Source organism: Saccharothrix sabaoui, from assembly GCF_051756985.1.
In the GTDB taxonomy this organism is placed as follows: Bacteria; Actinomycetota; Actinomycetes; order Mycobacteriales; family Pseudonocardiaceae; genus Actinosynnema.
On record NZ_JBPKJK010000041.1, the window covers coordinates 1 to 57671 of the forward strand.

At 67.0% G+C, this 57671-nt stretch carries 52 protein-coding genes (1 of these 52 running past the window's edge); 10 read left to right on the top strand and 42 right to left on the bottom strand.

Features of this window, described 5'->3' with window-relative positions:
* Positions 1-90: 90 nt before the first annotated feature.
* The 20 genes from ACR807_RS15220 to ACR807_RS15315 all read right to left on the bottom strand — a co-directional run bounded on the left by ACR807_RS15220 (position 91) and on the right by ACR807_RS15315 (position 19159).
* Positions 91-951, bottom strand: a complete 861-nt coding sequence (locus ACR807_RS15220) for a bifunctional DNA primase/polymerase (RefSeq protein WP_438921957.1) — start codon at positions 949-951, stop codon at positions 91-93.
* A gap of 336 nt (positions 952-1287) precedes the next feature.
* The gene (locus ACR807_RS15225) at positions 1288-2340 is read right to left on the bottom strand and encodes a DUF4192 domain-containing protein (RefSeq protein ID WP_438921958.1); all 1053 of its coding nucleotides are present in this window, start codon (positions 2338-2340) and stop codon (positions 1288-1290) included.
* Positions 2341-2446: 106 nt separating this feature from the next.
* Complete coding sequence (locus tag ACR807_RS15230) at positions 2447-2866, bottom strand: hypothetical protein (protein ID WP_438921959.1); 420 nt, start codon at positions 2864-2866, stop codon at positions 2447-2449.
* A gap of 287 nt (positions 2867-3153) precedes the next feature.
* Positions 3154-3561, bottom strand: a complete 408-nt coding sequence (locus ACR807_RS15235) for a hypothetical protein (RefSeq protein WP_438921960.1) — start codon at positions 3559-3561, stop codon at positions 3154-3156.
* A gap of 196 nt (positions 3562-3757) precedes the next feature.
* A complete protein-coding gene (locus ACR807_RS15240) occupies positions 3758-4006 on the bottom strand; it encodes a hypothetical protein (RefSeq protein ID WP_438921961.1) in 249 nt (82 codons plus the stop codon).
* Entirely contained in the window at positions 4003-4485 is a 483-nt protein-coding gene (locus tag ACR807_RS15245) for a hypothetical protein (RefSeq protein ID WP_438921962.1), read from the bottom strand. The genes ACR807_RS15240 and ACR807_RS15245 overlap by 4 nt, the downstream gene beginning before the upstream one ends.
* A gap of 161 nt (positions 4486-4646) precedes the next feature.
* Positions 4647-4826: a hypothetical protein gene (locus ACR807_RS15250; RefSeq protein ID WP_438921963.1), complete on the bottom strand. Its 180-nt coding sequence runs from the start codon at positions 4824-4826 to the stop codon at positions 4647-4649.
* Positions 4827-5085: 259 nt separating this feature from the next.
* The gene (locus ACR807_RS15255) at positions 5086-6495 is read right to left on the bottom strand and encodes a hypothetical protein (RefSeq protein ID WP_438921964.1); all 1410 of its coding nucleotides are present in this window, start codon (positions 6493-6495) and stop codon (positions 5086-5088) included.
* A gap of 77 nt (positions 6496-6572) precedes the next feature.
* A complete protein-coding gene (locus tag ACR807_RS15260) occupies positions 6573-8315 on the bottom strand; it encodes an ATP-binding protein (protein WP_438921965.1) in 1743 nt (580 codons plus the stop codon).
* A gap of 66 nt (positions 8316-8381) precedes the next feature.
* A complete protein-coding gene (locus ACR807_RS15265) occupies positions 8382-9632 on the bottom strand; it encodes a hypothetical protein (RefSeq protein ID WP_438921966.1) in 1251 nt (416 codons plus the stop codon).
* A 298-nt stretch (positions 9633-9930) separates the two neighbouring features.
* Positions 9931-10716, bottom strand: a complete 786-nt coding sequence (locus tag ACR807_RS15270; protein WP_438921967.1) for a hypothetical protein — start codon at positions 10714-10716, stop codon at positions 9931-9933.
* Positions 10717-10719: 3 nt separating this feature from the next.
* The gene (locus tag ACR807_RS15275) at positions 10720-11235 is read right to left on the bottom strand and encodes a hypothetical protein (protein WP_438921968.1); all 516 of its coding nucleotides are present in this window, start codon (positions 11233-11235) and stop codon (positions 10720-10722) included.
* Positions 11236-11637: 402 nt separating this feature from the next.
* Positions 11638-12594 carry a hypothetical protein gene (locus ACR807_RS15280; RefSeq protein ID WP_438921969.1) on the bottom strand — a complete coding sequence of 319 codons (957 nt, stop codon included), beginning with the start codon at positions 12592-12594 and terminating at the stop codon, positions 11638-11640.
* A gap of 171 nt (positions 12595-12765) precedes the next feature.
* The gene (locus ACR807_RS15285) at positions 12766-13257 is read right to left on the bottom strand and encodes a hypothetical protein (protein WP_438921970.1); all 492 of its coding nucleotides are present in this window, start codon (positions 13255-13257) and stop codon (positions 12766-12768) included.
* Between the two features lie 118 nt (positions 13258-13375).
* The gene (locus ACR807_RS15290) at positions 13376-13999 is read right to left on the bottom strand and encodes a DUF6884 domain-containing protein (RefSeq protein WP_438921971.1); all 624 of its coding nucleotides are present in this window, start codon (positions 13997-13999) and stop codon (positions 13376-13378) included.
* Entirely contained in the window at positions 13888-14376 is a 489-nt protein-coding gene (locus ACR807_RS15295; protein ID WP_438921972.1) for a hypothetical protein, read from the bottom strand. Before ACR807_RS15295 ends, ACR807_RS15290 begins: the two co-directional genes overlap by 112 nt.
* A 238-nt stretch (positions 14377-14614) precedes the next feature.
* Entirely contained in the window at positions 14615-16462 is a 1848-nt protein-coding gene (locus ACR807_RS15300; RefSeq protein ID WP_438921973.1) for a ParB/RepB/Spo0J family partition protein, read from the bottom strand.
* 183 nt (positions 16463-16645) lie between these two features.
* On the bottom strand, positions 16646-17023 hold the full coding sequence (locus tag ACR807_RS15305; protein WP_438921974.1) for a hypothetical protein: 378 nt from the start codon (positions 17021-17023) through the stop codon (positions 16646-16648).
* Positions 17024-17311: 288 nt separating this feature from the next.
* Positions 17312-17821 (bottom strand): hypothetical protein, encoded by a 510-nt coding sequence (locus ACR807_RS15310; protein WP_438921975.1) that lies wholly within the window; start codon positions 17819-17821, stop codon positions 17312-17314.
* Between the two features lie 357 nt (positions 17822-18178).
* Positions 18179-19159, bottom strand: a complete 981-nt coding sequence (locus ACR807_RS15315) for an MFS transporter (RefSeq protein WP_438921976.1) — start codon at positions 19157-19159, stop codon at positions 18179-18181.
* A gap of 226 nt (positions 19160-19385) precedes the next feature.
* Here ACR807_RS15315 and ACR807_RS15320 point away from each other — a divergent pair, with 226 nt between their 5' ends.
* Positions 19386-19847 carry a hypothetical protein gene (locus ACR807_RS15320; RefSeq protein WP_438921977.1) on the top strand — a complete coding sequence of 154 codons (462 nt, stop codon included), beginning with the start codon at positions 19386-19388 and terminating at the stop codon, positions 19845-19847.
* Positions 19848-20397: 550 nt separating this feature from the next.
* Entirely contained in the window at positions 20398-20697 is a 300-nt protein-coding gene (locus ACR807_RS15325; protein WP_438921978.1) for a hypothetical protein, read from the top strand.
* Positions 20698-20970: 273 nt separating this feature from the next.
* On the opposite strand, the gene ACR807_RS15330 is transcribed toward ACR807_RS15325, so the two are convergent.
* From ACR807_RS15330 to ACR807_RS15385, 12 genes are all read right to left on the bottom strand, one after another.
* The gene (locus tag ACR807_RS15330) at positions 20971-21099 is read right to left on the bottom strand and encodes a winged helix-turn-helix domain-containing protein (protein WP_438921979.1); all 129 of its coding nucleotides are present in this window, start codon (positions 21097-21099) and stop codon (positions 20971-20973) included.
* Between the two features lie 322 nt (positions 21100-21421).
* On the bottom strand, positions 21422-22777 hold the full coding sequence (locus ACR807_RS15335; RefSeq protein ID WP_438921980.1) for a pyridoxal phosphate-dependent aminotransferase: 1356 nt from the start codon (positions 22775-22777) through the stop codon (positions 21422-21424).
* Positions 22774-23601 carry a tryptophan 2,3-dioxygenase family protein gene (locus tag ACR807_RS15340; RefSeq protein WP_438921981.1) on the bottom strand — a complete coding sequence of 276 codons (828 nt, stop codon included), beginning with the start codon at positions 23599-23601 and terminating at the stop codon, positions 22774-22776. The genes ACR807_RS15335 and ACR807_RS15340 overlap by 4 nt, the downstream gene beginning before the upstream one ends.
* A gap of 9 nt (positions 23602-23610) precedes the next feature.
* A complete protein-coding gene (locus ACR807_RS15345; RefSeq protein ID WP_438921982.1) occupies positions 23611-25146 on the bottom strand; it encodes an amidase family protein in 1536 nt (511 codons plus the stop codon).
* A 266-nt stretch (positions 25147-25412) separates the two neighbouring features.
* Positions 25413-26147, bottom strand: a complete 735-nt coding sequence (locus ACR807_RS15350) for a hypothetical protein (protein WP_438921983.1) — start codon at positions 26145-26147, stop codon at positions 25413-25415.
* Positions 26148-26278: 131 nt separating this feature from the next.
* On the bottom strand, positions 26279-26995 hold the full coding sequence (locus tag ACR807_RS15355) for a uracil-DNA glycosylase family protein (RefSeq protein ID WP_438921984.1): 717 nt from the start codon (positions 26993-26995) through the stop codon (positions 26279-26281).
* A 137-nt stretch (positions 26996-27132) separates the two neighbouring features.
* Positions 27133-28482, bottom strand: coding sequence for a class I SAM-dependent methyltransferase (locus tag ACR807_RS15360; RefSeq protein WP_438921985.1), 1350 nt, complete (start codon positions 28480-28482; stop codon positions 27133-27135).
* Positions 28483-29142: 660 nt separating this feature from the next.
* Positions 29143-30378, bottom strand: a complete 1236-nt coding sequence (gene fxlM / locus ACR807_RS15365) for a methyltransferase, FxLD system (protein ID WP_438921986.1) — start codon at positions 30376-30378, stop codon at positions 29143-29145.
* 309 nt (positions 30379-30687) lie between these two features.
* Positions 30688-31980, bottom strand: a complete 1293-nt coding sequence (gene fxlM, locus ACR807_RS15370; RefSeq protein WP_438921987.1) for a methyltransferase, FxLD system — start codon at positions 31978-31980, stop codon at positions 30688-30690.
* Positions 31981-32196: 216 nt separating this feature from the next.
* Positions 32197-32547: a hypothetical protein gene (locus tag ACR807_RS15375; protein ID WP_438921988.1), complete on the bottom strand. Its 351-nt coding sequence runs from the start codon at positions 32545-32547 to the stop codon at positions 32197-32199.
* Positions 32540-32848, bottom strand: a complete 309-nt coding sequence (locus ACR807_RS15380; protein WP_438921989.1) for a hypothetical protein — start codon at positions 32846-32848, stop codon at positions 32540-32542. The genes ACR807_RS15375 and ACR807_RS15380 overlap by 8 nt, the downstream gene beginning before the upstream one ends.
* A 7-nt stretch (positions 32849-32855) precedes the next feature.
* On the bottom strand, positions 32856-33452 hold the full coding sequence (locus ACR807_RS15385) for a DUF4254 domain-containing protein (RefSeq protein WP_438921990.1): 597 nt from the start codon (positions 33450-33452) through the stop codon (positions 32856-32858).
* A gap of 127 nt (positions 33453-33579) precedes the next feature.
* On the opposite strand from ACR807_RS15385, the gene ACR807_RS15390 reads away from it, so the two are divergent.
* Positions 33580-35100, top strand: a complete 1521-nt coding sequence (locus ACR807_RS15390) for a peptide deformylase (RefSeq protein WP_438921991.1) — start codon at positions 33580-33582, stop codon at positions 35098-35100.
* Between the two features lie 64 nt (positions 35101-35164).
* On the opposite strand, the gene ACR807_RS15395 is transcribed toward ACR807_RS15390, so the two are convergent.
* Positions 35165-36706 carry a helix-turn-helix domain-containing protein gene (locus tag ACR807_RS15395; protein WP_438921992.1) on the bottom strand — a complete coding sequence of 514 codons (1542 nt, stop codon included), beginning with the start codon at positions 36704-36706 and terminating at the stop codon, positions 35165-35167.
* A gap of 591 nt (positions 36707-37297) precedes the next feature.
* Between ACR807_RS15395 and ACR807_RS15400 the strand changes: the two genes are divergently transcribed.
* Positions 37298-38143 carry an SAM-dependent methyltransferase gene (locus tag ACR807_RS15400; protein WP_438921993.1) on the top strand — a complete coding sequence of 282 codons (846 nt, stop codon included), beginning with the start codon at positions 37298-37300 and terminating at the stop codon, positions 38141-38143.
* Positions 38144-39684: 1541 nt separating this feature from the next.
* The gene (locus ACR807_RS15405) at positions 39685-40836 is read left to right on the top strand and encodes a Fic family protein (protein WP_438921994.1); all 1152 of its coding nucleotides are present in this window, start codon (positions 39685-39687) and stop codon (positions 40834-40836) included.
* A 232-nt stretch (positions 40837-41068) separates the two neighbouring features.
* Here ACR807_RS15405 and ACR807_RS15410 read toward each other — a convergent pair whose 3' ends face one another.
* From ACR807_RS15410 to ACR807_RS15440, 7 genes are all read right to left on the bottom strand, one after another.
* Entirely contained in the window at positions 41069-42223 is a 1155-nt protein-coding gene (locus ACR807_RS15410; protein ID WP_438921995.1) for a hypothetical protein, read from the bottom strand.
* A 719-nt stretch (positions 42224-42942) separates the two neighbouring features.
* On the bottom strand, positions 42943-44031 hold the full coding sequence (locus ACR807_RS15415; protein WP_438921996.1) for a competence protein CoiA: 1089 nt from the start codon (positions 44029-44031) through the stop codon (positions 42943-42945).
* A 259-nt stretch (positions 44032-44290) separates the two neighbouring features.
* Positions 44291-45268: a phosphotransferase gene (locus ACR807_RS15420; RefSeq protein ID WP_438921997.1), complete on the bottom strand. Its 978-nt coding sequence runs from the start codon at positions 45266-45268 to the stop codon at positions 44291-44293.
* Positions 45265-46512, bottom strand: coding sequence for a helix-turn-helix domain-containing protein (locus tag ACR807_RS15425; RefSeq protein ID WP_438921998.1), 1248 nt, complete (start codon positions 46510-46512; stop codon positions 45265-45267). Before ACR807_RS15425 ends, ACR807_RS15420 begins: the two co-directional genes overlap by 4 nt.
* A gap of 183 nt (positions 46513-46695) precedes the next feature.
* A complete protein-coding gene (locus tag ACR807_RS15430) occupies positions 46696-46923 on the bottom strand; it encodes a hypothetical protein (protein WP_438921999.1) in 228 nt (75 codons plus the stop codon).
* Between the two features lie 12 nt (positions 46924-46935).
* Positions 46936-47340 carry a 2'-5' RNA ligase family protein gene (locus ACR807_RS15435; RefSeq protein WP_438922000.1) on the bottom strand — a complete coding sequence of 135 codons (405 nt, stop codon included), beginning with the start codon at positions 47338-47340 and terminating at the stop codon, positions 46936-46938.
* Positions 47341-47454: 114 nt separating this feature from the next.
* On the bottom strand, positions 47455-47760 hold the full coding sequence (locus ACR807_RS15440; protein ID WP_438922001.1) for a hypothetical protein: 306 nt from the start codon (positions 47758-47760) through the stop codon (positions 47455-47457).
* A gap of 518 nt (positions 47761-48278) precedes the next feature.
* On the opposite strand from ACR807_RS15440, the gene ACR807_RS15445 reads away from it, so the two are divergent.
* From ACR807_RS15445 to ACR807_RS15465, 5 genes are all read left to right on the top strand, one after another.
* Complete coding sequence (locus ACR807_RS15445) at positions 48279-49487, top strand: ABC-three component system protein (protein ID WP_438922002.1); 1209 nt, start codon at positions 48279-48281, stop codon at positions 49485-49487.
* The gene (locus tag ACR807_RS15450) at positions 49484-49969 is read left to right on the top strand and encodes a three component ABC system middle component (RefSeq protein ID WP_438922003.1); all 486 of its coding nucleotides are present in this window, start codon (positions 49484-49486) and stop codon (positions 49967-49969) included. The genes ACR807_RS15445 and ACR807_RS15450 overlap by 4 nt, the downstream gene beginning before the upstream one ends.
* Positions 49966-51918: a DUF3732 domain-containing protein gene (locus tag ACR807_RS15455; RefSeq protein ID WP_438922004.1), complete on the top strand. Its 1953-nt coding sequence runs from the start codon at positions 49966-49968 to the stop codon at positions 51916-51918. The genes ACR807_RS15450 and ACR807_RS15455 overlap by 4 nt, the downstream gene beginning before the upstream one ends.
* Before the next feature lie 718 nt (positions 51919-52636).
* A complete protein-coding gene (locus tag ACR807_RS15460) occupies positions 52637-55087 on the top strand; it encodes a tetratricopeptide repeat protein (RefSeq protein WP_438922005.1) in 2451 nt (816 codons plus the stop codon).
* Positions 55088-55468: 381 nt separating this feature from the next.
* Positions 55469-56254 carry a DinB family protein gene (locus ACR807_RS15465; protein WP_438922006.1) on the top strand — a complete coding sequence of 262 codons (786 nt, stop codon included), beginning with the start codon at positions 55469-55471 and terminating at the stop codon, positions 56252-56254.
* Between the two features lie 255 nt (positions 56255-56509).
* Here the strand turns inward: ACR807_RS15465 and ACR807_RS15470 are convergent, their stop codons facing one another.
* Positions 56510-57415 (bottom strand): phosphotransferase enzyme family protein, encoded by a 906-nt coding sequence (locus ACR807_RS15470; protein ID WP_438922007.1) that lies wholly within the window; start codon positions 57413-57415, stop codon positions 56510-56512.
* Positions 57405-57671: the final stretch of a helix-turn-helix domain-containing protein gene (locus ACR807_RS15475; protein ID WP_438922008.1), read on the bottom strand. It continues 966 nt past the right edge of the window; 267 of the gene's 1233 nt are visible here — the last part of the coding sequence; its start codon lies beyond the right edge, outside the window; its stop codon occupies positions 57405-57407. The genes ACR807_RS15470 and ACR807_RS15475 overlap by 11 nt, the downstream gene beginning before the upstream one ends.

The window sequence follows — 57671 nt, forward strand, 5'->3', positions numbered from 1 at the left end:
ACCCCCGACGCGCGTGTGCGACTCCTCGGACGCGAAGTCGGGTTGCAGACCATAGAGAAGCCCTTTACCTGCCAAGAGATGGTCGGCAGGTCAGCGGAGATCGGCCAAGCTGCGTGGTCGGGCTCTGCCCCAGGCGAGCCCGTCGCTGATGGTCGTCTCGGCCTCCCGAACGCTCCAGCCTTCGACTCCGTCGTGCTCGGCGGCGGCGGCGTGCAGCACGGCGCGGGCTTCGTGCTCATCGAGCTCGCCACCGCCCACCCACCGACCGAGTCGGCCGGCCGCGCGCAGCAGGGTGTGGTGTCGCTGCCCGGGAGGTGCTGTGCGTACCTTGTCGGCTTCACCGTTGACGACGGCGTCGAGGTAGGCGTCGGGGTGGCGTGGTCTCCTGCTCGTCGAGCGCAGCGGCTTCGGTGGCTCGGGCGGCAACAGCAGGGGAATCAGCCACGGTGGCAGTGCCGCGATCGGTGCGCGGTTCATCGGCTTGTAGATGCCGGTGGTGCTGACGGATCCGGCGGCCACGATGTAGCCGCCCGCACCGCGGGTGTCGACTCGCCAGCCGAGACGTCCGATCGTGTTACGCAGCTCCGGTTCGGCGGGTGCCCGGAAGTACAGGTGCAGCCCGCCGGACGGGGTCCGGACGGTAAAGGTGTGAGCCGGGTAGGGCTGGCCTGCGGCGTCGGCCACGCGCGCCAGGACGTCGCGACCGTGCTTGGCTCCTGCCCACTCGGGTGGTGGTTCGTGTCCGTGGGCGTCGTCCAGGTCGAGCACGTACAGGCCGCTGGGGCGACAGGCGATGCCCACGTTGTAGGGCAGCGATCTCCAGATGTCGCGTATCCGCTCGGGGTCGCGGGTGGCGGCGGACTCCCACCTCTTGTCCTTGGGGATTTTGCTGCGCGGCCACAGCGGGATCACGTGGTGACCGTCGCGAGCGGCGTCGAGCGCGACGCGCATCAGTCGCGGTGAGACGCTCGTATGAGTTCCCGGAGATCGTGCTGTGCTCACGATGCTCAAGGCAGTCCTGCCCTTCCTGTTGGATGTCGGGTGCCGGTGATGTCGCGGGCCTCGCCGCGGATGAACTGCGTGACCGGCAGCAGCGGTCAGCCGGCTGTGCCGTCCCCGAGGATCTCGGCTGAGTGGTTCATGGCTGCTCGACTGGCTGGAGCGCGGTCTCGTTCCTGAGCTGTTCCGTGGCAACGGTGGTGTACCCCTGGGCGAGGCAGCCGGGTGCGAGGCGAGGATGGGTCCGGTGGTGCGCTGTCGCGGATGCGGGGAACGCGGCCGGTCGGGTTAGACGAAGTTGGCCATGACCAGCTGCTCGGCGGTCTCGGCCGCGTGGTCCACGATGGGGCGCAGGCTGTCCGGGGGGATCTGGTTGTCCAGGGCGGTGCCCAGCAGCGCGGCGAGTCGGTGGCCGGGGACGGCGGTCTCGGCACGGTCGAGCGCCAAGGCGGCGAGCCCGCCGTCGCCGCGCAGGTAGGCGGACAGGGCCAGCAACACGGCCGGCTCCGCGCACTCCGGGGTCGGGCACGCTCGGGTGAGTTCGGTCCACAGCTGTTCGGCGGCGTGGGCGTGTTCTCCCGCCGCGGTGGCGATGCACGCGTCGCGCACCATGGGGTCGGACAAGGCCACCGCCAGGACGGCGACGTCCTGGTCGGAGAGGGCCTCCGACCGTTCGCCGGTCCGCCTCACCTGGTGCATCACCAGACGGTAGGAGTCGCGCGCCGATCGCCAACGGTCCTGATCCGGCAGCAGGTCGATCATGTTCGCCCGACGGGCCAGAGCGTTCTGGGGGTCGGGCCGCACCACGGCGAGGCGGTCGTCTCGGCTGTCGAACACGTGCAGGCCCTGCGCCGCGGCCTTCACCGCGAGCAGGGAGGTCTTCGGGTCCGGGAGGGCGCCGGTGTGGAACGGGTTGTCGTAGTCGCGCCACTGGGCTCCGGCGGTGACCGCTGTGGTCCAGAACATGTGCAGTGACGTGTCGTACTCGGTGATCGTGCGTCGCAGCCGGGTGACCAGAGCGGTGCGCGGCAGCAAGAGACCTTCGGGTTCGCCGCCGCCGACGACCACACCGATGACCGCGGCACCGGGGTGGCGCGCCACGACTGTGGCGATCTGGTCGACCAGGCTGTCGGAGAGGCTGTCGTCGGGCAGCTCGGCACACATCGTCAGCTCGATCAGGTCGTCGACGATGATGTTGATCAGCAGTGCGTCACTCGGGTAGTAGCCGATCAAGTGCGGCGAGGCGGCGATCAGCTCGCCGGGCTCGCTCAGCTTGGCCGGGGTGCTCAGGTCCAGTGCGTAGGCGGACGTGGTCGGGTCGGGCGTCGAGTCGGACGTCATGATCGTGCTCCCTGGTGGATGTGATCGGAGGGGTGCGGGCGTCGAGGGACGTCCGCGATCGGGTGGCCGTGAGCGGAACCGGACGGCGGCAGGTCCGGGCCGGTGGTCAGTCGTGCTGGGCTATGCGCTCGACGCGCATACCGGCCTGTTCGGTGAGCAGGGCATAGACGTCGTCGCCGACGTGGAAGCCAGCCAGCTCGTGCCACGCCCTGCCGTCGTAGAGCACCTGGGTGCCGTCGGGTCCCTGTATGACGCCTGCGGGGAGGTACTCCAGGTGTGACGGGCCCTGGGTGCGGAACGCGAAGGACACCGCCTCATCGGTGGTGTCGAAGCGGACGACGGGAACCCCGGCGGGGATGGCGAACTCGGCGCGGCGTCGCAGGAACTCCGGCAGCGTGTTGTTCGACCGCATACTGCTGATGCGGCTGTGGTGGTCTGCGGCCTTGGTGTCGTGGATGGTGCTGGTGACCTGGTCTCTGGTGGCGGCGACCACGATTAGGCCGACCTGGTAGCGGTGCGATCGCATGGGTTGTGGTTGTCTTTCACGGTTGATGGCTGTGACTGCCCGGCTGGTGATTGGCTTCGGTGAGCCGCTGGTGTCTGTCGCGTGGTGGCGGGGCGCACTCGCGTAGGCGTCGGCGCCGGACATGCGGGGGCAAGCCTGCGGGTGTCCTGTCCCGTGGGCTTGCCCCCGGTCCGGTGCCGACGCAGCGTGGGCGTGCCCCGCCACCGCGACGGTCGCCGGTGGCTTCGCTGCCGCGGGGCGTGCGTCAGGTGCCGGGCTTGCCGCACCGGCTGTTCACGCCTGTTGCCTTACTGCGTGGGTGGGCGGTTCGTGTGGAGCGCGACGATCCTCAGCTCCAACGAGCGAAAGGTGCGGGAGCTGGCGGGGTTCGTTGCACGCGTCCGTGTGCGCTGCACGAGTTCGACCGCGAAGTCGATGCCGCCAAGGATGGACAGGATCGTCTGGTGCGGGGTGAACCAGTCCTGCTCGTTGTGCACCCGGCACAGGGCGGCCAGTGACGGCACCGCGTGGGTGAGCAACGTGTCGGCCTCCACCTCCGGAACGGTGAGCCGCACGGCCGCGCCGTCGACCAGTCGCGCGGTCAACGCGGCGAGGGCCTCGTCGATGGCTGAGGCCATCTCCCGGGAAGCGGCGGCCCCTGCGACGTGCCTGCCGCTGTAGCGGGCGGTCTCCCACGTGTCGCGGGCGTCGGCCAAGCGCCTGATGAGGGCGACAAGATCTGCGAGGCTGGTCTCGGAGTCCGCCGAGTCGGTGACGTGTCCGCCGTCCCCGTCGGGTCGGAACGGCTCGGTATCGCGAACGTCGGCTTCGGAATCATGGGAGCTCAAGGCGGTTACCTCAGGAAATTATCGAGATGGAGCGAGCCGTGGCTGGAGTCGGAAGCCCTGGCGGTCAGTGGAGCGCGGGTTCAGCGCAGTGTTCGCCGTGCGCGGTGAGCCAGCGCGTGGCCGCAGCGCGGTCGTGCAGTGAGAACTCCAGCACTCCGGCGAGCACGTTGACTTCGATGCAGGTCAGTTGCGCGCCCAGGTGCTCGGCGAGCATCGGGCCGGCGAACACCTGACCGAACGTGCCCACCGGGTCGTAGACCACGGCGTCGACGCTCGGAGACGGATTTCCGCTGCGGCGATCGGACGTGGTCATCCGGCACCGACCGGGACCTCGTCGACAGAGGAGGGAATTGCCGTCTGCACTGGCGGCCACGGCGTCCACGAGTCGTCGCCGACCGTGACGACGACCGCCTGGGCGCGCTGCTGGAACTGCTCGGAGGTGATGCAGCCGACGGTGGCTTCCAACGACAGCAGGTAGTGCTCGGCCTCGGCGTGCCGGTTCGCCGCGACCACGTCGGGCAGCCTGCGCAGAGAGCTGACCAACAGATCGGGTAGTACGTCGCCGTATTTGAGGTGGGCCGCGCGCCGGACGGCCGCGAGGCGGTCGTGCAGGTTGTGCACGTGGTGTGGCGGGTCGTCTGGGACGAGGGTGAAGGACTCGCGGCGTACGTGGTTGAGGGCGATGTAGTCGTGCTCGTCGACGAGCTCGTAGCGGAGACCGTCGGGGGTGTCGTCGGCGGAGGCGATTCGGTAGCGCCCCCAGTGGTCGTCGAGTGATCCGTGGTAGTTCACCCATCGACCTACTTCGGTTTGAGGTGGCGCGATTGCGGATGAGGTGCGTGGTGGCTGCATCGGCTCTTCCTTTTGCTGGTTGGGATTGCGATCGGCTTGGCGGGCCGAGTCACCCGGCCATGGCTCGGCTCGCCGTCGCCGTCTTTGGCACGCTGGGGTGGTCAGGACTTCTGCTCGGGCCACCGGGAGAGCTCGACGATGTGCTCGTCACCGGAACTCGGTCCTTCCCAGTGCCAGTCCCCGACGTCGATGAGGCGCACCAGGGCAGTGCCGTCGCCGTTGTCGTTGAGCAGTTCGGCGGTGACGCCGGGGTAGTCCAGGAAAACGCGGATCTGGCTCATCTGTGCCTCCGGTGGGACGTCGGTGGATCGCGGCCGGGCGGGCACAGCGGGTGAGGGTCCGAAGGACGTCATGCGCGCAGTGCTCGTTCATCCGGGCGGGATCGCGTAGCGACCGAGCGCAGCGAGGCCGGTCTCGCCCGGATGAACGGGCATGGAGCGCTTGACGTGAAGCCCTCGCCCGCTGTGCTGCCATCAGCGCGATTCATCGACGTCGCGAATGGAGGGGAGTGCCTACGGCCTCGAATCGTGGCTGTGGCGGTCAGGGACGAACGGCCTCGTCGAATGCGTGCACGGCGCGGTGCGACGAGGCCAGCATTGCGGTGGTGATGACCTCGTGGTCGGCACCGGCGAAGCTGGAGGGCAGGATCGCCCAGTGGTCGGTGGCGACGTGTCCTGCCTTCAGGAACGGGTAGTGCGGACCGTCGATGATCTTCAGTTCGATCGGCGAGGTGCGGTCGGCTGGGTCGATGACGAGCAGTCCGCTGCCGCGTGCGGGCGGGGTGGTGACGTCGTTGACGGGGAGGGCGATGTGTTCGGTGCCGCCGACGGTGCCCAGCGCCAGGTACTGCACCGGGCCGGTCACCTGCACGACCCGCAGCTCCCGCCCCCAGGCGGGCTGCGCCAGGAAGGCGATGACGTCGCCAGGTCGGACTCGGCGCAGTAGTTGCAGTTCTGTCGGAGCGGGGGAGAACAGCTCGGCCAGCAGCAACGCCAAGTCACGCAGCGTCCGGGCGCGGTCGGCGGGGATGTACCAGTCGTCGAGGGCGTCGAGCTGCTCGGCGCGGTGGCGCAGGGCGTCGACGGCTTGGCGGGGCCGTCCGCCCAGGGCGGTCAGCGTCGCTTCGACGATGACCGCCGTGGTGAGGCCGTCCTCGACGCGGGTTTCGGTGGGGCGCTGATCGGCGCGGCCGGTCTTGCGACCGCCGTTGAGTTCGTCGAGCGCTGCGCTGATCGGGTGCAGGAACGGTTCGGGCTTGCGGCCGTGTACCCAGGGCAGCGGTCCGTCCAGGACGCCGCGCAGGAGGGTGACGACGCTGTGGCAGGCGGCGTCGCGGGCCGGTGCGGCGGCCAGCGCGTGCAGCATCGCCGCGGTGTGCAGCGCCCGCGCTCCGGCGGCCAGATCCGGTTCGGCGGGGTCGTACCCGACACGCAGCGGGTCACGCCAGGAGGCGACCTGCTCCAGGACCTCCTTCGGCGGGCGCCCCCAGTTGATCGGGGCGCCGGTGGTGTTGGGCAGATGCTCCAGGGTTTCGACGTAGTCGGCGAACGCCTCGGCGGACAGGTCCAGGCCGGCGTGGGTGGCGTCGGCCTGGCCGTAGGCGAGGTCGGCGAGCGTGGGCACGTGGGTGGCGGTGGCGACGTGGACGACGTGGCGGCGGCCGTGGCGGGTGGCGGGGGTGGAGCGCGCGGTGAACGACAGCAGCTGTCGTGACGGTGACAGGCGCAGGTCGGTGGCCGAGCCGATCATGCCGATGGTGCGTGCCCGACCGGCCTCCCAGGAGTCGGTGTTGCGCTTGGTGGTGGGAGGGGTGGCGTCGCGCAGGACACGCAGCACCTCGTCGATGCTCGTCCACGGCGCTTGCTGGGAGGTGTCCTGGACCAGGGTGCGGCGGTGCAGTAGCGGCAGCGGGGCGTCGGCGACGGGTTCGATGTCGGGTTCGGTGGTCATGGCGGTGTTCCTCTGTGAGTGGGTGGTGTCCGGATGAGCGGGCGTGCGCCGTGCGTTGTGGCGGTCCGCGGGCCCGTTCACGTGGTGGTGAGGGAAAGGCTTTGCAGGCGTAGTGCGATGGCCTGCTCGACGTGCCGGCTTTCGGGGTGATCGCAGGCGTCGAGGTCGGCCAGCGACCAGGCGACGCGCCGGACCTCGGCGACGCCGCGTCGGCTGAGCAGCCCGGCCCTGTGGTGGCGGTCGAGCAGCTCCCACGACGCGCGGGGGAAGACGCTGCTCATGGCCAGGGCGTCCTCGGGAATTTCGGAGTTGGTGGACACGCCGGCGGCCGACCACCGGCGGGCGGCGCGCAGCCGCGCGGCGGCGACGCTGTTGGCCAGCGCCGGCAGCGTCGCCGCGGCCTGCTCGGGCCGGTCGGGATCGGGCCGGTGTTCATGGTCGGCGTGGGTGACGTGCAGCCGGACGGAGACTCGGTCGTAGATGAACGGCGGCACCTGCCGCATCTCCGAGGCCAGGTCCACACAGGACAGGACGAGCAGCGGGTCGGCGGTGAAGCGGGTGGGCGTGCCGTCGACGTCCAGGAACACCGCGCGTTTGTCGATGATCTGTCGGATCACCGCCCACTGGGTGGGTGAGCGTCGTGCGGCGTCGGTCAGGTGCAGCACGCCGTGGGTGGCCAGCAGTGCCGCTCCGGGCCGACGGGAGGTGCCCGCCAATGCCGACCACGACGCGACGCGGCCAGGCGCCTGGTAGGGCGGGTTGTGATCGATCGGCACGCCGTCTGCGTGGGCGTCGTGGCGTCGGTTCTCGGCCAGGGTGCGTGCCTGTTCGTCGGTCAGTGCGGGCAGCAGGGCGGCGAGCATGCGTGCGAACAGGGTCCGGTCGGCGTCGTCGGGTCCGGTGAGCAGGACGTGGTGTCCGCCTGCGACTGCCGTTGCCAGCCCGCGCGCCACCCAGGGCGAGAGCACCACGTCGTCGAGGATGGTTGGGATCGTGCGTTCGGGCGACGAGTGGGCGGTGGGAGCCGGGGTGAGCGCGTCGCGGCGGCCGTGGGCGTAGGCCACCACGTCGGACAGTGTGGCCGCGCCGAGCACTTGGACACCGTCGAGCGCGGGCAGCGGGTCCGTGTCGGGCACGATCACCCGGTGGACGTCGGTGCGTCCCCGAAGCGAGCGCAGGCACTCCCAGAGGTCGGGTGTCGAACGCACGCTGCCGTCCAGGGTCACGCCGCCCAGCACGATCGTGTCCTGGAGCGGCGGCATGTCACCGGCCGCGGTCAGCACCGCGACGGCGACGGCGAGATCGTGCATCGGGTGCTCGCTCCCGACGAACCGATCACTGTCGATGCTCACCGGCGTGACCGGGTAGGGGAGGTCGGAGTTGCGGATGGCCGCCTTGACCCGGTCCCGCCGCTCCGGTGTGACCCGGCGACGACCCGACAGTGCAGGGCGGAGGTGGCGGTCGGCTCCGAGGGCGGCGGTGATCACCACGTCGTGGGAGCCGCCGGCGATCGGCATGAGAGAGCGGATGTGAGCGGTCTGCATGGTCTTCCCTGCTGTGGAGAACTTCACGGGTTGTCCGAGAGGTGGGTGCGCGGCTGGCCGTGGCGTGGCCGAATCGAGGTCTGCTGCGCCGCCGACCCGGTGAGCGGGCGATACCGGCCCCGGGTCGCCTTGTGGCAGGGCGCACGCTGTTCGGTGACGGTGGCCGCCCGGGTGTCCTCGCTCGGTTCCCTGAGCGGCATACCGACTGCTGGTCGCTGCGGTCGGCCGCACCTGTGGGTGCGGGCCTGGGTGACGGGCTCTTTTCACCGACACCACGGGCCCACCCCGTCGCTACCGGGTGGGCCCGTGCCGTGCGCGTAGACGTCGAGGGCTTGTTGCCTCCTACCTGGCCAGGGCCATCGCGCGCAGGGCGAGGTCGTCCAGCGCGTCGGCGCGGCTGGGGTCGGCCACGGTCTGGCTGTAGCTGGTGATGGCGTTGGCCAGGCCCGCCGCGGTGGTCTGGCCCCCGGCGATGAAGTGGCGCAGCACGCCCTCGCGTTCGGTCTCGGTGAACCCGAGTTCGCGCTTGAGCACCTGCACGGTGGTGTGCGGCTCGGTGACCGGCGCCCCGGCCTGCTCCTCCAGCTTCGCGACCTGCTCGGCCAGGAACCGCGGCGAGAGCCACTCACGGACGTGGTCACGGGCCTGCGCGGAGATGACGTCGAGCTGCTTCTTGACGGTGTCCTGCGACCAACTGATCGTGCCGCCCTCCATCTTCTGCCCGAGGTGGACCTTGCGGAACGCCAAGGCCGGCAGCGTCAGGCCGTTGCGGCAGATCCGCACGAACAGCTCCGGCTTGAGGGTCACCGAGCCGGAACCGATCTCGGAGTTGGAGAAGCGGAACCCGGCGAAGACCACCGGCTCCGAGCCCGGCTCGTAGCCCAGGCCCTCGGCGGCGGCGAGGCGGCGGCCGGTGTCGAGGTCGGTGGTGACGCGCTGCCGGTCGGCTTCCAGGGTCGGGTCGGCGAACGGGTTGCGGTAGCCGGCCAGCAGGGTCGGCGCCAACCGCTCGACGGCGGGCGAGTAGACCTTGCAGTGCATGGAGGAGTCGGTCAGGTCGCAGGAGCGGATCTCGACCTGCACGTCGGCCTGGCGGATGCCGTCGAGCACCGCGGTGAGCAGGTCGAGGTTGTCGACCATGCCGAACCGGTCCGACAGCATCGCCCGCAGCACTCCCGGCTCGCCGTCCTGCCCGCGGAACAGCCGCAACAGAAACGACCGGGAGTCGGCCGGGTAGATCACGCTCGTCTTGCCTTCGGCGGTGCGCTTGGACTTGCCGTGCAGCAGCCCGTTGACGTTGGCGTCGAACAGGTCGGGCCGCTCGGTGCGCATGAAGCGCAGGTACTTCTGGTTGATGCCCAGCTTCGCCGCGATCGTGGTGTCCGCGGCGGCGGTGGGCACGTACAGGCCGTCGACCAGGGTGACGCCGTGGTCGTCGACGACCGGCTCGACCCCGGACAACTGGATCGCACCGTTGCGTGCCCGCAACGCGGTGGCCGGTGCCACCACATCGACCTTGGCGGCGTTCTGCGTGCGCAGCATGTCCAGCATGTGCTCGAAGGTGGCGTTGCGCACGGTGGTGGTCAGGGACACGGGAACTCCATTCCGAAGGGCCACGCGCGCACGGCGGTGTGGCCCTTGCACTCGGTTGATCGGCGGCGGTGGCGTGGTCGGTCGCCGTCGCCTGGTGTGATGGCGGTGATGTCCGCCCCTGGTGTCGGTGGGGCGCGGCCGGTTGGCCGTGGCGGCGGCAGAAGGGGGCAAGCCGTGCTGTTTGCGGCTTGCCCCCTTGCCGCCGCTGCGGCAGGCTGCGCGGGCCCACCGACACGGGGCGGACAGCGGCGCTGACGGGTGTTGCCTCAGCGGGAGGCGACCGGCCTGGTGCGGCGGGTCAGTCGCAGTCGCACTCGGCGACGCCGGCGCTGGTGACGAAAGCGCACTGCGGGGTGTGGAACTTGGTCAGGATGACGCCGCCGTCGGCACGACGGATGATGATCAACGGATAGCCGTTGAGTTCAGCCCACTCAAAGTCGTCCGGGTCCAGGCGCACCCGATCGGCGTCGTAGCCGTGGGTGGTGGCCACCAACGTCTGGAGGATCTCCAGCAGGTCCGGTCCCGGCGTAGCAGGTGCTTGCGGTGCTGCGGCGTGCTCGTACCGGGCGAGCAGGCCGCCGTCGCAGTTCGACAGGTCTATCCCGGTGTCCGGTCCCAACCGCTCGGCCAGAGCGTGCAGGGCCGCGTGAACCAGGTGGTCGGGTTCGGGGTGCTCGGTGCCGATCCGGACGCTGTAGGCGCCGCGGGCGGTCAGGGAGCCGCCGGGACGGCGGCGCACGGCCAGCCGCAGCTTCTGCGCGGTGGTCAGCGGATCGTTGTCGAGGTCGACGCCCAGCGAGTGGAACCACTCGTCCAGCAGCTCGACGGCATCGCCTCCGGACACGCTGCGTTCCGGGTCGTCGTGCTCGAGGTCCTTGTACCGGCGCAGCAGGCGCATGACCGCCGCGCCCTCGACAGTGTCGGGATCAAAACCAACAGCATCAGCGGTGACGTCGCCGGCCTCGCACCGGTCGCCCTGCCCAGGGTCCACTTCACCGGTATCTCCGTGTTCGAACGGCCGGAGGGAGCGGGAGGGGGCGTCGGCCACCGGGTTGCGGTCGGCGGGCGTATGTGATGTGGACATGCGCTACACCGCCAGCGAGGAGAACATCGGCAGCCGGTATGCCTCTGATGCCGGAATCAGGTCGATGACGTCGCGCTCGCGCGTCCACTGTTCAACGAACCGCAGATGGACCGACAACCATTGGCGGGCCCAGCCTGGCATGGCGTCGGTGACCGGCCGGTGACTGTTGCCGCCGTAGAACGTCATGAAGATGCCGTCCTCGTGCTGCCACGCGAACTCGGCGGCGATCCGGGCCGGGATGCAGGCCAGCTCGGCGGCGTGCCACCGGGCGCCGTAGGCGGTCCAGGCGTCCCCGCCGACCACGAGCGGCTGCACGACCAGCCGCAACGGCTCATCGTGGCCGACCAGCCTGCCCTTGGGATCGACCGGACGGACCTGCCGGCACTGCGGGCACTGGCCGTAGATCGAGGTGGGGTGACGGTCCGATCGCGGTCCGATGCTGCCTTCCGACGCAGACCGACGACGGCCGGCGCAGCGGTTGGTGTCGACGAAAAGACCGTTGGAGTTCTCCAAGCGCATGACAATCTTCCTATTGGCATTGTCCGATCCTCGATAGTTGCGCGATTATCGGAGCGTGGCTTAGCGGTCGACCGGGTGCGAATGACCGATGAGTCCACTTCTTCAGTGGCGGATCTTTCGTTCCTATTCGGTCGAAACCGACGCTGTCGTATAAGGCGTCGGGCCCCGTCCGGTGGGGCGCACTCGAATGGCGTTCGTGGCGGGTAAAGGGGGCAAGCCGCAGCTTTTCCGCGGCTTGCCCCCGGCCCGACGCGGACGCAGAGTGCGCACGCCCCACCGGACGGGATCCGCGCCCAGCTCCGTGCCCACCTCCTGGTCAGGGCCGGGTCACGAGAGCTGCTGCCGACCTCGATCAGCGAGCAGCCCGATGTCGCGCAGCCCTGAGGTGTGCGAGTGGTCGGATCAGCGCAAGCCCGACCAGCGGCGGTGCAACTGCCGTCCGTCCTGGTTGAGCGTGATGCGGAAGACCTCACGCGGACCGTCGTCGGTCTGCACACGGAAGGCAATTTCGCTGGAGAGCAGATGCGCTGCCGCGAGCAGCGCGTAGCCACGAGCCTCTTCTCCGTCGATCGGGCGCCAGGGCTCATCGGGATCGTGGATGTAGACGGTCTGCTCACCCCAGCGGCGCACATACCGGCCGCTGGCGACCAGTTGCAGTGCCCGGTGCACGATCCACCGCGCCGGGGCATCGAACCCACCGGAAACACGGGTGAGCGACTCGGGACGGGGAAGCAGCTCGGCCTGAACGCCTGCGGGTCGTGTACGCCGCCGCAGGGTCTTGCGGATCGGTGGCGTCGGTGCATCGGCGAGGACGCCCCGACAGGGGGCGCAGCGGTTGCGCGGCGACGCCGGCACGGTGCCCACGGCGGCGTCGACATCGAGGCCGCCGCACTGGGCGCACCGGTACCCGACGTCGTCGACGTTGACTCCGGCACGGTCGCAGGCGGCGTGCGTGCCGCCGAACACGATGGTCTCGGCGAGGCGTTCTGCGGCCTGGTGCTCGGCGAGTGTGGCCAACTCCGAGGCGCTACCGCGGTCGATTAGCGCTGCGAGCAGGCCGTTGGCATGCCGGGCCAGGCCGGAGCGGCGCAGTGGGTCTCGACGCCCGGCGAGGAACAGCTCGAACCGGCCCGCACGCCACGCCAACAGCGCGTCGACCGACTGCCCGGCGATGCGCAGGGTGAGCCTGAGCTCCATCCCCGAGCCGGTGTCCACGTGCAGTGTCTCCACCCGCAGAGTCGCCGAGATATGCTCGGCGACCGCGCGGGCGAAGGTCGTGGCGGGCACCTCGCCGGGCAGGTGCACTGCGGACAGGTTGCTTTCGGTCCCGTCCGGAACCGTGGCGTGCAGGTAGACCACGATGCCGCTCCTGGTAGGTGACGGTCACGGGCGCGACCGTTGAACGTAGCCATCGGTCTGCTGTGCTCCGATTGCCGATCAGCACGGCGTGCACGGCGCCGGTTCGTACCTCCTTTGAGGACAGATGCCTGGTGGTCTTCCCTGTGGGCCGGGGCGGACGCTGCGAAGCGCTCACTCGAGGCTCGCTTCCAAGGCCGTGAGCTGCACCGGGTCGAGGTCCGCCAGGTCGGCTGTGGTGAAGTGGTACAGCCGTTCCCACTCGTGGTCGTGCCGGTTGCAGAGCACGCGCAACCCGGCGGTGTCGAACAGGTAGAGCCATCGGTAGGCGGGATCGGGCTGCTCGGTCAGGCGGCCGGTGATCGGGTGCGACGCCGACTCGGCGAGGACGTAGCCGATGCCGCGGTAGGGCGTGATGTGCTGGGGCGTGAAGGGTGCGCGTTGGCCGGTGTCGAGTTCGTAGCCGGCCGCCCAGGGGTTGATCGACTCCCAGTCATGGCGCAGGAGTGCCCGAACGAGGCGGTCGACGTCGCCGTCGTGGTGACGGTGCAGGGCCTTGCTCAGCTCGGCCACCTGGACCGCGGGAAAGCCCGCTCGTGCACACGGGCGAGCTGTGTAGGTGACGCCGTCGGAGGCCAGTTGACCGATCAGTGATCGAGGCGACATGGATTGCTTCTTCCACTCGATGTTGGTTGCGGTGCGGGCAATACGGTTGCTTCGATCGCGCCCGGGATTGTGATGTCCGGTGCGCGGCGATGCTCCGGCGCTGCGGTGAAGGGCCCGGCTACTGCGGCCGGATGTGGTGACGGACTTCCTGCGATCGACGTAGATCGGCGAGAACCCGGCGCTGATGGCCGATGCCCGGCGCAGCCTGGTAGGCGTCGCGCAGGTGCAGCGTGTGCGTGTGGTGTCGCCGGATCAGGTCGAGGGCTTCACGTAGCCGGGCCACGTATGCCTTGGGGAGGAAGGCGACGATCTCGGTGTGGTGGTCGTCGGTGATGGCCGCGAGCTGGTCTGCCAGCCGCCAGGCGGCCACCGCCCCCGGCGTGGTCATCGACTGCTCGTAGGGCGCGATCTCGGTGTCGGGATCGACAAGCCCGTGCCGGGCGGACAGGATGACCACTCTCGTGGGAATGCCCGCTGCCGTGGTAAGGGCTGCTTCCCTTTCGACGATGGCGAAGCAGTACCGGAACATCGACCCGGTGTAGAGCGATCGCGCCGGTGCCGGGATGTCGAGTTTGGTGCTACTGCACGGCACGACGAACAGCTGCTTCCGCGCGGCGCCAGCCGACGGCCTCACTGGACCTGTGCCCGACCACCCTGCCCGGTGGTGTTCAGCGGGGTGCGGAGCGGGACGGCGTAGAGACGCTCGACGCGGCTCCACGGCTCGTGCTGCTCCCAGCCGCATTCCGACGGAGCGAGGTAGTCCACGGCCGCGGTCAGCTCACGTTGGATCTCGGTCACCAAGTTCTGCCAACGCATGCCGACGGTGTCGCGTGCACGGCTGTGATGTGCTGCGGGCGTGGGCGCTGCCTGGCCTTCGCGCCACAGGGTGCGACCGGCGGCGTCGTGCACCTCGCGCAGCGCCACGCCACCGGTGTCGACGTGCCAATCGTGTGCGTCCACCACCACGAGGCCGGCGTCGGGCAGCACACGGCGGACCAGGTGGGCCGCATTGATGTGCCGCAACTGCGCGTGAGCCAACGCCGCCTGGTGGACGACGGCGGCCAGCGATTCGGTTGTCGCCCGCAGTTCGGGCGGGAGTTCAGAGTGCTCGATGGTCATCACGGTGCTCCTGACTGATCGATGTACAGGTAGGTGGCGCGAGGTTTCGGCTGTTCACGGCCGTGGGCGCGAGTGGTGCCATTCCGCGCGATCAGGCCGTACGGCGTGGCGTCGGCCGTAGTTGGACAGGTTGGTCACGGTGGGGTCCCCCGTTCGGGCCGGTCGGGAGGTGCTACGGACGCCGTCAGGCCCGCACCGGACGATCGGTGCGGGCCTGACGGGCGGAAGCGACGAGCGGTTACGCCGCCTGGGCGTCCTGGCTGTCGGCGGGGGCGAGATGGGGCCACTTCTCGTGGTCCAACTCGGGGTTGTTGACCAGCCGCTCGACGTGGGAGAGCGGGTAGCCCAGTGCGGCGAGCAGCTCGAAGTAGAAGCGGGTGTCCTCGCTGGGGCGTCGCCAGCTGGAGTCGGCGTTCTTGTCGGTGTAGGCGAGGTCCCAGTGCTGCTCGCAGGCGCCGACGACCTGGGCGAGGCGGATCAGCACGGCCTGGGACTCGGTGGTGGACTTCCTGCGCAGCTGCACCGTGATCGGGTGCAGCTCGCGCCGGTGGTCCTTCGGTTCGTCCAGCTTGAGCAGGGTGCAGGCGTAGCGGTGCAGGGGTGCGGCGTCGCTGAGGTAGTCGCCCGCCAGCACCTCGGCCAGCCCGAGCCAGTGGTGCACCCGCGGCGGCAACACGATGTCCTTGGCCTTGGTCTTGCGCCACTGGGCGAAGTGCCCGGTCAGCCACTCCCGGCGGCCGGCTTTGGCGTCACGCCAACTCTGGTTGTTCTCCTTCGTGCGCTTGCGCTCGCCGGCCTCGAAGGCGCTGTCGGGCTCCGGCCGCGCCGCCCGCGCGAAGCGCAGCACGTGTCCGTGGGCGGTGTGGTCGGTGCAGACGTAGTGGACGTCCGGCTCCGGCCGGTCGTGGTCGTAGTCGATGTAGGCGGCGTGGCCGGGGCAGCCAGCGTGCGCCTCGGCGGTGAGCGTGTGCTCGGCCTGCTCGTCGGGGAGCAGGCCGTCGAGTTCGGCCACGTCGTCGGCCTCGGGGTCGATGATCGGCACCCCGCCGGCGCGCAGGCGCGCCTCGGTCTCGGCGATCTTCACCGAGGCGATCGTGTGGTGACCGTGCTCCGTGAACTGCACGCAGAAGTGGGTGACCTCCGCCTTCAGGTCGCGGTCGACCCAGATGGCGACCGCGCGCCCTGGGCAGGCGGCGTGCCCGGCCGGGTCGAGCGCGGTGGTGTCCTCGCCGTCGCACAGCTCGTCCAAGGACGCGCTGTCCTCGGGCAGGTCGTGTCCGGTCTCGATGATCGCGTAGCCCAGCTCGGTGAACCGTGCCCTCTCCTCGACCAGCTTGGCGCGCTGCTCGCGCTCACGCCGCAGCTGTCCGCGAGTCCACTCGAAGTTGCGTGGATCGCGGGTGAGGACCTCCAACAGCTTCTGGTGGGCCTGCTCGTCGCCGTCGAACTCCGCCAGCTGCGCCATGGCCAGCAGGTCGGTGTCGGGCAGGGCCTCGCTGGCGGCGCGCGTGCGCGGGTTGGTCGCGACCGCGAGCCCGGCCCGCACGCGCTCGGTCTTGCGGGACAGGGTCTGCGCGATCGCGTCGGTGTCCAGGCCGGTCAGGGACAATTGCTCGTAGAGACCGGCTTCCTCGGCGGGGGTGTAGCCCTCGCGGTGGATGTTCTCGATGCCCTGGGCCACCAGCACGTCCTGCCGGGTAGTGCCGGGCGCGTGGACCAGGACGTCGATGAGCAGGTCGGGGTTCTCCAGTTCCTTGACCGCGACCGCGGCGGCGGTGCGGTGGAAACCCACCAGCACACGCAACACTCCGTCCACCGGGTCGGGTGCGACGTTGACGATCGAGACCATCGGGTTCAGGCCGTGCTCGGCGACGGATGCCACGAGCTCGGGCCGCTTCAGGCGGATGTCGCCGACCTCGCGGGTGTTGCCCTCCGTACGCAGTTCACGCGGGTCGACCCGGTGCTGGAGGTACGGGTAGGTCTGCTCGGTCGTGGTGTCCACCGGCTCGACGACATCCGTGACGTCGTCGACAGCGATGGTGTCGGCGGTGGTGGTGCCGCGCTCGGCGACAGCGTTCGTGCTCATCGTGATAGCTCTCATTTCAGTGTGTCGTGGACATGGCGGTGCCGTGATCGAGTTACGGAATGTGCTGGTGTGGCAGGAGAAGGCACTCTTCTTCTGGTGCTGTGGCGGTTAGCGCGGTCCGGTGCGGACGAAAAGGCCCGGTTCTCCCATCATGTGGAAGGGCGAACCGGGCCTCCGTAACGGTCAGTCGATCGAGGGATCGACTCGGCAGCAGGTGACCGGGATGCCCTTCAGGTCGTAGCTGTCCCGGCCGCTGAGTGAGGCGTACTTGTCGGAGGAGTACGCCAGGGCCATGGTGGACTGGCGGTCCAACCTCACCACGGCCCTGGTGGTGCGGCCGGGTTCGATCGACTTGACGATGCCGGTGAGGCCGTTGAGGTAGGCGGGCTTCAAGCCGTACAGGGTGACCGGCTTGCCTTCCTTCACGTCGGCCGCGGCCTTGTCCCGCAAGAGTCCGCGACGCTTCTTCACGGCGTCGATGATCCGATCGAGATCGCTCTCGTCGGCCCGCTCCAGCACGAAGCCGATGACCTCGGCCATCGTTGCGGCGCCATCAGTCATAGCGGATGTCCCTCCTGGTGAGACCGACCCGACCCGGTGACCGGGTCGGGCCGGTGGTGTCGCCCCTGTTCGGTGGGGCGCACTCGACAAGGCGGTGCCGACGGGGGAAGGGGGCAAGCCGCGTGTAGTTCGCGGCTTGCCCCGGCCCGGCGGTGCCGCAGAGTGCGCACGCCCCACCGGACAGGGAAGAACCACCGGCCCACTGCGGCAGACTTCCCTGCCGATCAGGACTTCTGCCTCTGCGGAGATGAGTGACGCTTGGGCCTCGGCGTCGACTGGCTGACCTGGTCAGGTGGGCACGATCAGCGTCGCCTCACTGGCCAGTGTGTCGGCGAGGCGCCGCAGTGTGTCGAAGCCGGGCTCGGGGTGGACACCGGTACCCCTGTCACCCCACAGTGAGGTGCCGCTGTGCCAGTTCGACGGATCGTTGTCCACGACCGTGGACCATTCACGAGTGGCCGTGAGCACCTCGGCGATGGCGAACGACTGCCGCTCGTAGCTGTCGCGCTGAGCACGCACGCGGAAGGTGTGCTCGCCGCGGCGATAGAAGCGGACCACGGTGTAGCGATGGCGACCCGGGTCGCTTCCCAGGGTCTCGTGGAATTGGACGAGTTCACCGGGCGCTTCGAGCCAGCCGAGGAGGGCGCTCAGTGCGTCGAAGACGTGACCTGAACGGCGTTCCGGGTCCTGCTGCCGGTAGTCGGCCTGCTCGGTGTCCCAGTTGTATCCGACGACGGCTTCGATGAACGCGACGATCTCAGGCGGGGCGATCCTGGCGGATTGCTGGTCAAACGACATGGGCTTTCTCCGTATCGACGTGACGATGGGTGCCCCGTCGACTCGGTGGCTTGCAACCGCTGATCCATCCGGTCGTGCAACCGACTCGCTTCTCGATCGGAAGTGGCCTGCCAAGGTGGTCGAATCGGCTGGCGAAGCCGCCTTGTCGGTGGGGCGCACTCGGAAGGCGGCGCCGTCGGCACGCAGCGGCAAGCCATCTTTTGCGGCTTGCCTCTGCGTGCTGCGGTGCCGCAGAGTGCGTCGCACCCATCGACAAGGCGGCGGACGGCCGGTTTGGCTGGCGAAGTATTGTATGAATCCGATTACGAAATACGGCTCGGCAACGCTCCAGAAGTGACGCGGCCTCCGACCGCGGGGTCAGGTTCGGGGCTGAAGGGTTCGCCACCGCCCTGCCAGGAGCGTTGCGGCCACGACACCGACAGCACCCGCTGCGCCGGTGACGACGTGCGGGTCGACAAGTTCGGCGGCAAGGCCGCCGAGGGTGACACCGGTGCCTTGGGCGGCCTGCATCGTGGCGACGGCGAAGCCGATGGCCTGGCCGGGGTGGGCGTCGGGTGCGCGTAGCACGAAGGTCGGCTGTGCGACGACGTGGTAGCTGGACGCGGCGCCGGACAGCACGAACAGCCCTACGACCACGGGTAGTGGCGGGTCGAACAGGCAGCCCGGCAGCGGTACGCCGGTTCCGATGGCCAGCAGCGGCATCAACCGGAGTTGGACCGGCTCGGCCAGGACGGCGATGGCGAGGGACGCCGCGGCGCAGCCAGCGAACAGCATGCCCATGGTCGCCGGCCCGCCACCGAGACGCGCGGAGTAGGGGGCGGCCAAGGCTTCGCCGAGGATGTAGGTCCCGGACAGAGTTGCGTAGCCGACGAGAACCAGCAGACGCCGGTCGCGCCACACCACGTCCGCGCCGGCACGAATCCGCTCCCACCACCCGAGCGGCTGGGAACCCCCCGTGGCGATCAATGGCACGAACAGTGTGACCAGCAGCGCGGAGGCGACGAAGGTGGCGGCGTCGGCCAGGAGCGCCCCGCCGGGGCCAATGGCGGCGACCAGGATGCCGCCGGCGGCGAACCCCAGGATCTGCCCCAGTTGCGTGACGGTGGACAGGGCGGCGACCCCGGTGCGCATCACGGCCGGTGCACCCGCCAACTGGACGTAAGCACACCACCTACCAGGGCAGGCCATGAACACGACCACGGCCGCCCGAACGAGGTCGGCGACGATCATGACGGTGCGCCGCGGGTACCGATCGGCCAGCCCCGCGAGCAGCAGACCGCCGAACAGCGCGGGCAGGAAGGTGAGCGCATAGGCCAAGGCGGACCAGGCGGCGGCCATTCACCTGGTCGGCGGCGCCCATCCGGACCCGGGCCGCTTCGCTGTCGCCACCTGTTGAACACCGAGCGGCGACACTCCGCGTCTCGACACCATCCGTCTTGACCGTCGCGCCGATCGCACGCGCTGCTCAGTACGCCGGTCCGTGTAGTCGGCGGCGGCGCCGCAGCGTCACGGCGCAGGAGGGATCGCCCGATGGTGTCGGGCGCGTGCCGGCACCATGCAACGCATGCACGACGTCTATGCACGTGAGGCCGCTCCGTCGAGGACGCTGCTGTTGGTGGTGGCAGTGGTGGTGGCTCTCTCGCCGGTCTCAGCCAGCAGAACCATCGGCGGGGCACACACCGCGCTCGGCGTGCCCACGATCGCCCGCTGGGCGCTCTACGCCTTGCCGCTGTTCTCCTACCTCGGAATCACCAGTTACTGCGTTGGACGGATGGCGGACCGACGACCCGGACCGGCGACCCGGACCGGCGACTCGGACCGGCTCGACAACGTCAAGCGCGCGTTGCATTGGGCCACGGCCTGGCTTGTGGTCGCAAATACGCTCGGCGGCTACCTCCGTGTGCCGCAGGCGGGAGTTGGCGCCGTGATCCTCGACGTCGTCTCGGCGGCCGGAGCGATAGTGCTGCTTCTGCTGCTGGCCCGGAAGCCTGCGGCGCGCGGACGGGCGGCCGACTCGACTGCATAGCGGGCGGAACAGCGGACGTGGCGGCGCGAACGTCAGGTCGCGGGCGCACACGTGCTGGGCTGGTGGCCCGCACCCATGCGCCTGTTCGCCCGCGCGGCAGCCTGTAACTCGGCGAACGCCCCGGACGACCCGCGACCGGCGCTTCCTGCGCCCTCCGGCGCTCGCCGAATGGTTCACAACATGCGAAAACACCTCGAACTAGTCCGCAACGACTTCTGGACAACGGCTCCGAGGCAGCACTGCGCGTACGACCAGCTTCCCGAATAGTCGCCGCTTCAAGTGAGGGACGATGAGCGAAGACGACACCACCCCCAACTGGTGTACCGCAGGACAACCCGCACCAGCCCCGGCACGTTCAACGAGAGGCGACATCGCGATCGACTACGGTAACAGCCTCCACTCCTGGACCCCTGGGCTGACCTGCCCAACCCCGTGTCCAACATCCGACGTGAAGTCCGTTCATCTCGCTGCGTAAGCTGTTGGCTTGTGTGCCTGTCCGTGATGTCGACGTGCACATCGACGCTCCACCGTTCGAACGAAGGACTGAGCTGTGCCCGACCGACCTGAAATTGTCTGCATCTGCGGTTCCACCCGGTTCATGAACGAGATGCGTGCGGCGAACCGCGATTTGACGTTCGCCGGTGTCATCGTCGTCGCGCCAGGTGAAGCAGACGAGCTGGTCACCAACGAGCAGAAGTCCGTGCTGGATGCCCTCCACCTGCGCAAGATTGACCTGGCTGACTGGGTTCTGGTCGTCAACCCCGGCGGGTATATCGGCGAGTCTGCGAGCAGGGAGATCGCATATGCTCACGCCACCGGCAAACCGATCTCGTTCACCGACCCCGTCTGACCGCAGTGAACGCTTGGTGGCGCGCGGCGACAATCTGTCATCTGACGGCCTTCACACGTAGTTCTACGTTAACTTGTCGTGAAGTGCTCAGGTGGCTGATCCGATGGTCGTCGGGTGGATCGAGCACCGTTCCCTGTCCTCCGCGTTCGCCCGCAGAACGTTCGTGAGTAGCACTGGCTTCTGTTCGATCCCGGTGCCCAGGCCCGGCCAGGCGGCGCGGCATCCGAGCGCGGTCCGTACTGATTGGCCCATGACCAGGCGATGGCTGCACTCCTAGCCCTCGCGTGTGTCCCCGATCGCCGGTTCGTCCTCGTCCAGCCACGCGCGCACCGCATCGGGCCGCTGCTCATAGGCTCGCCGGGCCGGGCGCTGCGGGGTCAAGCCGTGGCGGCGCGGCCGCAACCCCCATGCTCTGCTATTAATAGGTCATGTCCACGCCGGTGGCCAGTCGGTAGTCAGCCATCGCCACGCAGACGACGTGGCCCGATCCTCTCCACTGACCAGTTCAGCAGGGTCGGGGCGTCCCGCGTGGGTCGCCAGACTGTCGCGACGGTTCCACCGGTAAGCCCGCCACCAGGTGCCCACCGAGCGTTCGGGCACTCCGAACACCTCTGCCGCCGTCTACCGATATGTCCCTCCACCTGACCGGCCTCCAACGCGCCACCACCGGCAACTACAGCACCTCACGCTCTGCGAGGGTTGATAATGGACTCCGGCTGGAGTACTAGGGGACATCAATGCTGCCGGGCTGGCCGGACGGCATCGAGTGGTAGGTAATTGCGGCAGTTGCGAGTCGGTCGAGGATCGTGGCGAACACCTCGTCGGCAACGCCGAGGTAGAACCGCACCCATCGCGTCTCGCTGTCTACTCCTCCGAGGGAGGAGTCCTCGATGCTGGCGTGGGCGATCAGGATCCCAGTGCGATCCAGTAGGTACCGCCGGTACTGCTCGGCCCCATCGGGCAAGCGGGCCCACGCTGTCGGTATAGCCACCAAGACATAGGGCGTGAACTCCCCAGGGCTGATCATCTCCTTCGGCCAGCCGAGTTCTTGTAGCGTGCAGGCAAACCTGCTGCGCTTGTCGGCCAACGCCTCGCGTTGCGCGATGGCATCCTGTTCGCTGATCGGATCTGCAAGGTACTGCGCGACGGCCCATTCGTGGTGTGCGTTGCCGGGGAATCGTCGGCGGAACGCAAAATCCAGCAGGACTTTCAGCGTGTCGGGGTTGGCAATGAGCGTGCCGACTCCCCAACCGTTGACGCCGACCTGCTTGCCGAGCGACCGCACGGCACACCAGTCGAGTTTGCGTTTGCTGTTGCGGGAATCAGCGAGGAACTCGAGTAACGCAGCGGGCGCGGAGACCGGCACGGCGTTGGGCGTGCGCACCTCGAAGTACGGGTCGTCGAGGAGAACAGCGGCGTTGTGAGCGGCGGCGAGCTCGAAGAGGCCAATCAGGGTTTCCAGTGACCAGCCGCGCCCAGTGGGATTGTGCTGGGCGTTCACGATCACCATTGCAAGCCTTCTACTGCTCTGCGCTGCCACCTTTCCCGCCACGTTCTGCGCGTCGGCTATATCGGGCAGCCAGTTGTTGTCGGCGCGCAACGGCCAGTAAACCATCTCGAAACCGGCCTCAGCAAGGGGGCCAGCGTAATCCCAGCACGGGTTCGCGCACAAGGCGACAGGAACCGCCCGATCGCCGCCGCTAGTGGCCGCACGTGCGCGCAGCAGCCTCCCGAAGTCACCGATGACTCCACGGGTCCCTCCTGCGGTCAACGCGATCTGGAAGTCGTCACCGTACTGACCGACGTGATCAAGGCCGGTGGTGCGTATCAAGTAGTCGGCGATGGCCTGCCGGGCGGCGGGCAGGCCGCCCATCGACGCTTGATACCCGTGCAGCTCACGCGGTACCTCTCGTGCGTAGTCCAGCAACCGTTGGGGGACCTGGGCTGAGGTGAACGACGGGTCTCCGATGGATGTCATCAACGGCGGCATCGCGCGACCGGAGTTAAGATATTCGTCGATGAGGCGCGCATCCCGGTAGACCGGAAAGCCGGGGTCGTGGACGAATTCCGAGATGTTCATGAGGAAGCGGCCCGGTGCTGATGAACCAGGCTGGTCGCTTCGTGCAGGATCGGATAGAATCGGGTCTGCACCCTGGACCATAGATAGCGAGATCCGTTTGTGCCGCCGGTTCCGGATGCGACGGCTCCGATCATGGCCTCGACCATAATCGCGTGTTGTGCTCTCCACCGCACCCAGTCCAAGTCGTGCATGCGCAGCGCGTTGGCGAGTTCGGCCGCCGGACCGCCGCTGGTGAGCGCGTCGAGCAGGCCTTCTGCATCGTTGGCGCGGCTGCCGACGACGTTGAGAAAGGCGCCCCATAGGTTGGGTGATGTGAGCCGCCTCTTCAGCGTGCGGAGCTCCTCACCGCTGGCATCGAGCGCTCGCAGGCGCTGGCAGGCCGTCTTCCGGTGGCCGGACAGGATCTCGATTACCCAGAACTGCGCCGATTGCATTCCACTGGCATTGCCGAGCGCATCCCGGAACGTTGCGAACTCTGCCGGGCTGATCATACCAGGCAGCACTGTCAATAGGTTGGTGAGCTGCTCGGTTAGGGCACGGGAACGACGCAGGCAGGTCAGCGCGGCCGCCACATCCGGCTCCCGCTCACACAGGCTCGTGATCGCGAGTTCGAGTTCCTCGATCTGCTGACTGAGCAGCAGCTCGGCCATGTGGTGTAGCCCGATGAAGCGACTCTCCGCACGCTCCTGCGTGCGGGGGTGGTGCAATGCTTTGAGCTCGGCGAGGTGCAGGTAGTCGCTATAAGTGCCCTGATCTGAACCGGCACCGCGCGGTGCGCGACCGGAAAACTGATGCGAGCAGGCGTAAGCGTCCGGCGCATGCATGAGCTGTCCTTAGGATTGGAGTGGTGGGGCGGGAAAACCACCTTCGACGTCTTCGATCGACTTGGCCACGCGGAGACAGAGGGTGTCCGCGCCGATCGGGCCGATGATCTGGAGTCCGACGGGCAACCCGTCGACGATGCCGGCGGGCACCTGGGTTGCCGGATGGCCAGTCAGGTTGGCCGAGCAGGTATTCACGATCATGTCCAGCGCAGAGCCGATCCAGTCGGCGCGGGAGATGTCCGGGCCGGGCAACGATTTCGGCAGGTACGGCGCGGTCGGGGTGACCAGTACGTCGACCTCGCCCAGGGCCTTGTCGTAGGCGTCGGCAAGCAGTCCTGTCAGGCGCATCGCGGCGGCGAGGTACCACCCGGCGGGCCGGTGTCCGGCGTGGGCGCCGGCCGTGGCCGACAACGCGACGGTGGCGGCGAGGTTCTGTGGGTTCGCGAGCCGTGCGGCGGCGAAATGCTCGACGAGTTCAGGGTCGGCGTGCAACGCGGTCTGGACTGATCCTCCGTTGCCGGCCAGCAAGTCGGGCGCGCCTGCCTTCAGCGTGAGCATCATGGCCAAATCCGAGCCGCGGGTATGTTCCGGGACGCTGACCTCGGTCACCGTTGCGCCCGCTTCAGTCAGCCGGGCTATGGTGGCTCGGACGGTCTCGTCGACGGCTGGCTCAGAAAGACCGGGGATCGAGAACGCCTCGCGAAGCATTCCGATCCGCAGGCCACGGATGCCACCCTCTAGCGAGCCAGTCCAGTCCACAGGGGAGTCAGTGAAGCCTTGCCGCAGGTCACGTCCGTCGCGTTCGGCCAGTACCGCCATCGCTCTGGTCACGGTGTAGACGTCGCGGGCGAGTACGCCGAGGGTGTCTTGGGCGACGGTGAAGGGCATCGCTCCGGTGTAGGGAACCACGCCTCTGGTTGGTTTGTGTGCTACCAAACCGGTTCCGGAGCCGGGAAGGCGTACGCTGCCCGCCTGGTCGGCACCAAGCGCGAAGTCGACGAGGCCGGCGGAGACCAGTGCAGCGCATCCCGACGACGAACCGAAGGTGGCATGCGTATTCCGCCAGGGATTTCGAACAGGGCCAAGCGCGCTGGTATGGCTCGAGGCCGACAGGCCTAGGTCTTCGGCATTTGCGCTTCCCCGTAGCTGCGCTCCGGCCTCCAGCAGCAGTCGCACTGCGGTGGCGTCCTCGGTGGGCTGGTAGCCCTCGATCAGCCGGGATCCCGCGCACATCGGCCAACCGGCCACGGCGATATTGGACTTCACCACCCAGGTGAGGTCGGCCAGGCAGCCGTCGGGGGTTCCAATCACTGAACCGGTTACGTACCAGGCGTTGAACGGGTTGCGATTGGCGGACGGCCGCTGCCATGCCCGGTCCGGCCGGTTCCGTTTGGTCTCTTGGTGCCAGAGTTCGACGGCGTCATGTGCAGCGGCAAACGTCCCCGCGAGCTCGGCATATAATGCCGCCTCGCTAGCTGGCAGCGGTAAGCCGTTCCGTTTACCATGCGCAATTACGTCAGCCGGGGTAGGCGGAGTCCACGACACATAAGCTCCTAGTTTTATGATGACGTCGCCAACCTGTGACCGACTGCAGGCCCGCGCGGGTCGCAACCAGTTGCGGCATGATCCAGGCCGGGCAGCCCATCGTTGGAATTAGCAGCCCAGCTAAACCCTGACCACCTATGGTGAGACGCTCCTGGGGTGAACTGACCTTGGACCGAACCAGCGATTCGGCCAGCGGCTCCGGCGGCGAGTAGCTCTGACCGATGCGCGTCTGTTCGATCCTGGGCTGCAGCCGAAAGCAGTGCCGCTCAGATTTCCAGGCCGACCTCGCAGGGAAACAAGACTGATACGCCAACGGGCTCCTCTGTGAAAATAACCCTTTTGGAGAGCGCGGAGACAAACCCGAGCTCAAACATTGTGCCCTTTCCGACAATGCCGTCAGGGTTGCACACGATAATTGCATCGGATTGGCCGAACTGTGCCATATGATGGTACTTGTGCCGCCATGTGTCGCGTTCGTTCTTGAGGAAATCCTGGTAGTCGAAAAGGATAAAATTGGTGCCTTCGGTCTCCGGCTTGATCCTCGTGGTCAAAGGGCTCAGTACGACGGCACCGCTTTCGCGTAGTCGCGTGATGACGTCCTCGATGTACCAGAGGGAGTTTTGGAAGCTGCCACAGACGGCAACATTCCGGAACTCCCGACGAATGACGCCCTCAAGTATGCTGGTAGAACCTCCTGGAGACCGTCCGGCTTCAGAGTAGAATTGCTCCAGTTCGGGTCCTACGATGTTGAAGTACAAGCCGGTGTCGACATAGAAACTGTTGACCAAACTGGCCGCGTCCGCTTGTGAGAGTCGTTGAAAGACCCCGGTCGCGTATACCCGGATGCTCTTGTGGTCAGCAAGTTCTACGAAACTGCTGACCCTGTCGAAGGATTCGCAAATTAAGTCTGCCAACGCTCCGGGTGCGAGACTACCCTCAAATGCCTGCGGCTGTCTTTCGAACAATGTCAACACGCCGCTCCGGGAGTAGTAGAGGCTCACACAATCTGATTCGAAGTGGACCAGAGCTCTGCTGTCTGTCGTCAATGTGCCGTCCCCTTGCATTTTCGAAACGCTTTGCCTCGAGCGACCGTCAACCGCCCTGCGCACCATGGAGGTGGTCCACGCCGCAGTTAGTATCTTCCGTCGCGTAGGGCGCCGACGTACTTCTCGATGAACTCATCTTTTCTTCCGGAATTGTACTGGGTAATAAAGCGCGGATGCTCCAAGGGGACGATCTTTTCGAAGAAGTGTTCCTCCGTGTTGACTTGTGACAGAAACTTGAAGTTTTCACCGCTCCCGATGCAATAGCACACCGATGTGTCGGCTCCAAATTCCAGTTGACGTTTCAAGGTTCCTACGATGAAGGGGCGGAGGCTCTCCATCAACTTTTTTGTTTCGTAGTAGTTGGCGTTGACCTCGCGTCCCTTGGTGTTCGTCCTCGACACGCCGAGGGGGCACACGAAACTCATGACGAAGTCGGTATAGAACCTGTCGCGTCCACCGTAGCGACTGATGACGTCGTCTATGAACCCGGTCGAGACTCTGCTTATCGCGTAGCCCTCGATTTCGATACCGCTTTGACTCTTGAGAAGCTCGGCATCCGCAAAAGGAACGCCCGTCACGGCCGTACCACGTCGAGCGGGTGAACTGCCCAGAACTAGACGGCGCGGCTGATGGTCGTCGTAGAACTTCCGGTAGAAGGCAGTTGTCACCTTTCGAACATGCTCCTTCAGCGATCCGCTGAACGGATTGATCACGTTGAACCCAACGGGGACCTCGACAGCTGTCGTGGCGAGCTCCTCGTTGAACTGTAGTACCCGATCGGCAACAGTCGCCCGACCGCTCATCGCATGGATCCTTCCGTTGATGCTGGGTGAAATTGCCCTCAAACTAGTCCGATCGCACCCGGCTGTGATGCGACTCGGCCTTCCCGCAGAAGTACTGGACGTCCTTCACGTGGCCGCCTGACGGAGCGCAGTCGCCGTCACGTGGCGACCCCCGACAGGTAGATCTCGGTTCCTGTCGCGGTCATTCGGATGTCTTCGAACCCAACATTGCCGAACTCCGTGCGAATCGACCGCGCAGAATTCAGCCCGCGATATAGGTCCACGAAATCGGTGTCCGGGATGATCAGGCCCGGAACGACGCTGTTCTCCCGTTCGGCGCACAGGAAACCGTTGGCCACGGAGACGATTATTGCCGCGCCAGGTTTGAGGACCCTGTGTGCCTCCGATGCCGCTCTAGCCGGGTCGAAGAACGACGAGTTGTAGGTTCTCAAGGAGACATACAGGTCGTAGTTGTTTTCCGGGAGGGCAGACAGGTCGTCGGCACTGGAGATGATTACTTTTGACGACGGAACTCGCTGTCTGGCACTTTGCAGGCCGCTTTGCGCAATATCGACGAAAGTGATTTGTGGGCAATCCAAGAACAATGTTTCTGCTTCCTGCCCTCCTCCGACGCCGACGTTGAGGATATTGGCCGTGGCGAGAGGCATTGTGACTGAACTCTTATAGACCGATTTAAACTCCTCGGCCCAATTCGGGTTGACAGACCGGGCGTCGTTTGTATAGTCATAAGAGCCGTACTTCGCGTCAAATGCTTCAGACAGCGCATCGTATACGGCCTGATCGGCCACCTCGTGCTCGATCCCATACCTCTTGCAGATAAGCGAAGCCAGTGCAAACCTCTGCCTGTGCGCATTGACTTCGCTCCTGGTCAGGGTAAACCCTTTGGAGTCCAGGCTAGAGTGCACTGCCTCACCAATGCGTTTCTTGAAGTAGTAGGGGTTGCACTCGATACTTTGCTCGCTCACTGTATAGAATTGGCGGTTCTGTTTGAGGATTTCACGCTGTAAATCGTCAGGGAAACGGTATGCTTCACGTGAGGTAGTGACGGGGTCGTTATCGAGGTAACTGGTCAGCGCTGGATCCGGTAGGCCGATATAGATCTTGTCGTTGCCTACCTCCTTCAATAGTTCTGCGAGGTCAAAGGAGTGGTCTCCTGAAAGCGTGTTGATTGTCAGGTATAAGCTGTCCGCGTTGGATTCGCCGAGTTCTTGTAGCTTGCGCCGCAAGATGTGGTACCAGGATGCGCCGCGTTCTTCGCCTTCGAATGCAGAGCAGATCAACCGGTCGTCTTCAGACACCAGAGCAACGCCGACCTTCCGGCCTGGTTGTGGAGCTCTCTCCGCTAGGCCAATGGCGTAATTCATCCAGTAAGCGCTGTTTGGGTTCATCTGGGTCTCGACCTCCCGCGTCGGTGGTGTGCAGGTATTGCGCAGCACAATGAATAGCTGAGAACCCTGGCAGTGCGGTGTAATGACAGGGACTTGCACGGCTCGACTGTGTAGCGGGCGGACGGGAACGTCAAAGTGTGTGGTCTTGACGTCAATTCAGAAGCGTGCGTGGCGTGGTGTACCTAAATGTGAGTGTTCCTCCGGTGTTGATGTGGGGTACCACACGTTGATCGTCGTCCGGGCCCCCCTGTCTTGTTACTCCGCCCGAACGGAGTAGATGCCAGGGGACGGCGGCAGTGCGCGACCGATCCTGCTTACGTGGCGGCGACGAGCGTGAGTCGCTGCGCTCGGTTCCCGCGCGGGACGGTCGGCGCGCACCGGGTACACCTTCAGACGATGAGTGCGGCGACTGTGCTGGCACGGGGGGTGTCGCGGTCCATGCGTGGCCGTCCTCGGTGGCCGGTCGGTGTGCGCGCGTGGTCCCTTCACCTCGCGGGCGCCCGGTCCCGGTGACGGAAGGCTCGTCACCGGGACCGGGCAGGCGGTTACGGGCAGCTGATGCACGCGCTTGCGCACGTGGCGCCGCAGTTATCCCGGTGAGCTGCACCAGCACATCGAGCGCCGGACCCGATTCCGCAAAGCGGACATCGAGGTCGAACAGATCCGGTTTCACCCTCGGCGATGCAGCCACCCCGAGATCGACCTTAACGGTCATGGACATCTCCTCCTTGTCATGACGTTTCTTCCTCAGAAGGTTCGTCAGGACCAGGTCACGGCGACTCGCGTGTGCGTCTTGTCCAACAGGAGCCCGCCTTGGGGAAGCTGCTCGTCCGGCGTCGCAGACGGGTAGGCCCCGATCCGGGCGGACAGGCTCTGGCCGTCCCAGGACCGGATGCGCTCCAGCATCTGCTCGATCAGCTGCCCGGCGTCGGAGCCATACCCGTACACTCCGAACTCGCGCGCCGACGGGTCACCGTCGACTGGGCGCAGACCGAGGTAGGCCAGGCTGCCGCCTGCGGCGACGGCGGGCACACCGAGCGGCCAGGCGTGCGCCACGACATCCTGCGACTGCGCCTGCCTGGTCGCCATGAGCAGACCGAAGCCCAGCAGGCCCAGCGCCATCCACAGGTGCAGACCGTCGAATCGGCCTTCGCCGCCCATCGTGACGCCCGACCACACTTCGGTACGCGGCTGCCTGAGCACCTCGCCCAAGCCCTCGACATCCACACCGGGATCGTCGTCCAGCCGCAGCACCACGTCGTCACCGTGCAACGGGATGTTCAGCTCCGTGTGGGCGCCCAGCCCCCGCATCGGCACGAAGGCGCACAACTCGTAGCCCTGGCTGACCAGGTGCTCACCAACCCGTTGGAACACCACCGACCGCGTCAGGCTGCGCAGGAGTAGCGGAACGACGGTCCTGCCGTCTTTCACCAGCTGCTCCCACCACGCCCGCGGCAGATCCCACGCGGCGACCGTGACGATGATCCGGTCGAACGGCGCGTGCCGGGGCACCCCGTGCTCGGCGTCCGCCTCCACTACGTTCACCGCGTGATATCCGGCCGCGGCCAGGCATTCGCGTGCCCGGGTCACCACCTCGGGGTCGATGTCGACCGTGGTGACCTCGCCGGTCGGACCGACCAACTCGGCGATCAGCGCCGCGTTGTAGCCGCCGGAGCCGATCTCCAGCACCCGCATGCCCGGCTGGATGTCGGCCTGCTCCAGCATCATCGCCTGGATGTGCGGGGCCGACACCGTGCTCACGGCTTCGCCCTCATCGTTCCACTTGGTCAGCAGCGTGCCCTTGGCCGCATACGTCTTGTCCAGCGGCTCACCGGGACCGAACAGGTGCCTCGGCACTGTTGACAGGGCGGCGATCACGGCGTCGCTGCGCGCGGCACCCATGTCGCGCAGTTGGTCGACCATCGCCTGCCGGAACGCCTCGGGGTTGGAAGCCGCAGCTTCCGCACCAGCATCAATGTCACTTGCAGTGTTCACCGGTCACCTTTCACACATTCGCCGCCACCCGTGTAGATCGCACGGGTGCCGGCCTGTCATCACACTTCGCAGATCACGTCGTCCGGCTGTGTTCGCAGCCGCTTCCCGCAACGACTGTCGGCACTATGGGTCCGGGAGGGCCATCCGCCGACCCAGCTGCCTCAGGGGCCTGGTGGCTCCGGACCACGCGTCGAGGTAGGACGCGTTTGCCGGGGAGACCACGAAGGTGGTGGTCCTGACCGTCCTGTGGACGGGGGAGCGGTATGGGTCGGGAGCGGCGTCGTCGGCGGAACTGCCAGCGTCTCCACCTCAGCCGGTGGGGTGTCGTAGATGAGTGCTCCTGGCCGGAGTGCTCGCCGGCTGCGGCCAGGAGATGGTCCACCGGTTGTGCTTCTTGTCGACGACATGCTCCTCGAATCGCTGACCACTCGGTGTGCTTGCCGGAGCAACATGGAATCGCGGACCGGGTCCGCCACGATGGTCACGGCTCCAGACTCGAAGCAGCTCGGCAAGTTTCTCCACGAGTTCGGCGGCGTCGGCGCCGTAGGCGTGCACGCCCCACTCGACGTTGCCCTCGTCGGCCTTGCGGGTAGTGACGTAAGCGAGACTGGTGCCGTAGAGCGCCGCCGAGGTGGCAGTCATCCGCCCCGGTAGGGTGATCAAACCGGTGTCCTTCTCCGGGTTGAGCAGCAGGCGGCAGAAGCCAGGCAGGGTCGAGGCCAGCCACAGGTGCGCGTCGGCCCAGGGCTCGAACCTCCTGAGGGTCGCTCCGGTCCAGACCTCCACTCGCGGTGTGCTCAGCGCTGTCTCCAGCGTGGCCGGGTCGACGGGGATGTCGGTGTCCAGGCTCAGGACGACCTCGCCCTCGCGCAGCGGCACCTGCCGTGCCTGATGTGCTCCGGCGCCCCGCATTGGCACGAAGCCGAACATCTGTGACCACCGGCTGATCAGCCCGTGTCCATCGCGTTCGAACACGATCACGCGCGGCAGGTCTTTGATCACCATCGGTACCAGCAGAAGGCTGTCCTGGGCGAGCTGCGAGATCCAGGCCGGCGGGATGTCCCACGAGCCCACCGTGACCACGATCCGGTCATAGGGTGCGTACTCGGGCACCCCGCCGTCGGCGTCGGCGAGCACCACGCTGACCCGCGAGTACCCGGCCTCATCGAGGAAGCGGCTTGCTCGGTCGGTTACGTCGGGATCGATGTCGACCGTGATGACTCGACCGGACGGGCCGACGAGTTCGGCCAGAAGCGCGGCGTTGTAGCCGCCCGAGCCGATCTCCAACACGCTCATGCCGGGTGCGAGGTCTGCCTGCTCCAGCATGTACGCCTGGACCTGCGGAGCGGAGATCGAGCTGAGAGGGCTACCGTCCTCGTCGCGCTTGGTGACGAAGCCGTTGTAGAGGCGGTAGACCTCGTCCAATTTCGCGTCGGGAGCGAACAACTCACGGCGGACCTTGCGCATCGCCGCCTCGACCGTCGCCGAGGTGATCGTCCCTTCGGCGATGAGATCGTCGACCACCTTATTGCGGAGTTGCTCAGCTCGATCGCGAGCCGCGACCTCGCTAGCCGGAGCTGCGGATGACGTCTTGTCGATCACGAAGGGTTCCTCGCTTGCTCACAGAAAGATGAGCATTGCTTATTACTGGCGTCAGATTCTGACGAACCGTATCGCGGCGATCACTGACCGCAATCGTGCGGTGGCGCCTCCTGTGCTGTCTTACAGGGTTCGTCGCCGGTGGCACTTGCGTCTTTCGCAATCGGAGTGGGCTGTGGTCCGGGAGGTGGGGGAACGCTGCGGGGCGTTCCCCCACCTCTAGCAGCCCGCCGACGGTGCGCGCGTGGTGTGGTCGGCGGGGGTGACGTGTCGAGCCGCGCTGGTCGGGGGCGCGGCCGGCTCGACGGCGATCAGGTGCCGGTGGGCTGTGGCCCAGACCCGGCAGCTCGGGGTGCGACCGCGTCGCCACCGGGGACGGCATGGGCAGCGGCCCTTCGAGTCGGGCCGGTGCTGCTCGATCAGGTCACGCACGGTCGCCGTCAGCTTCGGCAGCTCGCCGTCCAGGAGCGACACCCGGGTGGCGTCGTCGCCGAGCACGACCATGCGTTCGAGGTAATCCAGATAGTCGGTGATGCCGCCGTGCAGGCCGGCGGCCAGGACTTCATCCATCGAGGGCTCCCGGCAGGTCCAGGGTCGGCTGGTCGGAGGTCGCTGCGGCGGGTGGCCAGAGGACTGGATGCAGGTCCAGTGGGATGAGGTACCCGACGGGGATGCCGAGTGCCGCCAGTTCGCGGGCTGCGGTGTCGAACGGGCCGCACGGCCACGACACGTCTCGGCAGACGGTGCACTTCCCGTGCTCACCGGGCGGCGGCAGGTGTGTGGTGGCGACGCCGACGGCATCGGCGGCTCGGCCCAGCGGGCTGTCCGCGGCCACGGCCAGCGCCACGATTCCGCGCCACTGCTCGGCCACGGGTGGCCTACAGCCCGAGTACGGCGGAGGCCGTGGTGGGCAGTCGACGCCGGCCGGTGCGCAGCTCGGCCAGCAGGTCGTCGTAGGCGTTGACGAGGGCGACGACTTCGTCCATCGTCGCCTGCGTCTCGCGCCCGGCCGACGCCCCGCGTGAGGGCGGCACGCGGTGCGTCAGTTGCCGCCAGTACGCCCAGGTCATCGCCATGCGGTCCACGAGCCGGCCCAGGGTCTCGGTGTGCAGCAGCGCCGCGGGCGGGCCGGCGGGCAGCCTGTCGTGCACCCACCGGTCGATCTGCTCGACGAGGGCTTCGCGGGCGCTCGCGCAACTCAGCAGGACCCGTGCGGCGGCGGCGAGCACGTGGTCGTTGTCGTACAGGTCGCGCTGCGCGGGTACGGCCTGGACGCGTTCGAGGTGTTTGCGGGCCAGGACCGAGACCGCGACCAGGATCGGGTCGGAGCCTGTGGGCGGTTCGGCGCCGCATGCCCGGATCACCTCGGCACCGCCGGGCAACAGGTAGGTGTCGGTCTCCGGTGTCGACGTCGCGTCGACACCGATGGTCGCGGTGGCGGATCGTCCTGCCGTGGTCGTGAGGCTGCGTGTCATGGAGGTCCTCCCTGGGCCGAGCCGGACACCGTCCACAACACTCCGGCGCAGGGGTGTGCCTCTAGGCTGAACCGTGACTCACGGTGGGTTCACGCCCACTCACGGCCAACAGGGGAACAGGGCGGTCATGGTCGACGACACGCAGGTCACCGACGCGGGCGGCGACAAGGGCAACGCCTTCGCGGCGGAATTCGCCCGCTGGCGGGACGTGCGTGGCCTGTCCCGCGCGGCACTGGCCCGCAAGATGGACTACGACCGTTCCTACGTCTCCAAGGTCGAATCCGGCGCGGAGCGGCCGTCGCGGGAGTTCGCGCTGCAGGCCGAGACCGTGCTGGCCGCCGGTGGAGCGTTGCGTGAGGCGTTTCGCGCCTTCGAGACCGGCCGTGAACCCCGCGTGCGCCCCAACGCCGCGGCCGAGTCGAAGGAGCCGGCGGGCACCGGTGGTCTGGTGGTGGACCACGACGACGCCACCCTGCGCTACGACGCAGGCGTCTACCGGCTGACCCAGCGACGTCGCCTGGTCAACGACGGGACCGAGCCGATCAGCCGCTACCTGATCCGCATCTCCGTCGACCGCCACCCCGGCGACCCCGAACGCTCCAACAAGCTCTACAGCGCCGACCCGCTCACCTGGGACGAGATCGACCTGCACGCCTGGCACGGCCCCGACCGCGCCGAGCCGATGACCTGGAGCGCCCACCACGACCGCGACGCGTTCAAGGAAGTCTGGCTGCACTTCTCCGGCGAGACCGGGCACTTCCCGCTCTACCCGGGAGAGTCGACCTGGATCGAATACGAGTACACCGTCCGCGAGGACCACTGGGGCAACTGGTTCCAACGCGCCGTGCGCCTGCCGACCACCACCCTGTCGGTGACCCTGGACTTCCCCGCCGAACTCGCCCCGGTGGTGTGGGGGCTGCACACCTCGATGACCGCGGAGGCCATGCCCTTCCGCACCGCCATCACCCGCACCACCACAGACGACCGCGTCCGATTCGCCTGGTCGTGCGAAGACCCGCCCCTGCACGGCCGCTACCGCCTCGAATGGGACTTCCGAGGCCGCACCACCACCGACATCGACCAGCCCGTACGGCCGAGTCAGACCATGGCCGCGCTCGGCGTGGTCCAGGAGGGCGATCCGCTGCTGCGCCGCACCGCCCGTTCCTTCGACCTGCCTGCCGAGGCCGAGGACGTCCGCCGGGTCATCACCGAACTGCACTCCGCCGCCCAACGCATCGCCGGCGCCCACAACTTCGGCAAGGGCATGGGCGTGGCCGCACCCCAGATCGGCATCGACCGCGCCGCCGCCCTGGTGCGACCACCGGGCACCGACCAGGTCATCACCCTGCTCAACCCCCGGATCATCGAGACCAGCGCCGAGACCGACGAGCAGTACGAAGGGTGCCTGAGCTTCTTCGACGTCCGCTGCCTCATCCCACGCCCGCTGCACATCCACGTCGAACACACCGACATCACCGGCGAACCGAAGATCACAGTCTTCGAGCGGGGTATGGCCCGACTGGTCGCCCACGAAGTCGACCACCTCCACGGCATCCTCTGCCACGACCACCTGCCCGACGGACGACAGCCCACACCCATCGAGCAGTACCGGGGCACCGGCCACACATGGGCCTACAACGCCTACTGACGCTCCTAGACGGTCCCCCGATCGGCGGGCGAGCCGAACCTGCCACTTCAACACGTCGGCCGGCTCAGGCGGAGAGCAGCAAGTCGCGGTCCTTCCAGGCCAGTCGCAGTAGCGTCAGCGCGCCGGAGGTCAGCCGTGGCTCCAGTCGATCGATAGCGTCTGCGGTGAACGGCACGCCGACTCGACCGTCCATCGCGACTACGCGCCCCTCGTCATTGGTCATCACCATGTCGCCGAACAGTTCGTCGAAGGTGTTGTCGTCAATAACCGCGACGGTGCGTTGGTTTGTCCCCAAGCGGAGCGGGTCCATGATCAGGCCGTAATGCCACAGCCTGAGTCGGCCGGCCGCTCGTGCCGCTTCGAGCGAGACGAAGGGCTCTTCCATGGCGTAGGCGATCGAGCGGGGCCCGTTGCCGTCGTGTTCGGGGTTGCCGAGGAACTCTTCGGAGAATTCGCGCATGATGTTGCGCCACAGGGAGAAGTCGTTACGGATGTCCACCGCCGCCACCGACGAGGGTTGGAATTCGCCTGCGGGCATCAGGCTGGCGATGTTCCGGCCGTCGGCCACGGCTCTACCGTCCCGCTCGTGGAGCACGAACCGGTGGTCACTGCGGGCTCCGCGGCGAATGGTCAGGGTGTTGATCCCGGGGGACATGAGCAGTCTGCCCGGGTCGAACGGGTCGCCGATCGCGCTGCGCAGGGGCAGCGCGGACCACTCGGGCAGCGCGCCTCCCGAGGCCACCCAGGCGGCCTTGAACTCGTGGGCCAACGCCTCCCTGACGTCGAACACCTCGAAGTAGGTCGTGGTGCCGAAGGTCAGCGTGAGCGCGTCGTGCCGGGAGATGCCCACCAGGCGGTAGCTGAGACGGTTTTCCAGCAGGCGGGGCCGGACGAGGTCCCGTACCGCGCGACTGTAGCCGGCGTAGCGCTCCCCGCGGCCGGTGAGTGGAACAACATGGTCGATTGGTCCGAACCTGGGCGTGGGGCTCGGGGCGTCGGAGAACTCGACCCGAACCGAGTCGAGTTCCACGGGGTGCTCCAGCAGCCAGCCGGGACCGGCCAGGACGTGGCCGCCTGGAGCGCGTATCTCCGGTGGATACAGCCATGCGGCCAGTTCGGCCAGTTCGCGACCTCGGGCACCAGCGGCTTGCCGTACCTTGAGCCACTGCTCTTGGCTGAGCCGCACATGTTCAGCGACGTCGGCGGCGGATCCCCGGTTGATACGATTGCGTACGCTATCCGGCGAGGCGCCATCCGTGTCGATAGGCGACTGGCCTGCGATTCGAGGTCGGTCCAGATGGCCATGTTGCGAAGGCCGGGCATCGTTGATCCAAGAAGACCGTGAATCGGTCGCTGGTGTCTCGTTCACGGATTGACTGCTTTGTAGTTCGTCCGTGATCGGCAGGCCCGCGAGCAGACGGTCGAGTTGATCGATGGTGACGTGCAGCGCGTCGGCCAGAGGTCGACGCTGGTCGGCGACCGGGGTGCTGGTGCCTGCTTCCCAGGTGCGGACCGCTCTGGCACTGACGGTCAGCTTCTCGGCGAGGCTCTCCTGGCTGTAGCCGGCCTTGACTCGCTGTTGCTGAAGCGCTTCGCGCCGTGCCATCGTCCGCTCCCCGTGTCCGACCCGACACGATAGCTGGCAGGGTCGGAGAACCCGCAGGTCAACTGTGGTACGTCCGGTGTCTTTCACCCATTCGAACTAACGGGCGTGTCGCGAGATTTCCGCAAAATTGCCGCTTCGTCGCCTGGTTTGTCGATCATGCCGGAGGTTGGCTGATGCATAGGTCCGGTGCCGGCGCTCCTGAGCCCGATGCGGCTGATCATCTGCACTTCGACGGCCGTGACGGATCCACATCGACCTGTGCTGCCGGCTCGAAGGGGATGACTCATGACATCGGTCCTCGCCGCCTCGATACCACTTCGTGTGGGACCTGGCATGTTCCGCCAGACCAGGCGGGGACACCGGTGCAACACCTGGCGCTACCACGGCAAAGCCGGGTGGGAATGCCTGCACGGGCACGTCCTGATACGCCAGGACATCCGGGCCCGTCCCTACTGACGAATCCGCTCGTTCGGTGACGCGTCCGTGGTCACACCTGCCATCGCAAACGCCGTAGGGGCAACACGAGCGCGCCGTCATGCTGCGACCGGCGAGCTGTCCACGAACCAGATCAGCCGTGCCGAGGGGATCGACATGTCCGCGCCCTTGCTTTCGCGTCCCGAGGAGAACGTTCCGCCTGGAAAGCGCGCGCCGCTGCGTGCGGTGCCGGTGCCGTCGACTTGGCCGATCCCCACTCCCCGCGGCGGTTTCGTCGACGGGGAGCTTCTTCCGGCGGGGCATGCGGCGCGCGCCGTGGACTATCTGTTGGGCGGCGGGTACAACCTGCCGGCGGACCGCGCGCTCGCGCAGGACTGGATTGCGGTCAACCCGGCTGCCGCCCGTTCGGCGCAGGCTGCTCGCGCGTTCCTGGTGCGCGCCGTGCGCCGTGTCGTCGTGGCCGGGGTCGACCAGCTGGTGGACCTGTCGACAGGCGTCGCGGCGCTGGGCGCCCCGCACCAGGTCGTCGACGACAACCGGTTGCGGGCCCGCACGATCTACCTCCACTCCGAGCCGATGCTGCTGCACCTGGCCAGGATGCTCGTACCCACGCCGCACGCAGTGGTCGAAGGTTCGATGCACGCGCCAGAGGAAGCGTGGACGGCCGCAGTGACCGCCGGCCGGTTTGTTGCGGGAGAGCCGGTCGGGTTGTTGGCCGTCGGGTTGGCGGATCTTGTCGGCTCGGCGGAGGAGCTGTTCGCGGTGTTGTCCGGGTGGCGCGCTGCGGTGCCGCCGGGGTCGTGGTTGGTGCTGTCCCAACGGTTCGACACCGCCGTGGTGCGCGGCGTCGAACCGGAGGAGAAACTGGCGGCCTTGGTGGTGGAAGCCGGGTGGACGCTGAGCGAACCGGTGGTGCGTGCGCCCTACTGGCACCCGACCTGGCTGCTTGACCTCGATGCGGTCCCGCCCGCCGTGCCGGTGTGCGCGGCAACCTCCGGGTAGCTCGACAACAGGACCGGGGGCGCGAACCGGGATCTTCTCTCCGTATTGCCGCCTGTGACGATCACCAAGGCGATGTGTTCTGTAAACCTGCCCCAGCCTCACCGGCCGGTTCGATTCCGACTGCTTCACCCGCCTGGTGTCGCCGGTTGCTTTGCGTGCTGGCGAACCCTGTGATTTGGTCGACATGGGACAGCTCGCGCACGAGTTGCCAGCGTTCGTGACGGTCCATCAGCGATCGAATCGGCCACGGTCATCGTGCCCATCATGGAGGTGTACGACGCCGAGCTGCATCCGCTCCCGGCACTGTTGACGGCGCAGGATGCGTGGTGAGCGCAGAAGTGCGGATGAACGGGCCCGGCAGCCGAAGTCGCGCTGCAGGGCCCGTCGTTGTGCCCGGAACCACTCCGCATCCCTGGCGACCGGTGGGGGTTGCCCGTGATATCCGCCGAGACCGTCACGGTCGTCTGGTACGGATGCGGTGGTGCCGTCTTCCCCGCGGACGCCCTATCGCCGAGGGGAAGTCTGTGGCCGCGAACGGACGGCGACGGTGTGGCTTCGCGGTCGAGGTGCCGGTGAGGCATCCGGTAGGCGGACTCGCGCTCGATGCGCGTGGCGCGGCCGGGGACGGCCAGGTGCTCCAGCACGTCGTGGGCGTCGGTGAACGACGCGCCAAGCCCCAGGATGTGGGCGGCCGACTCCACCGGCAGCACGTCCACGACAGGATTCGGCACCGACAACACCCGCAACAGCAGACCGGTGCGTACGGCCACGGTGTTCGCCGCAGGATGCGAGGGCGGGGGATCGCCTTCGTGTTCGAGATGACAGCTGCGGAGGATGCCGGCGCAGTGGGGCACACGACGGGCATGACGGACACCTCCACGGCTGGCCGAGCCGGGCCCGGCGGACCCGATCGGAGCTGGTGAGGCATCCGACTTCGAGGTCATTGCCGCCGCGTCCCGTAGAGCGTTGGAGGCGGGAACGGTCGGCGTGGCGGCTCGGAGTCGGATGCCGTGGCTTCACAGTCAAGTGCCGGCAGAGGTATACGGACCAGGCGATCCAGCGGCAATGAAGCGGCAATTTTGCGGACGAGGGCTTTCGTCGAGGAGCAAGGATTAGACGGGAGACAGCAAGGCTTGGGTTCGATGGGAAACCGTGCGGGGCGGCGGATAGCGCGGATAGACCACCCTAAAGAGTGATTTATATTCGTGTTCATATGGAAATCTGCGTGGTGACAGGGAGGTCGTACGGGAAGGCTGATGGGAAGAGCGGGTCCCCGGATTCCGTGATCACGCGACCGCGTGGCTGTATGTGACCCCGGTTGACCAGCGCGAACACTCCTCCTGGGGGCGGTGCGGCTTCCGGTCCCGGAGTGGAGTCGAGACGCGACTCGCCCCACGTGTCCCACGTCTTGTGCCTTATTCGAAGACTTGCGCCGATAGCTTCGGATGCCGCACAGTTCGTGGGTGTCCCCGAGATCGTCGCCCTATGGCGAGATGGTCGAGCCCGCCGGCATCGACGAGTTACCCGAACACCTACGCAGGATGTCCGCTTACGCGCCGTACTCGCTGGGCGTGGACGTACACCTGTCGACGCAAGCGCACGGCGACCTGAACTGGGCCGAACAGGCGGCAGCGAGGGTGGACGAGGCCGCGCAACGACTTCCCGACCGGAGGATGTTCGCGCTGTGCACCCGACTGCGGGAGGTGCAGAACTCGGCGCACATGTCCGGCGTGAGCCGGTCGCTGCTGGAGACATTCCTGGTCGAGCTGCTGTTGCAGCGTGCGGAGGGCATCGGCGAATCGGCGCGCGACATCCTGGCCCAGTACCCCACCGGCCGGTTCCTGCTGGCTTCGGAGCACTGCATGACCCTGCTGCGCGAGCCCGACGCGCGGCTGGACATGGACCTGTTGGGCCGAGGCAGCGCTCTGTTGACCGGCAGCGGACCGCGTTCGGGCATGCGGGGCGTCCGAACACACCAGGGTTGGCTTGCGGGCCCGCAGCCGGAACGGATCTACGCCTTGACCATGCCGCCCGGCGAGGGCCTGCTCACCGCGCTGCGGCAGCTGTCGGAGTGGTTGAACAGCCCGCATCCGCTCTCGCGAGTGGGTCGGGTGGCGCTCGGACACCTCCATCTGGAGCTGTTGCAGCCCTTTCCCGAGAGCAACGGTCACCTGGCCAGGCTGTTCGACTCGCTGGCGATGGTGAAGTGGAAGCTGCTGCGCGACCAGGTCCTGCTGTTGTCGCCCTGGCTGGCGACCCACGCCGAGGAGTACCACCGTCGGATCGAGTCGATCACCGAGGGCGGTTCGGTCGAGGAGTGGATCAGGTTCTTCGCCCGGTGCGTGCGCGAGCAGGCCGAGGAGCAGCTGCGTCTGATCGAGGAACTGGAAACGCTCCAGGTGCAGATGCTGGGACGGGCGCAGTTCTCGCCACGAGGGCGGGAGGTGGTGTCGGGGTTGATCACGGCGCCGGTGGCGACCAACCAGGCGTTGCAGGTGCGCTACGGCTTCTCCAGTCGCACCGCCAGCGAGATCACCGGTCAGCTCGTCGACGCCGGCATCGTGCACGTCCGCGGCAAGAAGGCCAACAAGCGGATCTTCGTCTGCGACCCCGTGCTGGACCTCTACACCATCCGCACCCCTCTCGGGCCGGCGTCCGACTCCGCCCTGTTCCACCCGTCCCCAGACCGGTAGTCCCGGCCTACGACGAAAGGCGAATCGAACCGATCATGTCCCTGTCCCCACCCCGACGACGTCGCTTACCCTCGCGCCGGCCGTGGCCGCCGCCCGGTCGTCCACGACGTGTCGCCGGACGCGCTGTCCAACGCTCGGACAAGCCCTGGCGCAGGCGCCTGTCCGCGGCTGTGAAGCTGCTGATCGCGCTGGCTCCCGTCGTGGCAGTGCTGCTGCGCATTTGGGAGTTTTTCTAGAAGTCCGGTAGTGGCCGCCCGTCGGGGGTGTCGAGCAGGCCACGAACCCGTTGCACGGCCTGCTCGACAGGCTCCTTCTCCTCGGATAACTCGTGCAAGCGCAGAGCGGCGTGGAAACGCCGCCGCGCGGCGTAGTGATCACCGAGTCGCCAGTACACCCGGCCCAGGGTTTCGACCACGACGGCTTGTTCACCCGGTGTCGCCGCAGGTAATGATGACAGTTGGCGCGCGGCTCGGTACAGGTGCTCGACCGCGGCCTGGTCGCTGCCCAGACCGGCGAAGGTGATGCCGGTGGCGGCGATAGTTCGGGCGATGCCCAGCTCGTCGTCACGGGCCTCGTAGAGCGACTGCAACCGCTCGTGGCAGTCAAGTTCGCGATCCTGCCGCCCTGCCGCGTGGTAGAGACCGGCGCGATGCCACAGCACGTCGATCATGCCGTCGGTGTCGCCGAGTCGCTCCCACGCGGTCCATTCCCGCACGCCGTGGCGTTCGGCGGTGGCCATGTCGCCGTGGTCGGCGAACCACTGCGCACTGAACCTCATTACACCGGCAAACGCGGGCACCGAGCGGTCGTCGATGGCGGCCTGCGCTCCGGCCTCGGACAGCTCGTGCGCCCAGGCCGGAGAAGCGTGGTCGGGTGCACAGACCCAACTGCGGGCGGCGATGGCCAACGCCAAGGGCCGGAATCGTGCCACGGCACAGGCCCGGACCACGGCCGGCAACAGCGCAAAGTGGGAGTCGATCCAGTCTCCGACGTCCTGGACGTCGGACAAGCCGATAGGCGGCAGAGGCCTCGTCGTGGTCGATCGGTGGTCGAACCCGCTCACCGGTCGGCCGAGGACTTCGCAGGCAATGGTCAGGGTGGCGAGAACGTCATGGCCGATCCGGTCCGCCACGTTGCGGGCAACCTCGCCCCACGGTTGCGGAAGCGGATCGAGGGGGACTGCCGAACGGAAGGAGTCCGGACCGGTACGGACCAGAACCGAATGATGCTCAACAGAAGCGGAGGGTATGTCGGCGAACGCCTCGAACGGCAGGTCGGCGCCGACGGCGAGCATCCGGGTGGGCAAGTCCTGGATGCTGTCGAGAACCCGGAATGTCGTACGGAGCAGGTCGGTTCGGGCTGAAAGTCTGTCCCACGCCTGGCTCACCAGCAACAACTCCCCGGTCGTCCCGATCTGCGGGTCACGGCGTCCTCCGCCGGTGCCGCATCACGTCCGAACACTCGACTGCGCCAACTCGGATCATGCAATGTCACGGCCTCACGCGAACCCCGGTTCCCCCGTTCGGCCCTAACGCTGCCGCATCGCCATGGACACCTGTCAAAGTTGACAGTGCACCTCTCATCGCTGATGAGCGGCCCTGTTGTTGCACACATGACCAACATTTGTCAACCAATCGGGTGACGCCCATCACTCACCGTCTGCTGTCGGTGTGTCAATCAGTGGCTGCGCCAGCGGGATCGACGGCTTCACGCAGGAGTCCCCGATACGGCGTCGAAAGGCCGTCTTAGCGCACCGGAACTGATCGAGATCGAGAGAGTTTCGGCGGTCTCGCACCACGGCGCGCACTGCGCCGCCACCGGCCGTGCCGACCGAATCCTCCAACTCGGGCTCCTCCACTGGATGTGTATCGCCCGCCCGCGCCTGGGTCGACCGTCTGTGCTGCCAGGCGCGGGAGCCCTCATGGTCCTCGTGCTGTCAGGTCCTGGTGGAGTCGCGGCCTGGGTGACCAAGCTGATCACGGCCTCGTGAGTCGGTGGACCGGCCAGGTAGACGGGGTTGCTGTGGTGGCACAGTACCTGCGCGTCGCGGTCGTCCGAGCTGGCGATCCAGCACGCCTTGGTGCCACTCCTCGGAAAGCATGCCGACTATGCTGCCGGAGCTGCTGGCCAGCCATTAGGGCGAGCGCCTAGCGGATTCCTAATGTCGTACAGGAAGATTTGAATGGAGCGCTTGAGGCTTCTCGCTGTCTCGTCCCCTCGGTACGTCCAGCCTTTGATGTTTCCAATAGTCTTCCGCACCCAATCGTCGAATTCTTGAGAAGGTGTGACGAGTAATTTCTGTGATGCAAAGTGTAAAAGTTCCGTGGAGGCGACCGTGGTGTCGTTGTCATCCGGTAAAAATTCTGCAAGCTCAGAGGCAAGTGTGAGGCGTTGCGTGTCACCGAGGCCCCAGGGATCTCCGAAAAGTTTGAATGAAATTCGCTCTTTTCGGTCAATTTGTCTCGTATTTTGCAGCTGTGACCCACGTTTCGCTGCCCGGCCGCGCCGTGTTGTGCTGAGTTCTGTGTGCCACAGCGACCCGTTCGCATCTAGGAACTTTATGCCTCTTAAGCGGCCGATGCTGCCGTATGACACAGCCAGTGCGGAACCCATCCACGTTTGCACGTCTAGCCCGTCGGTCCGCATGGACAACTGCTCGTAGATCTCAGCCTTATGTTCGTTCAGGATCAAAGGTCCGCTTCCTGCAAGAATGTCTTCGGGTAAACGCACCTCGGTTCCGGGTTCGGCATCTAGTAGACGTTTTGCGCGAGAGCCGGTGAAGATCCAGGCGGTCCACCAAAAACCAGCTTTTAGATCAGCCAAAAAGCGCCTGGACATCTCGCGGGGATCGATTGAAGAGTTTTGAACTTCTACTGCGTATCGCAAGGGAGTAATCGGGTGTTCGATAGTGACGGCGACGTCAACTCGCCGTCCTTCCGAGTGTGGCTCCTCCAAGGTCACCTTGTAGCCCACTGCCCGGAACTGCTCGCCCAAAACCCATTTGGCGTAAAGGTGGTCGGAACTTTCGCCTACGGAAGGACAGTGGGACTTCGTTGCATGTGCGAAGTGGGGGACCTTGACTCGTCCTGGCTTCGCGATCACCGGTGAACTGCACACAGGGCAGGAGTAGGTGTCAGGGGTCATTTGTCGAGCAGCTTCGATGCGCGCTCCGCTGGAATCGCGTGCAACAAGCATCCGGTCCTCCTCGTCCCCTCGTCACGGCAGTGAAAGCCGAGAGTTAAGTGGTTATGGCTACACAAGCTGCACTGCGCTTTCTGAAGTGTGTCGCAAACCTGTAGACTGCCGTACCTCCAATTGGCTGTTTTTGCTGGGGGTCAGTCCCTTGCTCACCTTTCGTCATGCGTTCCTGGACCTTCTCGCGCTTCGGTATCTCTGTGGTTCTCTTCGCGCCTGTGGTCGAGACGATAGCCGAGTTGAGGTTGTATGACGTCGGTCAGAACTCCAGCCAGGAGCCGGGTTTGCGACTTCGTGAGCCGTCCAGTCGCTGTCTGAGGGCTCTGGCGTAGCGTTTGTCGTAGTGGGCATGACGCAGCGGGCCGCCAAGCTGTGCCAGGTCGCGCATCTCAAGAAGTGTGGAGAATCCGGACCACTCGGACAAGTTGTATCCGTATTTCAGTGCGAAATTTTGTGGCCATTCGGCGCCTCGGCCGTAGCGATAAGCGGCGTGCCAGGAAGGGATCAGATCGACTTCTCGTGGGCCATGGCAGACCGAATCCCAGTCGCCCAGGCGTACGTCGGTCACTGGCGAACTACCTCCAGTCATTGTGGTGCTGGTGTCCCATAGCAGGTTTCCCGCCCATGCATCGGCGTGTATCAATCCATGTCCCAATGGCCAGTCCAGACTGTCGATTTCAGTTCGCAGTGTATCAATCCTATGCAGGAGCCAGTCCCTGTCTGTGCTCGGCAGCGCGGGTGACATGGCCGGATCAGACACGATTTTTTCCAGGGTATCCAGTGGGAGCCAGCGACGGAGACGCATCGGCGGATCCGAAGCCCCGTGCAGCGAGCGTACGATCTCGCCAAGGTGCGCGGAATCAGGACGTGGCCACTCCACGGGCTGAGGGTGGTAGACCCAGAAAGTGACTGTGAAAACGCTCGCCTGTGACTCGATCAGCACAGGGTGGGATTCGTTAAGCGGGATCGATGCTGGAAAATTCTGATCCAGAAGCCATCGGACAACGGCCAACACATGAGAGGCGTCCTCGCGGTGGTCGCCTGCGCTCAAGCGCGCCACGAGGTTCTCGGCGGGCAGAAGCAGCACGGTGTTGGCGTGATCGTGCAGTACGGAGGCACCTGACGGGTCGAGCCCTGTCGTCGCACACGCCGCCCGCACCGCAGTCTCGACGTGAGGGGGCGGCGCACGGAAGGTACCGGTCAGGTTCGGGGGCGTCTGTGTGCCGTCGTGTGTCACACCACGATGGTGCCCGAGTTCCCCAGGCGGAAATCGTCCAGCTCATGCCGCAGTGCCAGTGCCGCAGGCTCACGCCGCGGCACTGCCGTGAGCGATCTGGCCAGATCCTGCAACGACGGATGCAGCGGTGAGATGCGCCGGTCAGGTGGAAGCGTCAGCACCACGCGGGTTGACGAGGTGGCGCCGTCGAGGTCTCCCAACACCAGTTGGCCGCGAGCCAGGTCGAGATAGGCCAGCGCCTCGTCACCGTAGGAACGCTGTTGACCCGGCCCCTGCTCATAGGCGGTGATGGCGGCGCGAGTGTGGGCGACGGCGACGTCGGCACGACCACTGGCCAGATGCGCTCCGGCGGTCAACGCCAGTCGCTTGGCTGTACCGAAGGTCAGGATCCCGCCTATCCCGTCCAGATCACCGGAAAGAGACCCGGAGTTGATGTGCTCGTCGGCTGCCGCTGCGGATTCCGCTGCTCGCAGGGCCGCTGAAGCATCGCCTCGCCCAGTGTGCACGCGCGCGTAGTAGGTCCACAAGCGAACCGTCCCGGTGCCCGATGTGACCGAACGGCTCGACAGGGCCCGAGCCTGATCCAGCGAGGCCAGTGCCTCGATCGGACGGCCCTTCGAATCGAAGATCAAAGCCCGGGTACCCAATACCCACGACGACAGATCAGCGTGATCGATCTCGTCCGCGAGGAGCAGCGCGATATCGGCGTGCTCCAGTGCTTCCCGTGACTTCCCCAGAAGATGATGGGCATGTGCGAGAACCGTCGCAGTCATGCCCGCCAAGAGATAGACGTCGTGAACCTGCCGAGGGCGCACTCCTGTTGTCAAGCGATGGTGAAGACGCCTCCACAACGTCTGAAGAGACGTGAACCACAACGAAGGCGGATGGCAGACGAAGTCTGACGCAATATTGACCAGTTGCAGGCGACAGAAATCCATCTCAGTGGCAGAAATGGTGCGATCCGCCAGCCAGCGGGACAACTCTGTGGAATCCGTCGGAAGCGTCGCGTCGAAGATGGTGCTGTTCGCGTCCATGATCGGCAGCCCCGCAAGCAGTCGATCAAGATCGTCAAGGCCGATGTGAAGGGCATCGGCGAGAGGCTGGCGGTGTTCGGGGTAGGGAGCGCTGGTGCCTGCTTCCCAGCCGCGCACGGTCCGCGGGCTGACGTGCAGCAGCGTGGCCAGGCTCTCCTGGGTGAAACTGCGCGTGGTGCGTCGCTCCTGGAGCTTCTCGCGTTTCGCCATCCCCGCCGTCCCTTCGTGCCCGGGTCCGGAACGGTAGTCGAGACGGCAAGGAAACAGCAGGTCAATTGGACCGCCGCATGGTGTATCACCCGTTTGACGGATGAGCGTTGCCGCAAGATTGCCGCAACTCTGCCGCCGGATTTCCGCCTCCGAGGCACGCCGCCAGCATCCGGAAGAACCGGATCATGTCCGGGACGGTGCGCCCTCGCCGAGGCATACCGAGGCGACGTCGGTCCACTCGTATGCCTTGCGGTCCCGGTTGAGGTTGATCAGCGACACCGAGGACACGGTGACCTCGCCGGTGTGCCCGCCGTGGGAGTTCAGGGCTTGCGCGACGGGTTCAGCCGGGCCCGATGCGTTGGAGTAGCCGAGGCTCACGTGCGCCCGGAATCCGGCCTCGGGCTCCGGCACGTTGTCGGGCCCTCAGATGTCGCCGATGGCGGCGCGGATGGCCAGCCGTAGTTGCGCCAGCGGCTCCAGCGGTCGGGCGGGCATCTGGATGGTCTCGGGGTCGACGTGGGCGGGACCGATGGTGACGGTGAACGGCTCCAGTTCGGAGCAGCGGCGGCGGGCGGCCTGCACGATGCGGTCCACGTCGTCGTAGGCCACCTCGTCGGTGAAGCCGATGCCCTGGAGCGTCAGGTGCAACCACCGCGCCGGGACCGGGTCGAGTTGAGGCAGCGTCGCCAGGACGGGGGCGTAATCGGCGACGAGGCGTTGCGCGCCGGGCTGGTCGGCGAAGGTGACGTGCCAGGTGTAGAAGGATCGGCCGGTCTTCCAGCCCGGTCGCCACCACCAGTGCTCGCGCATCGGCTCGGCCGTGCTCACGCGGTCACTCCTTCGCCACGGTATCCCTGCGGAAGTCGGTGACGGCCCCTTGGATCCGCCTCGCTGTGGCATCGGTCGTACCGCCGATCCGTTTTGCCAGTGTGCCGACCTCGGTCAAGCGATGGACCAGGGGGCGGACGCGGTTGGCGGGGGCGTGTCGAGCACCGGGCGCAGGGCGTCCTCGGCGCCGGCCAGGTCGTGCAGCACGAGGTGCGCCTTGGCCTGCTGAATGCGGGTCATGCGCTCCGAGCCCCGGTTGCGGCGTTCGTCCGGGGCGGCTTCGAACTCCGCCACGGCCCGGTCGGCGTAGGCCAGAGCACCGTCGGCGCGGCCCAGCATCAGGTCGGTGTCCGACCACAGCGACCCGGCGCGCTCCAGCGAGCAGGTCAGCGGCCCGGACAATTCACCGTCTGCGTTCATGACGGTCTCCGCGGTGTCAGGCCCGGTGCAGTGCGCCCTCTGCGGCAGAAGCGGATGTTCGCTTGTTCGGTGGTTGATCGATGTGTGCTCGGGGTGGCACACGATGTTCATGTGCTGAAGGGCAATGTGGGGCGTGGTCGCCAGGGCTGTGGTGACGGGCGTGCTGGTGGGCGCGGGCGCGGGGGCGGGGGCAGGCGGCTTGGTCGCCGGGGTCGTCAGGCGCGGCCCCTGCGGGATAGGTGGTGGCCAGGCGTCAGGGCCGAGAACCAGCGCCGCGACGTCGACGCCGAACGCGCCGTCGCGGCGATCAAGCAGCCAGCGGCAACGATCTCCGATTGCCTCGTCAACCGCGAGCCTGCAGGCCACGAACCTGGGCGGGGACGTCCTGGACGCCTGTCCGCACCATCCTCACGTGCATCGCTGCTATAACGCCGTGTAACACGCGAGTGCCTCGCCACGGTTAACGGCGGGACGGCCGGATCATGTGATCGGCGGGCGACGCGGCGGGGAGGTTCGGGATGGGTGAGCAGATCGACTTGTTCGAGGCGTCGGCTTCGGCGGTCGGCTACCTCTATCAGCTCCGCAAGGCGCTCTACTTCTGCGTCGAACAGACAGGAGCCGGTCCCGACTGGTCCGTGGCCATCGAAGCGGGCGACGACATCGAGGTCCACGAGGACGCGGGACCGGGCCTCTACCAGCTCAAGCACCGCGCCCCGGGGACCAAGATGACTGACAAGGCCACTGACCTGTGGAAGAGCCTGCGGATCTGGGCCACCGGTTGGGTCGAGTCTGCAGCCAGCCTGGATCGCCCCACCTTTTTCCTGCTCACGACCGCCGAGGCCGCCGCGGAGGGCGCCGCTTACCACCTCCGGCCTCCGGGCCCTGGCAGCCCCCGGGACGAAGCGAAGGCGCTCGGGCTGCTAGATGAAGCCCGTCGCACCTCCAGGAACGAGACCAACAAGTCCGCGTACGAGGCGTGGGACAGGCTGACGGCAGACCAGCGTCGATCCCTGCTCGAGCGGATTCGCGTGCTCGACGCGGCGCCTGACATCGACGAGACGACCCAGCGCCTCCAGCGCCTGCTGGGCCTCGCCGTGGGCCACGAACACGCGAAGGTCTTTCTGGAGCGCCTGGACGGGTGGTTCTTCCGCAGGGTCGTCGCCCAGTTGCGCGACCCTGCGTCGGGGCCGGTGACCGGCTTGGAGTTCGACGTGGTGTTCAGCGACCGCCGCAAAGGCTTCGGCCCTGACAGCCTGCCCATCGACGACGACCTGCCTGAGACAGGCGGCGCGGACCCCGACGGCGGAGAACAGGTCTACGTCCGGCAACTGCGCCTCGTGAATGTCGGCGACAGCAGGATCCAGCAGGCGGTCAGCGACTACCTGCGGGCGTTCACCCAGCGGTCGAGGTGGGTCAACGACAACCTGCTCCGGCCGGGTGAGCTGGGCAAGTACGAGAAGCGCCTCGTCGAGGAGTGGTCAAGCCGCTTCGAGGAGATGCACGAGGAGTTGGGGCAAGAGGCCGCGGAGGAGGCCAAGGTCCGCGAGGCCCGCGCCATCTACCGGTGGGTCGATCACCATGCCCGGTTCCCCATCCGGCCGGGATGCGACGAGCCGTTCGTCACCAAGGGCTCGTACCAGATCCTCGCTGACGAGCGGCGGGTCGGCTGGCACCCCGAGTTCCAGGAGCGCCTCATGGCGCTGCTCGGGTCGGTGTCGAGCAAATGAGCAGCCCTGTCGAGTGGAGCAGGGAAGAGCGGGCGCTGTACAACCCGGCCTTCACCGCCCTGGTCTGCGCCCGCGTCGTCCAAGGCCACCTGGACGCGCACGAACGCCCCGGTCCGCTGCCCCTCGTGGTCGCCTCCGCTGTCATGGCGTTGCAACCTGCGGTCCGGGACCTGCTGCCGAACGCCAACGCCAACATGGCCCAGTGGGCGGAAAACAACGGGACCATCAAAGTTCACATGTCCGCCAACGCCCCCGGACTTCTCACCGTGGTGCGACCCGGACTGCTGTTCGCACTGCAGACCCGGGTCCTCGTTCTGCATGGGGCCGCACTCACCCTGCGCGACAAGGCCATCCCGAAGGGGATCCGGAACCGGTCAGCCGAAGCCGCCGCGGTCCAGAAGGCCGCCCACATGCTCGGCCGGTGGCTGCCCACCGGCGGACCCACCGCCACCGTCCTCACCCTGCTTGGAGTACGACCGTGACCTGGCAGCTCAAGTCCCTGACCCTGTACGGCAAGCAGCCCGGTCAGGTGCGCAGCCTGGAGTTCAACCTCGGCGAACTCAACATCGTCACCGGCGACTCCCTCACGGGCAAGACCTCCATCTGGGATGTCACCAACTACTGCATGGCCAGCAGCGGCGACAACTACCCCATCAGCGCGGGCAAGCTGCGCGAGTACGTCGACGTTTTCGCGGTGCAGATCGTCCGCGGCGACCGCCAGCTGTTCGTGGCCCGCCCGGCAGCGCGCGGAACCACCCCATCCCCCCGGCTCTGCCTGGTCTTCCAGCAGCCAGGGGATCTCCCGCTGGCTGCAGAGCAGATGCAGTTCACTTTCACCATCGAGGCCGCGCGCGGCCTGCTCGCCGAGTTCACGGGCATCGACCTCTCAATCCGCCTGCCAACCACCCGGGGCAACACCATGGCCCCGTCCATCCGCCATGCCCTGTACTTCTGCATTCAAGCCCAAAACGTGGTGGCGAATCCCGACCACCTGTTCCACTCGCAGGGGGAGGATCACGGCCCCAGGACGATCCGCGACATCTTCCCCTACTTCATCGGGGCTGTGGACCCCGAACAGGCCGTGCAACGTGCACAGCTGCAGCGGATGAAGTCCGAACTGCGGAACCATGAGCGAGATCTCAACCAGCAGGAATCCGCAGCGCCCGCGTCCGGACAGGCCCGTGCCCTGGTAAGGGAAGCTGTCGAGACCTCGCTGCTCGACCCTCTGAACACCGACGAGCTCACGCTGGACGACGCGCTCGCGCTGCTCGGCACCGCCGCCTCGGCACCCCTGCCCGGTCTGCCCGAGATCCCCGAGGACGAAGACGATCCCCTGGCCACCCTCTCGCAGGAGCGGGATCGACTGCGCATCGCCTTCCAGCAGACGCGCGCCCGGCTCGCTGAACTCAGAAGCGCACTCCGCGACCGCAGCGAGTTCCTGACGCAAGCACTCGACCACCGCGAACGCTTGACTTCTTTGTCACTGCTCAAAGTCAGCCCTGACACCTCTCTGGAAGCATGCCCGGTCTGCAACAGCGAAGTGACCGCCCCGAGCGCCGTCGCGACCGCACTGCGGACAGACCTGGAGGAGCTCAACGCCAACGTCGTCCACGTCAGCGACGACACCCCGCAGATCCAGGCCCTCATCGACGAGCAAGAAGAATTGCTCCGCGAGCACCGCCGCGCACTCGGCACCAACCACGACGAACGGGACGCACTCGAGGCCGGCATGCGCGAGGCCGCACGGTACCGCGACACCACGCTACGCGCCGCCGCCGTCCGCGGGCGCATCAGCCTGTTCCTGGAGAACGCCGCACGTTACACAGTCGCCCCCCGCATCCGCGACCAGCGCGAAGAGATGCGCGCGGCCATCGAGGAACTGGAAGACGCCCTCGGCCACGACGTGCAGGCCGACCGGGTCAACAGCAGCCTGTCACTGATCAACCAAAAGATCACCGCCAAGGCCCGCGCACTCGTCCTCGAGCACTCCGACGCCCCGATCCGGTTTGACCTGCGCCGCCTCACCGTCGTGGCCGACACCAACGAAGGACCAGTCCCCCTCAAGGAGATCGGCGGCGGGCAGAACTGGCTGGGCTACCACCTGGCCGCGTTCCTGAGCCTGCACGAGTGGTTCATCGACCATAATCGGCCAGTGCCGCAGCTGCTCGTTCTCGACCAGCCTTCCCAGGTCTACTTCCCCGCCGACTACAAAGAAACAGACCTACAGCCAGCCGAGGAGTCCGACCGGGCCGCTCTCCTGCGCGCGTACCAGGCCATCGCCAACACCATCACCTCAGCGGACGGCAAGCTCCAGGTCATCGCCATGGAACACGCAGACCTGGAGCAACCGGTCTTCGTATCTGCGGTGATCCGGCGGTGGCGTGACGGCCAAGGCGCCCTGGTCCCGGCAGAGTGGATCACCGCAGGCTGACGCCAGGCCAGCCGGTCGCGATGAGATCACCGGTCGACGTCCTGCCGGTAGAGACTCGGCGGATCACCAGGGGTTGACGGGCGCACCGGTGCCGCCAGCTCGACGAACACAGGACCGAACCGCAGGTCGCTGTGTGTCTCGGCTGCCGCCGCCGCGCTCCTCCCGGTCAGTTCGATGAAGGAGTTGCGCGTGGTCAGCCGGCCGATGCGGTCATCGGGGCCGGAGGCCGCATGGTCAAGCGCTACCGGAGGCGACCGCCGAGATGGCGCAGTGGATCTCCGAGGGCCACACCGTTTGAAGGGACACGTGGTTACGAGCGCCATCGACGATTCCCTGCGACCCTGGACACGCTCTTCTGCGGCGAGAACGCGGGCAAGTTGCTCCTCGACGCCAGCTGACGTACTGCGGGCTAGTTGTATGAGGCCATGACGTCCAGAACCACCAGCCGACGCCTGGCCGGTAGGCCGGAACGGGTGGCCCACCGGATCGAGCATTACCCGGACGTCGTCTTGCGGAGGTTGCTCCGCCAGGACCGCGCCCGTGCCCTGTGCCCAGGCGGCGGGCAGGTTGTCTACCTCGATGCCCAAGCGGGCCTGCATCGGCTGGCCTTCCTGGGCTACATCGCCCAGGGCTTTCTTGGCGTGCCAAGTAGGTGTATCTGCGGGCTGGTGAGATCCCCCGGGGCGCGGCACCACGCGGGGTGGTCCACAGTTGGTGGATGCGTGAGCGAGAGCCTGAGTCCCGAGTGACGAATCGCGCCTCCGGGCAGATCGGCAACCTGGTGCAAGCGGGTCATATCGATCAGGTTGTCCTCCCACAGCCCGAGCGGGCCGGTGTGGCGGTGGTGCACCGGGTACGTGATTCGGACACCCAGGGGGAGGTGTTCATCGGTCGCACGCGGGTCGTCAAGCAGGTCGTGGCAGCTTTTGAGCGCGGGGTGGGCGTTGTCCTGGCGGGTATGGGTGGTGTCGGTAAGACCGCTGTTGCCGAGCACGTTGCTGTAGATGTGGTGCGGCGGGATCGGTTCCCGGGCGGGGTCTTCCGGGTCGACATGCATGGCTACAGTGCTGAGTGGCAGGTGCCAGCTTCGGCGGGGTTCGCTCCCTTCCTGCGCGTGTTCGGTCTGCCCGGCGAGCAGATCCCGGCCGACCTGGGTGAACAGGCGGCGGTATACGGACAGGTCCTCGACCAGTTCGCCGACCAGGACTCCGGTGTGCTGCTGGTCTTCGACAACGTGGCGACCGGTGAACAGGTTCGGGACCTGCTGCCCCGCCGAGTCCCGCACGGCTGGCTGGTGACCACGCGTGACACCTTGGACTTGCCCGGTGCCACGCGGGTGGATCTCGACGTCCTCGGGTCGGAGCAGGCGTGTGCCCTGCTGGATGAGGTCTTGGGCGTGGGAAGCGATCCCAAGGAGTTGGCGTCCGCGTGCGGCGGCCTCCCGCTGGCATTGCGGATCGCCGCGGCACTGCTGCTCGACGAATCCGGTTTGACACCTGGTGAACTCGCCCGGCAGTTGCGGCAGGCTCCCGGAGTAGAGGGCTACGCCCGGGGCGAACAGGCCTTGGCGGCGGTGTTCGACTGGTCCTGGCTCCGGCTGGTCGAACGCCACCCCGACCGGGCACGCCTGCTGCGAATGGTGTGCGCGGCACCCGGTCCGGACATCTCCACCGCCTCCGCCGCCGCCCTTGCCGATCATCCGGTGGACCAGGTTCGGGTCGCGCTCCGCGGTCTGCGGCACGCTTACTTGTTGCGCCCCAACGGTCCCGACCGGTGGGGAGTGCACGACCTCATCCGCGCGCACACCAGCAGCCGGGAAGCCCCCGGTCTCGACACCGATGGCGTACTGGCCGCCCGCGAGCGGCTGGCCGAGCACTTCACCCAGACCGCCGACGCCGCCGACGACCGGCTCCGCACGCTACCGGATGAGTACGTCGCAGGTCGGTTCGCCGACTTGGATGAAGCCCTTGAGTGGTTCGACGCCGAACGAGCCTGCTTGGTCGCCGCAGTGGTCGAAGCCGCCATCACGGGAGAACACCAGCGGGCCGCCCGATTGGGCACCGCCCTGGCCGTGTACCTGACCTGGCGCTGGTACCTCTCCGACCATCTCACCGTAGCGGCGCACGCCCAGGCCAGCTCCACTCATCTCGACAGGGGCACTTGGGCGAACTGCACGGTGATCCTGGCCAACGCCCTAAGCAGGAACAGGCGGTTCGACGAAGCCATAGCACTTCAGGTGCAGGCCGCAGAGTCGTATCGCGCACTGGGCGACCGGAGCGGGGAAGCGGCGACGTGGACCAACCTGGGCAACGCCCTGCTCAATCTGCGCCGCATCCGCGAAGCCGTCGCCGCCCACGCACGCGCCCGTGAGCTCTACCTGGCGATCGGGGACCGACACAGCGAGGCGATCGCGCTCAACAACCTGGGCCTGGCGCTGCACGAGTCCCAGCGGCTCGACGAGGCCATCGCCGTTCTCGAACAGGCGGGAGACCTGCACCGTGCCGTCGGAGACAGGCGCGGCGAGATGATCGCACGCACCGGCGCAGGCGCCGCCCTGCGCGACGCCGGGCGATCCGAGGAGGCGGTTGTCGCGCTCCAGCGCGGACTGGACACGGCGCAAGACTTGGGCGACGTGTACAGCGAACTCACGGCACGCGACAACCTGGCCGCGGCGCTGGCCTCCGTGGGATGCACAGACGACGCGATCACGGCGTACACGCGGAACCTGGCCTTGTCCGAAGAGCTGGGGGATCCGCACGTCGCGGGTTTGACCTGGAACAACTTGGGTTCGGCTTACCGGGAAGCCGGGAACTACGACGACGCTGTCGCCGCTCACGGACACGCGGAAGACCTGTTCCGCACCACGGGCGAGCGCTATCTCGAGGGAACAGCGTCGAACAACGCGGCCGTCGCCCACCTCCAAGCGGAGCGCTTCCAAGCCGCCGCGGACGCCCTCCACCGAGCCGGGCCGATCTTCCTGGAGTGCGGTGACAGCCGCGGTCTGGCTTTCGTGCTGCAGAACCTGGGCCGCGCGACGCTGGGCCTGGGCCAACCGGCCGAGGCGGAGGCGTACTGGCACCAAGCCCGGACAGTGTTCCTTGAGATAGGGGATAACGCTGGTGCCGCCGCAATACAGCACTACCTACGCGGCGCGGCTGGGCTCGAGTAGGTGGAAGTCATGCGGCCACGACAAAATGTCCGCTCACTGCAGGAGCATCCGATGGTTCGACCGCTCGCTCCGCGGCAGAAGAGTGCGTTCCCGCTGACGAAGGAACGTCGTTGCAGGTGTGGGCCGGTCGGTCCTAATTGCGCGGTGGAACTCGACCCGGGATACTTCGGTCATCTGTACGAAGGCTTGCTCGCTCACGATGACGGCGTCTGCAGGCGTCGGGCGTATGAAGCCGAGCCGGTGTGCGGGGCGCGAGCGCCACAGCACCTTACGACGCCACCGTGGCCACGACCTCGACACCGTACTTCACCTTCCGTGGGGCCCGCTTCAGACCACTGCTGAATGTGGAAGTCCGGGAAGCCCCTGGCGCAGGCGTGATGAGTGAGCGAGACTGCTTCGATGGTTTCCGAATACGCCCAGAGCGACCAATTCCGCGGTGCTCGCATCCACCTGTGCAACCTCGCCGGCCTCGAGATCCGCGATTGCGAGGTGAACGATCTGAAGATCGTCGACTGCTACGGCAGCGACATCTACCTCGGTGGCTACTTCGAGCGCCTCGTCGTCAACGACGTCGACGTGACCGCACATGTCGAGGCCGAGCTCGACCGCCGGCACCCCGCGCGGGTGCTGGCGCGGAATGCGGCTTCTCCCGAGGACTACCGGGCTGCTTGGGACGCCATCGAGACCCTGTGGGGCGCGGCACTCGACCGGGCGCGGCTGTTGCCCGCGGCCAAACTGCACGAGCAGGTCGACGGCGAGTGGTCATTCGTCGAGACACAACGGCATCTGCTGTTCGCCTGCGACGCCTGGCTCGGCAACGCGGTGCTTGAGGAGAAAGCGCCTTACCACCCGTTGGGTTTCCCCGCCGGGGGGACGCCGCCGGACGAGTCGGCGAACCTCGGCCTCACCCTCGAAGCCACCCCGACGCTCGAGGAGGTGCTCGCGCCGCGGCTCGCTCGCATGGCCGCGATGCGGCGTGTCGTCGACGGGCTGACCGCGGCCGAGCTCGACCGGGTATGCGGTCGCAAACCAGCTGACATGTATCCCGACCAGGAGTACGTCGTGCGCCGCTGCCTCAAGGTGGTGCTGAAGGAAGAAGCCGAGCACCACCGATACGCCGTGCGCGACCTAGCGGTGCTCGAGGCAGGTGTGCCTGAACGGCAGTAGTTCCCGCGTGGACCCCGACCAAGTGGCGACGCGGTGTAGCCGCGAATGACCGCACGCTCATCGGCATGTGCGGATGTCGCCGAGGTGTGCTTTGGGCGGCTCGGTCTGTGGGTCGTGTTCGGGTCAGTTCGTTGGCGTGAGGCGGTCGATGATCTGCTGAACTGCTGAATCGCACCTCCTGTTCGCCACCATCGGTGGTTGTGCTTCGGCTTCGGCAACCTCACGATCAAGTTCCGGTCGTTCCTTATTGGTCAGTCAGAACGCTGTCCACTTCCAGGGCTGTTGGATATCACCTCGTAGGCAGGCCAGGCGATGGGTGGCTTCGTTCGTCGCCTTGTGATCAGTCTCGGCTTTGCGGAGGGTGAATGCGGTCCAGCGGAGTTCCGTGGTGGTGGCCAAGGTGCGGTATCCGGGGTGAGTGGTTACGTCGTGCCCGCCGTAGGCGTCGACGAACGCGTCGTAGTCCGCAGGTGTGATGCGGGCGAAGTCGGTGTGGTCGACGGCCAGGGGAATCAGGTCCCACTCGCGTGGGCCCAGCCCGACGCGGTCGAGGTCCACCAGTGTGGGAGGGCCGTTCTCGGGAACGGCGAGGTTGCCTTGCCATGCGTCGCCGTGGATGACGCACTGGGGTAGTGAGGATTGCAGCCCTGCGTACCGGTGGCGGAGGTCGGCTAGGAGGTCTACAAGCCAGCGTCGGTCGTGGTCGGCGACCGTAGTCGCGTTCGCGATCACTTCGTCCAATCCGCTGAAGGGATCGAGCAGGGGCAACCGGGGCGAATCGGGCGCGGCGAGTGTGTGGATACGTCTCAGCGTCGTTCCCAGTTCGGTGGGGGTGGCGTAGCGGTGTTCGGGAAGCTGTGCCCACCACGTTACGGGCCGTTGTCCGACCATCGTGGGCTGTTCGACGTCGTCCAGGACGCGAACCGCCGGCACGTCGGTGGTGGCCAGCCAACGGGCGACGCGGACCGCGTGGGTCGCGGTGTTATACGAGCCTGCCGGGCCGATGCGGGCGACGACCTGGCCCGGCAGGCGGTACAGGACGTTGCCTCCGTCGCGGATCAGTTCGGCTCCGGCGGTCGGCACGCCCGCGCGGACACCCGCAGTAATGAGCACGTCGTATGCGGGGGCGGCGGTCTGCGTGCTGGACTCGTCAGTCGTCACCGATGGCCGATCCCAGTGACTGGGCCAGGTCTGCCACATCGGGGATCGACAGATGTTGTTCGCTGGCGCGCATCAGCATGAGCAACTCCGCGTTCATCCGTCTTGAGTGCAACAGCGCGGCATCCGCGGCGGCGTGTCGTCCGAGCACGAGGGCTTCCCGCGGGTCGCCCGCAGTCATGTGCAAGGTGGCGAGCCGTGCCGTCGAAAACGCCCGTGAACGCGGGTAGGCATCGCTGTGCAGGCTGATCGCCATGGT

What these genes read in the sequence shown, in the direction of transcription:
- ACR807_RS15285 (WP_438921970.1), bottom strand. Translation starts at nt 13,257, where the DNA reads ATGTCGCCTCGATCACTGATCGGTCAACTGGCCTCCGACGGCGTCACC.
- ACR807_RS15355 (WP_438921984.1), bottom strand. Translation starts at nt 26,995, where the DNA reads ATGAGCGGTCGGGCGACTGTTGCCGATCGGGTACTACAGTTCAACGAG.
- ACR807_RS15300 (WP_438921973.1), bottom strand. Translation starts at nt 16,462, where the DNA reads ATGAGCACGAACGCTGTCGCCGAGCGCGGCACCACCACCGCCGACACC.
- ACR807_RS15305 (WP_438921974.1), bottom strand. Translation starts at nt 17,023, where the DNA reads ATGACTGATGGCGCCGCAACGATGGCCGAGGTCATCGGCTTCGTGCTG.
- ACR807_RS15405 (WP_438921994.1), top strand. Translation starts at nt 39,685, where the DNA reads ATGTCCGCTTACGCGCCGTACTCGCTGGGCGTGGACGTACACCTGTCG.
- ACR807_RS15445 (WP_438922002.1), top strand. Translation starts at nt 48,279, where the DNA reads ATGGGTGAGCAGATCGACTTGTTCGAGGCGTCGGCTTCGGCGGTCGGC.
- ACR807_RS15250 (WP_438921963.1), bottom strand. Translation starts at nt 4,826, where the DNA reads ATGAGCCAGATCCGCGTTTTCCTGGACTACCCCGGCGTCACCGCCGAA.
- ACR807_RS15425 (WP_438921998.1), bottom strand. Translation starts at nt 46,512, where the DNA reads ATGGCGAAACGCGAGAAGCTCCAGGAGCGACGCACCACGCGCAGTTTC.
- ACR807_RS15220 (WP_438921957.1), bottom strand. Translation starts at nt 951, where the DNA reads ATGCGCGTCGCGCTCGACGCCGCTCGCGACGGTCACCACGTGATCCCG.
- ACR807_RS15290 (WP_438921971.1), bottom strand. Translation starts at nt 13,999, where the DNA reads ATGCGGCTGGGAGCAGCACGAGCCGTGGAGCCGCGTCGAGCGTCTCTA.
- ACR807_RS15275 (WP_438921968.1), bottom strand. Translation starts at nt 11,235, where the DNA reads ATGCGCTTGGAGAACTCCAACGGTCTTTTCGTCGACACCAACCGCTGC.
- ACR807_RS15400 (WP_438921993.1), top strand. Translation starts at nt 37,298, where the DNA reads ATGTCCGCGCCCTTGCTTTCGCGTCCCGAGGAGAACGTTCCGCCTGGA.
- ACR807_RS15230 (WP_438921959.1), bottom strand. Translation starts at nt 2,866, where the DNA reads ATGCGATCGCACCGCTACCAGGTCGGCCTAATCGTGGTCGCCGCCACC.
- ACR807_RS15240 (WP_438921961.1), bottom strand. Translation starts at nt 4,006, where the DNA reads ATGACCACGTCCGATCGCCGCAGCGGAAATCCGTCTCCGAGCGTCGAC.
- ACR807_RS15270 (WP_438921967.1), bottom strand. Translation starts at nt 10,716, where the DNA reads ATGTCCACATCACATACGCCCGCCGACCGCAACCCGGTGGCCGACGCC.
- ACR807_RS15295 (WP_438921972.1), bottom strand. Translation starts at nt 14,376, where the DNA reads ATGACCATCGAGCACTCTGAACTCCCGCCCGAACTGCGGGCGACAACC.
- ACR807_RS15255 (WP_438921964.1), bottom strand. Translation starts at nt 6,495, where the DNA reads ATGACCACCGAACCCGACATCGAACCCGTCGCCGACGCCCCGCTGCCG.
- ACR807_RS15385 (WP_438921990.1), bottom strand. Translation starts at nt 33,452, where the DNA reads ATGACACGCAGCCTCACGACCACGGCAGGACGATCCGCCACCGCGACC.
- ACR807_RS15390 (WP_438921991.1), top strand. Translation starts at nt 33,580, where the DNA reads ATGGTCGACGACACGCAGGTCACCGACGCGGGCGGCGACAAGGGCAAC.
- ACR807_RS15310 (WP_438921975.1), bottom strand. Translation starts at nt 17,821, where the DNA reads ATGTCGTTTGACCAGCAATCCGCCAGGATCGCCCCGCCTGAGATCGTC.
- ACR807_RS15315 (WP_438921976.1), bottom strand. Translation starts at nt 19,159, where the DNA reads ATGGCCGCCGCCTGGTCCGCCTTGGCCTATGCGCTCACCTTCCTGCCC.
- ACR807_RS15415 (WP_438921996.1), bottom strand. Translation starts at nt 44,031, where the DNA reads ATGCTTGTTGCACGCGATTCCAGCGGAGCGCGCATCGAAGCTGCTCGA.
- ACR807_RS15375 (WP_438921988.1), bottom strand. Translation starts at nt 32,547, where the DNA reads ATGGATGAAGTCCTGGCCGCCGGCCTGCACGGCGGCATCACCGACTAT.
- ACR807_RS15225 (WP_438921958.1), bottom strand. Translation starts at nt 2,340, where the DNA reads ATGACGTCCGACTCGACGCCCGACCCGACCACGTCCGCCTACGCACTG.
- ACR807_RS15460 (WP_438922005.1), top strand. Translation starts at nt 52,637, where the DNA reads ATGCGTGAGCGAGAGCCTGAGTCCCGAGTGACGAATCGCGCCTCCGGG.
- ACR807_RS15320 (WP_438921977.1), top strand. Translation starts at nt 19,386, where the DNA reads ATGCACGACGTCTATGCACGTGAGGCCGCTCCGTCGAGGACGCTGCTG.
- ACR807_RS15335 (WP_438921980.1), bottom strand. Translation starts at nt 22,777, where the DNA reads ATGAACATCTCGGAATTCGTCCACGACCCCGGCTTTCCGGTCTACCGG.
- ACR807_RS15395 (WP_438921992.1), bottom strand. Translation starts at nt 36,706, where the DNA reads ATGGCACGGCGCGAAGCGCTTCAGCAACAGCGAGTCAAGGCCGGCTAC.
- ACR807_RS15440 (WP_438922001.1), bottom strand. Translation starts at nt 47,760, where the DNA reads ATGAACGCAGACGGTGAATTGTCCGGGCCGCTGACCTGCTCGCTGGAG.
- ACR807_RS15450 (WP_438922003.1), top strand. Translation starts at nt 49,484, where the DNA reads ATGAGCAGCCCTGTCGAGTGGAGCAGGGAAGAGCGGGCGCTGTACAAC.
- ACR807_RS15340 (WP_438921981.1), bottom strand. Translation starts at nt 23,601, where the DNA reads ATGCATGCGCCGGACGCTTACGCCTGCTCGCATCAGTTTTCCGGTCGC.